Source organism: Streptomyces sp. TAA204 (assembly GCF_000424965.1).
Map to the genome: position 1 here is coordinate 1 of NZ_AUKW01000021.1, position 57,671 is coordinate 57,671.

The 57,671-nt window shown below is 70.9% G+C and carries 51 protein-coding genes (1 of these 51 running past the window's edge); 19 read left to right on the plus strand and 32 right to left on the minus strand.

The window, feature by feature from the left end:
• The 5 genes from H343_RS0121650 to rarD form a co-directional block, all read left to right on the plus strand.
• The coding region (locus H343_RS0121650) for an ATP-binding protein (RefSeq protein ID WP_037904670.1) at nt 1-466 on the plus strand (466 nt) is incomplete at its 5' end.
• Between the two features lie 259 nt (nt 467-725).
• Complete coding sequence (locus H343_RS0121655; protein WP_486587007.1) at nt 726-1,385, plus strand: response regulator transcription factor; 660 nt, start codon at nt 726-728, stop codon at nt 1,383-1,385.
• A gap of 194 nt (nt 1,386-1,579) precedes the next feature.
• Nucleotides 1,580-3,550, plus strand: coding sequence for a 2-oxoacid:acceptor oxidoreductase subunit alpha (locus tag H343_RS0121660; protein WP_028432856.1), 1,971 nt, complete (start codon nt 1,580-1,582; stop codon nt 3,548-3,550).
• Nucleotides 3,543-4,601, plus strand: a complete 1,059-nt coding sequence (locus H343_RS0121665; RefSeq protein WP_028432857.1) for a 2-oxoacid:ferredoxin oxidoreductase subunit beta — start codon at nt 3,543-3,545, stop codon at nt 4,599-4,601. Before H343_RS0121660 ends, H343_RS0121665 begins: the two co-directional genes overlap by 8 nt.
• 263 nt (nt 4,602-4,864) lie before the next feature.
• Complete coding sequence (rarD, locus tag H343_RS32050; protein WP_037904645.1) at nt 4,865-5,914, plus strand: EamA family transporter RarD; 1,050 nt, start codon at nt 4,865-4,867, stop codon at nt 5,912-5,914.
• On the opposite strand, the gene H343_RS0121675 is transcribed toward rarD, so the two are convergent.
• The 4 genes from H343_RS0121675 to H343_RS0121690 all read right to left on the minus strand — a co-directional run bounded on the left by H343_RS0121675 (nt 5,904) and on the right by H343_RS0121690 (nt 10,743).
• Nucleotides 5,904-6,869: an ABC transporter permease gene (locus H343_RS0121675; RefSeq protein WP_078506001.1), complete on the minus strand. Its 966-nt coding sequence runs from the start codon at nt 6,867-6,869 to the stop codon at nt 5,904-5,906. The two genes, rarD and H343_RS0121675, sit on opposite strands and share 11 nt — an antisense overlap.
• On the minus strand, nt 6,859-7,842 hold the full coding sequence (locus H343_RS0121680) for an ABC transporter ATP-binding protein (protein WP_028432859.1): 984 nt from the start codon (nt 7,840-7,842) through the stop codon (nt 6,859-6,861). The genes H343_RS0121675 and H343_RS0121680 overlap by 11 nt, the downstream gene beginning before the upstream one ends.
• Nucleotides 7,843-8,074: 232 nt before the next feature.
• A complete protein-coding gene (locus tag H343_RS0121685; protein WP_028432860.1) occupies nt 8,075-9,397 on the minus strand; it encodes a membrane protein in 1,323 nt (440 codons plus the stop codon).
• A gap of 332 nt (nt 9,398-9,729) precedes the next feature.
• Nucleotides 9,730-10,743, minus strand: a complete 1,014-nt coding sequence (locus tag H343_RS0121690; RefSeq protein ID WP_028432861.1) for a polyprenyl synthetase family protein — start codon at nt 10,741-10,743, stop codon at nt 9,730-9,732.
• Nucleotides 10,744-10,986: 243 nt separating this feature from the next.
• Here H343_RS0121690 and fahA point away from each other — a divergent pair, with 243 nt between their 5' ends.
• Nucleotides 10,987-12,246 carry a fumarylacetoacetase gene (gene fahA, locus H343_RS0121695; RefSeq protein ID WP_486587002.1) on the plus strand — a complete coding sequence of 420 codons (1,260 nt, stop codon included), beginning with the start codon at nt 10,987-10,989 and terminating at the stop codon, nt 12,244-12,246.
• Between the two features lie 78 nt (nt 12,247-12,324).
• Here fahA and H343_RS0121700 read toward each other — a convergent pair whose 3' ends face one another.
• The gene (locus tag H343_RS0121700) at nt 12,325-13,110 is read right to left on the minus strand and encodes a FadR/GntR family transcriptional regulator (RefSeq protein WP_158679595.1); all 786 of its coding nucleotides are present in this window, start codon (nt 13,108-13,110) and stop codon (nt 12,325-12,327) included.
• On the minus strand, nt 13,107-14,438 hold the full coding sequence (locus tag H343_RS0121705) for an enolase C-terminal domain-like protein (RefSeq protein ID WP_028432864.1): 1,332 nt from the start codon (nt 14,436-14,438) through the stop codon (nt 13,107-13,109). The genes H343_RS0121700 and H343_RS0121705 overlap by 4 nt, the downstream gene beginning before the upstream one ends.
• Before the next feature lie 310 nt (nt 14,439-14,748).
• Here H343_RS0121705 and H343_RS0121710 point away from each other — a divergent pair, with 310 nt between their 5' ends.
• Nucleotides 14,749-15,672, plus strand: a complete 924-nt coding sequence (locus H343_RS0121710; RefSeq protein WP_028432865.1) for a fumarylacetoacetate hydrolase family protein — start codon at nt 14,749-14,751, stop codon at nt 15,670-15,672.
• Between the two features lie 83 nt (nt 15,673-15,755).
• Here the strand turns inward: H343_RS0121710 and H343_RS0121715 are convergent, their stop codons facing one another.
• Nucleotides 15,756-16,307, minus strand: coding sequence for a hypothetical protein (locus H343_RS0121715; protein ID WP_028432866.1), 552 nt, complete (start codon nt 16,305-16,307; stop codon nt 15,756-15,758).
• A gap of 228 nt (nt 16,308-16,535) precedes the next feature.
• Here H343_RS0121715 and H343_RS0121720 point away from each other — a divergent pair, with 228 nt between their 5' ends.
• A complete protein-coding gene (locus H343_RS0121720; RefSeq protein ID WP_037904647.1) occupies nt 16,536-16,853 on the plus strand; it encodes a helix-turn-helix domain-containing protein in 318 nt (105 codons plus the stop codon).
• A gap of 70 nt (nt 16,854-16,923) precedes the next feature.
• On the opposite strand, the gene H343_RS34435 is transcribed toward H343_RS0121720, so the two are convergent.
• The 16 genes from H343_RS34435 to H343_RS0121795 form a co-directional block, all read right to left on the minus strand.
• A complete protein-coding gene (locus tag H343_RS34435) occupies nt 16,924-17,139 on the minus strand; it encodes a DUF397 domain-containing protein (RefSeq protein ID WP_078506003.1) in 216 nt (71 codons plus the stop codon).
• Entirely contained in the window at nt 17,136-17,948 is an 813-nt protein-coding gene (locus tag H343_RS0121725; protein WP_037904648.1) for a Scr1 family TA system antitoxin-like transcriptional regulator, read from the minus strand. The genes H343_RS34435 and H343_RS0121725 overlap by 4 nt, the downstream gene beginning before the upstream one ends.
• 226 nt (nt 17,949-18,174) lie before the next feature.
• A complete protein-coding gene (gene nuoN / locus H343_RS0121730; RefSeq protein ID WP_028432869.1) occupies nt 18,175-19,827 on the minus strand; it encodes an NADH-quinone oxidoreductase subunit NuoN in 1,653 nt (550 codons plus the stop codon).
• A gap of 5 nt (nt 19,828-19,832) precedes the next feature.
• The gene (locus H343_RS0121735; RefSeq protein WP_037904652.1) at nt 19,833-21,500 is read right to left on the minus strand and encodes an NADH-quinone oxidoreductase subunit M; all 1,668 of its coding nucleotides are present in this window, start codon (nt 21,498-21,500) and stop codon (nt 19,833-19,835) included.
• A 3-nt stretch (nt 21,501-21,503) separates the two neighbouring features.
• Nucleotides 21,504-23,393 (minus strand): NADH-quinone oxidoreductase subunit L, encoded by a 1,890-nt coding sequence (gene nuoL / locus H343_RS0121740; RefSeq protein WP_028432871.1) that lies wholly within the window; start codon nt 23,391-23,393, stop codon nt 21,504-21,506.
• A 13-nt stretch (nt 23,394-23,406) separates the two neighbouring features.
• Nucleotides 23,407-23,706 carry an NADH-quinone oxidoreductase subunit NuoK gene (gene nuoK, locus H343_RS0121745; RefSeq protein ID WP_028432872.1) on the minus strand — a complete coding sequence of 100 codons (300 nt, stop codon included), beginning with the start codon at nt 23,704-23,706 and terminating at the stop codon, nt 23,407-23,409.
• Nucleotides 23,703-24,659: an NADH-quinone oxidoreductase subunit J gene (locus tag H343_RS32055; RefSeq protein WP_078506004.1), complete on the minus strand. Its 957-nt coding sequence runs from the start codon at nt 24,657-24,659 to the stop codon at nt 23,703-23,705. The genes nuoK and H343_RS32055 overlap by 4 nt, the downstream gene beginning before the upstream one ends.
• A 2-nt stretch (nt 24,660-24,661) precedes the next feature.
• Nucleotides 24,662-25,354 (minus strand): NADH-quinone oxidoreductase subunit NuoI, encoded by a 693-nt coding sequence (gene nuoI, locus H343_RS32060; protein WP_486587008.1) that lies wholly within the window; start codon nt 25,352-25,354, stop codon nt 24,662-24,664.
• A gap of 37 nt (nt 25,355-25,391) precedes the next feature.
• Nucleotides 25,392-26,798, minus strand: a complete 1,407-nt coding sequence (gene nuoH, locus H343_RS0121760; protein ID WP_028432873.1) for an NADH-quinone oxidoreductase subunit NuoH — start codon at nt 26,796-26,798, stop codon at nt 25,392-25,394.
• Nucleotides 26,799-26,973: 175 nt separating this feature from the next.
• Entirely contained in the window at nt 26,974-29,490 is a 2,517-nt protein-coding gene (locus H343_RS0121765) for an NADH-quinone oxidoreductase subunit G (RefSeq protein ID WP_028432874.1), read from the minus strand.
• Nucleotides 29,487-30,833 (minus strand): NADH-quinone oxidoreductase subunit NuoF, encoded by a 1,347-nt coding sequence (gene nuoF / locus H343_RS0121770; RefSeq protein ID WP_028432875.1) that lies wholly within the window; start codon nt 30,831-30,833, stop codon nt 29,487-29,489. The genes H343_RS0121765 and nuoF overlap by 4 nt, the downstream gene beginning before the upstream one ends.
• Nucleotides 30,833-31,732, minus strand: a complete 900-nt coding sequence (gene nuoE, locus H343_RS32065; RefSeq protein WP_051265713.1) for an NADH-quinone oxidoreductase subunit NuoE — start codon at nt 31,730-31,732, stop codon at nt 30,833-30,835. The genes nuoF and nuoE overlap by 1 nt, the downstream gene beginning before the upstream one ends.
• A complete protein-coding gene (locus tag H343_RS0121780; protein ID WP_028432876.1) occupies nt 31,729-33,063 on the minus strand; it encodes an NADH-quinone oxidoreductase subunit D in 1,335 nt (444 codons plus the stop codon). Before H343_RS0121780 ends, nuoE begins: the two co-directional genes overlap by 4 nt.
• The gene (locus H343_RS0121785; RefSeq protein WP_028432877.1) at nt 33,063-33,773 is read right to left on the minus strand and encodes an NADH-quinone oxidoreductase subunit C; all 711 of its coding nucleotides are present in this window, start codon (nt 33,771-33,773) and stop codon (nt 33,063-33,065) included. Before H343_RS0121785 ends, H343_RS0121780 begins: the two co-directional genes overlap by 1 nt.
• Nucleotides 33,770-34,324 carry a NuoB/complex I 20 kDa subunit family protein gene (locus H343_RS0121790; RefSeq protein ID WP_028432878.1) on the minus strand — a complete coding sequence of 185 codons (555 nt, stop codon included), beginning with the start codon at nt 34,322-34,324 and terminating at the stop codon, nt 33,770-33,772. Before H343_RS0121790 ends, H343_RS0121785 begins: the two co-directional genes overlap by 4 nt.
• A 13-nt stretch (nt 34,325-34,337) precedes the next feature.
• Nucleotides 34,338-34,697: an NADH-quinone oxidoreductase subunit A gene (locus tag H343_RS0121795; protein ID WP_028432879.1), complete on the minus strand. Its 360-nt coding sequence runs from the start codon at nt 34,695-34,697 to the stop codon at nt 34,338-34,340.
• A gap of 887 nt (nt 34,698-35,584) precedes the next feature.
• Here H343_RS0121795 and H343_RS0121800 point away from each other — a divergent pair.
• On the plus strand, nt 35,585-36,385 hold the full coding sequence (locus tag H343_RS0121800) for a C40 family peptidase (RefSeq protein ID WP_028432880.1): 801 nt from the start codon (nt 35,585-35,587) through the stop codon (nt 36,383-36,385).
• A 332-nt stretch (nt 36,386-36,717) separates the two neighbouring features.
• Here H343_RS0121800 and H343_RS0121805 read toward each other — a convergent pair whose 3' ends face one another.
• The 5 genes from H343_RS0121805 to H343_RS0121825 form a co-directional block, all read right to left on the minus strand.
• Complete coding sequence (locus tag H343_RS0121805; RefSeq protein ID WP_028432881.1) at nt 36,718-38,001, minus strand: geranylgeranyl reductase family protein; 1,284 nt, start codon at nt 37,999-38,001, stop codon at nt 36,718-36,720.
• A 92-nt stretch (nt 38,002-38,093) separates the two neighbouring features.
• The gene (locus H343_RS0121810; protein ID WP_028432882.1) at nt 38,094-38,786 is read right to left on the minus strand and encodes a demethylmenaquinone methyltransferase; all 693 of its coding nucleotides are present in this window, start codon (nt 38,784-38,786) and stop codon (nt 38,094-38,096) included.
• Nucleotides 38,787-38,865: 79 nt separating this feature from the next.
• On the minus strand, nt 38,866-40,062 hold the full coding sequence (mqnC, locus tag H343_RS0121815; RefSeq protein ID WP_028432883.1) for a cyclic dehypoxanthinyl futalosine synthase: 1,197 nt from the start codon (nt 40,060-40,062) through the stop codon (nt 38,866-38,868).
• Nucleotides 40,063-40,126: 64 nt separating this feature from the next.
• On the minus strand, nt 40,127-41,968 hold the full coding sequence (locus H343_RS0121820; RefSeq protein WP_028432884.1) for a serine/threonine-protein kinase: 1,842 nt from the start codon (nt 41,966-41,968) through the stop codon (nt 40,127-40,129).
• A 127-nt stretch (nt 41,969-42,095) separates the two neighbouring features.
• Nucleotides 42,096-42,962 carry a menaquinone biosynthesis protein gene (locus tag H343_RS0121825; protein ID WP_028432885.1) on the minus strand — a complete coding sequence of 289 codons (867 nt, stop codon included), beginning with the start codon at nt 42,960-42,962 and terminating at the stop codon, nt 42,096-42,098.
• A gap of 264 nt (nt 42,963-43,226) precedes the next feature.
• On the opposite strand from H343_RS0121825, the gene H343_RS0121830 reads away from it, so the two are divergent.
• Together H343_RS0121830 and H343_RS0121835 are read left to right on the plus strand one after the other, a co-directional pair.
• Complete coding sequence (locus H343_RS0121830) at nt 43,227-43,430, plus strand: cold-shock protein (RefSeq protein WP_028432886.1); 204 nt, start codon at nt 43,227-43,229, stop codon at nt 43,428-43,430.
• 393 nt (nt 43,431-43,823) lie between these two features.
• A complete protein-coding gene (locus H343_RS0121835) occupies nt 43,824-44,639 on the plus strand; it encodes a hypothetical protein (protein ID WP_028432887.1) in 816 nt (271 codons plus the stop codon).
• A 169-nt stretch (nt 44,640-44,808) separates the two neighbouring features.
• Here H343_RS0121835 and H343_RS0121840 read toward each other — a convergent pair whose 3' ends face one another.
• The gene (locus H343_RS0121840) at nt 44,809-45,288 is read right to left on the minus strand and encodes a hypothetical protein (protein WP_051265715.1); all 480 of its coding nucleotides are present in this window, start codon (nt 45,286-45,288) and stop codon (nt 44,809-44,811) included.
• 299 nt (nt 45,289-45,587) lie between these two features.
• Between H343_RS0121840 and H343_RS32070 the strand changes: the two genes are divergently transcribed.
• The 6 genes from H343_RS32070 to H343_RS0121870 all read left to right on the plus strand — a co-directional run bounded on the left by H343_RS32070 (nt 45,588) and on the right by H343_RS0121870 (nt 52,000).
• Entirely contained in the window at nt 45,588-46,658 is a 1,071-nt protein-coding gene (locus tag H343_RS32070; RefSeq protein WP_078506005.1) for a TetR/AcrR family transcriptional regulator, read from the plus strand.
• Nucleotides 46,655-47,539 (plus strand): beta-keto acid cleavage family enzyme, encoded by an 885-nt coding sequence (locus H343_RS0121850; RefSeq protein WP_037904682.1) that lies wholly within the window; start codon nt 46,655-46,657, stop codon nt 47,537-47,539. Before H343_RS32070 ends, H343_RS0121850 begins: the two co-directional genes overlap by 4 nt.
• A 166-nt stretch (nt 47,540-47,705) precedes the next feature.
• Nucleotides 47,706-48,818, plus strand: coding sequence for a 3-hydroxyacyl-CoA dehydrogenase NAD-binding domain-containing protein (locus H343_RS32075; RefSeq protein ID WP_078506006.1), 1,113 nt, complete (start codon nt 47,706-47,708; stop codon nt 48,816-48,818).
• Nucleotides 48,815-49,279 (plus strand): thioesterase family protein, encoded by a 465-nt coding sequence (locus H343_RS0121860; protein ID WP_028432890.1) that lies wholly within the window; start codon nt 48,815-48,817, stop codon nt 49,277-49,279. The genes H343_RS32075 and H343_RS0121860 overlap by 4 nt, the downstream gene beginning before the upstream one ends.
• 187 nt (nt 49,280-49,466) lie before the next feature.
• Nucleotides 49,467-50,402 (plus strand): TauD/TfdA family dioxygenase, encoded by a 936-nt coding sequence (locus H343_RS0121865; protein WP_028432891.1) that lies wholly within the window; start codon nt 49,467-49,469, stop codon nt 50,400-50,402.
• A gap of 416 nt (nt 50,403-50,818) precedes the next feature.
• A complete protein-coding gene (locus H343_RS0121870) occupies nt 50,819-52,000 on the plus strand; it encodes a lipase family protein (RefSeq protein ID WP_037904655.1) in 1,182 nt (393 codons plus the stop codon).
• A gap of 120 nt (nt 52,001-52,120) precedes the next feature.
• On the opposite strand, the gene H343_RS0121875 is transcribed toward H343_RS0121870, so the two are convergent.
• The 3 genes from H343_RS0121875 to H343_RS0121885 all read right to left on the minus strand — a co-directional run bounded on the left by H343_RS0121875 (nt 52,121) and on the right by H343_RS0121885 (nt 55,988).
• Nucleotides 52,121-52,573, minus strand: a complete 453-nt coding sequence (locus H343_RS0121875; RefSeq protein WP_028432893.1) for an ASCH domain-containing protein — start codon at nt 52,571-52,573, stop codon at nt 52,121-52,123.
• A gap of 34 nt (nt 52,574-52,607) precedes the next feature.
• Nucleotides 52,608-54,566 carry a long-chain fatty acid--CoA ligase gene (locus tag H343_RS0121880; RefSeq protein ID WP_078506008.1) on the minus strand — a complete coding sequence of 653 codons (1,959 nt, stop codon included), beginning with the start codon at nt 54,564-54,566 and terminating at the stop codon, nt 52,608-52,610.
• A 117-nt stretch (nt 54,567-54,683) separates the two neighbouring features.
• The gene (locus H343_RS0121885; protein ID WP_486587003.1) at nt 54,684-55,988 is read right to left on the minus strand and encodes an acetyl-CoA C-acetyltransferase; all 1,305 of its coding nucleotides are present in this window, start codon (nt 55,986-55,988) and stop codon (nt 54,684-54,686) included.
• Between the two features lie 72 nt (nt 55,989-56,060).
• Here H343_RS0121885 and H343_RS0121890 point away from each other — a divergent pair, with 72 nt between their 5' ends.
• Nucleotides 56,061-57,425 carry a 3-oxoacyl-ACP reductase gene (locus H343_RS0121890; RefSeq protein WP_028432896.1) on the plus strand — a complete coding sequence of 455 codons (1,365 nt, stop codon included), beginning with the start codon at nt 56,061-56,063 and terminating at the stop codon, nt 57,423-57,425.
• 5 nt (nt 57,426-57,430) lie between these two features.
• Nucleotides 57,431-57,671: the start of a MaoC/PaaZ C-terminal domain-containing protein gene (locus H343_RS32080; protein ID WP_051265741.1), read on the plus strand. It continues 857 nt past the right edge of the window; 241 of the gene's 1,098 nt are visible here — the first part of the coding sequence; its start codon is at nt 57,431-57,433; its stop codon lies beyond the right edge, outside the window.

The following is a 57,671-nucleotide window of genomic DNA, read 5'->3' on the forward strand; positions in this document are numbered from 1 at the left end:
CGCCAGAATGGTCGGCGAAGCCCACGGCGAAGTGAAACTCGCCCTCCAGGAACTACGCGACCTCGCCCGAGGCATCCACCCCGCCATCCTCACCGACCGCGGACTCGGCCCCGCCCTGTCCGCACTCGCCGCACGCTGCACCGCCCACGTCACCGTCACCGTCGACCTCGACCGACGCCCCGCCCAAGCCATCGAAGGCATCACCTACTTCACCGTCTCCGAACTCCTCCAGAACATCAGCAAACACTCCCGCGCCCACACCGCCCGCATCGACGTCTGGAGAACCGGCGACCGCCTCCTCCTCCAAGTCACCGACAACGGCCGCGGAGGAGCACACACCACAACCCACGGCAGCGGACTCGCCGGACTCGCCGAACGCCTCGACGCCGTCGACGGCCTCCTCGTCCTCGACTCCCCCACCGGCGGCCCCACCACCATCACCGCCGAACTCCCCTGGCGGGTCTGACCGTACGGGCGCGGCGAGCCCCGGCACCGCGCCCGGCGTGCCGCTGCCCCGCGCCCCGGAGCCACGTCCCCGGGGCAGGGGCCGGAAGCCGGGGCCCGAAGCAGGGGCCGCCGGTCCCGGATTCTGGAATGCTGAGCGCGTCGGAACGCGTCTTACAGGGAGCGAGCCGGGGGGCCGGGGAATCGTGCGGGACGGGCAGGACGTACGGGACGTATGGAACGGGCCGAACGGGCGGAACGGGAAGGTCGTGGAGGGCAGCGTGCGGGTGGTCATCGCCGAGGACTCGGTTCTGCTCCGGGAGGGCCTGACCCGGCTGCTGACCGACCGGGGGCACGAGGTGGTCGCCGGGGTGGGTGACGGCGACGCCCTGGTCAGGACGGTCGCCGGGCTGGCCGGCACCGACCGCGCCCCTGACGTGGTGGTCGCCGACGTCCGGATGCCGCCGACGCACACGGACGAGGGCGTGCGGGCGGCCGTCGCGCTGCGCCGGGCGCACCCCGGTCTCGGCGTGCTGGTGCTGTCGCAGTACGTCGAGGAGCAGTACGCCACGGAGCTGCTGGCCGGTTCCAGCACCGGCGTGGGCTATCTGCTCAAGGACCGCGTGGCGGAGGTGCGCGAGTTCGTCGACGCGGTCGTCCGGGTGGCGGAGGGCGGCACGGCGCTCGACCCGGAGGTGGTCGCCCAGCTGCTGGGCCGCAGCCGCAAGCAGGACGTGCTGGCGGGACTGACCCCGAGGGAGCGGGAAGTGCTGGGCCTGATGGCCGAGGGGCGGACGAACTCGGCGGTCGCCCGGCAGCTCGTGGTCAGTCACGGCGCCGTCGAGAAGCATGTGAGCAACATCTTCCTCAAACTGGGCCTGTCGCAGAGTGACGCGGATCACCGCCGGGTGCTGGCGGTGCTGACGTACCTCAACTCGTAGCCGTCTCCGACGGGGTTCCACGGGCCGCCTGAACAGGACCGGAAGCGGTCTGCGAGGGGAGGCGCGGCACACGGGCCCCGCCGGCGTCCCCGCGTCTCAGGAACGAGTCCGCCATGTGACCGGTACAGGGAAGGTAACCCTTACCGACGTACGATGGCAGGCGACTACGCCGCCGCGAGGAGGTCCGATCCACCGTGACCAATCAGGTCAACAGCCCGGCCGGGCAGCGCCCAGGCACCGACGAGCCCGTAACCGGCGGGACGGACGGGGCCGAAGGGGCGAATGGTGACGTCAAGACCGAAGCGGGCGCCAAGGAGGTGCGGCGCCTGGACCGGGTCATCATCCGGTTCGCCGGCGACTCCGGCGACGGCATGCAGCTGACCGGCGACCGCTTCACCTCCGAGACGGCCTCCTTCGGCAACGACCTCTCGACGCTGCCGAACTTCCCGGCCGAGATCCGCGCACCCGCGGGGACACTCCCGGGCGTCTCCTCCTTCCAGCTCCACTTCGCCGACCACGACATCCTCACCCCGGGGGACGCCCCGAACGTACTCGTCGCGATGAACCCGGCGGCTCTGAAGGCGAACATCGAGGACGTGCCGCGAGGCGCCGAGATCATCGTCAACACGGACGAGTTCACCAAGCGGGCCATGGCCAAGGTCGGCTACGAGAACAGCCCCCTCGACGACGGTTCGCTCGACGGCTACAGCGTGCACCGGGTGCCGCTGACCACGCTGACCGTGGAGGCGCTGAAGGAGTTCGAGGTCGGCCGCAAGGACGCGGGCCGCTCGAAGAACATGTTCGCGCTCGGCCTGCTGTCGTGGATGTACCACCGCCCCACCGAGGCGACCGAGCACTTCCTGCGCACGAAGTTCGCCAAGAAGCCGCAGGTGGCCCAGGCGAACATCGCCGCATTCCGGGCCGGCTGGAACTTCGGCGAGACCACCGAGGACTTCGCGGTCTCCTACGAGGTGGCTCCCGCCACCACGGCCTTCCCTCCCGGCACCTACCGCAACATCTCCGGCAACCTCGCCCTGTCCTACGGGCTGATCGCCGCCTCCCAGCAGTCCGAGCTGCCGCTCTTCCTGGGCTCGTACCCCATCACCCCCGCCTCGGACGTGCTGCACGAGCTGTCCCGGCACAAGAACTTCGGGGTGCGCACCTTCCAGGCCGAGGACGAGATCGCCGGCATCGGCGCCGCGCTGGGAGCGGCCTTCGGCGGCGCGCTGGGCGTGACGACCACCTCGGGCCCGGGTGTGGCCCTGAAGTCGGAGACCATCGGACTCGCCGTCTCCCTGGAGCTGCCGCTGCTGGTCGTCGACATCCAGCGCGGCGGCCCCTCCACCGGCCTGCCGACCAAGACCGAGCAGGCCGACCTGCTCCAGGCGATGTACGGACGCAACGGCGAGGCGCCGGTGCCGATCGTCGCCCCGTCCACCCCGGCCGACTGCTTCGACGCGGCCATGGAGGCCGCCCGTATCGCGCTGACGTACCGCACCCCCGTCTTCCTGCTCTCGGACGGCTACCTCGCCAACGGCTCCGAGCCGTGGCGCGTACCGGACGTGGACGATCTGCCGGATCTGCGGGTGCACTTCGCGCGGGAGCCCAACCACACGCTGGGCGACGGCACCGAGGTCTTCTGGCCCTACAAGCGCGACCCGCACACCCTTGCCCGCCCGTGGGCCGTCCCCGGCACACCCGGCCTGGAACACCGCGTCGGCGGCATCGAGAAGCAGGACGGCACCGGCAACATCTCCTACGACCCGGCCAACCACGACCTCATGGTGCGTACGCGCCAGGCGAAGGTCGACGGAGTCGACGTGCCCGACATCGAGGCGGACGACCCGGGCGGCAGCGCCGATGTGCTGGTGCTGGGCTGGGGTTCGACGTACGGGCCGGTGACGGCTGCCGTACGGCGGCTGCGCCGGAGCGGCCGGCGGATCGCCCAGGCACACCTGCGCCACCTCAACCCCCTCCCGGGGAATCTCGGGGAAGTGCTGCGGCGTTACGAGAAGGTGGTAGTACCCGAGATGAACCTGGGCCAGCTGGCCACGCTCATCCGCGCCAAGTACCTCATCGACGCCCGCTCCTACACCCAGGTCAACGGCATGCCCTTCAAGGCCGAACAGCTCGCGACCGCATTGACGGAGGCCCTGAATGACTGAGCTCTCCCTGGTGCCGAAGGCCGAAGCGGCCCAGAGCATGAAGGACTTCAAGTCCGACCAGGAAGTGCGCTGGTGCCCCGGCTGCGGCGACTACGCGGTGCTCGCCGCGGTCCAGGGCTTCATGCCGCAGCTCGGCCTGGCCCGGGAGAACATCGTCTTCGTCTCGGGCATCGGCTGCTCCTCCCGCTTCCCGTACTACATGAACACCTACGGGATGCACTCCATCCACGGCCGCGCGCCCGCCATCGCGACGGGCCTGGCCACCACCCGGCGCGACCTGTCGGTGTGGGTCGTCACGGGCGACGGCGACGCGCTGTCCATCGGAGGCAACCACCTCATCCACGCGCTGCGCCGCAACGTGAACCTGAAGATCCTGCTCTTCAACAACCGCATCTACGGCCTCACCAAGGGGCAGTACAGCCCCACCTCGGAGGCCGGGAAGATCACCAAGTCCACGCCGATGGGCTCCCTGGACTCCCCCTTCAACCCGGTCTCCCTCGCGCTGGGAGCCGAGGCCACCTTCGTCGCCCGTACGGTCGACTCCGACCGCAAGCACCTCACCGGCACGCTCCAGGCCGCCGCCGACCACCCCGGCACCGCGCTGGTGGAGATCTACCAGAACTGCAACATCTTCAACGACGGCGCCTTCGAGGTCCTCAAGGACAAGCAGCTGGCGCAGGAAGCCGTCATCCGCCTGGAACACGGCGAGCCGATCCGCTTCGGCACGCCGGGCGAGGACGGGCTGGGCTCCAAGGGCGTCGTCCGCGGCCGGGACGGTGAGCTGCGGATCGTCGACGTCACCGAGGAGGGCACCGACGGAGTCCTGGTCCACGACGCCCACGCGGCCTCGCCCGCGACCGCGTTCGCCCTCTCCCGGATCGCCGACCCGGACACGCTGCACCACACCCCCATCGGAGTACTCCGGGACGTCGAACGGCCCGTCTACGACACGGACATGGCCAACCAGCTCGAAGCCGCCATGGAGAACCAGGGCAAGGGCGACCTCGGCGCGCTCCTGTCCGGCGCCGACACCTGGACGGTCGACGGCTGACAGCAGCGCGGCGGGGGCCCGCCGGAGGAGTCGTGCACTCGCTCCGGCGGGCCCCTTCGTGCGGGTGCCGGGCAGCCACCGCCGCGGCCGCAGGCGGGACGGACGCCGGACGTACGGCCCCGCGGGCCCGGACACCTGACCCTGGCCCCTGCCCTGTGCCCTGCGCCCTCTGCCCCGTCAGTACCGTCATGTGAAACGCAGATGACAGCCGCCTTCCGGCGGCGCTACCGTCGACCGGACGAAGAGCGAGGAGGGGCCAGCCCGTGGCAGATCGAAGTACTCACCGCACCGGCCTGCTCTACGGATTCGCCGCCTACGGCCTGTGGGGCGTCCTCCCGCTCTACTGGCATCTGCTGAAGTCCACGGGCGCCGCCGAGGTCCTCGCCCACCGCATGGTGTGGTCCCTGCCCACGGCCCTGCTGCTGCTCGTCGTGCTGCGCCGCTGGTCCTGGATACGCCCGCTGCTGCGGCAGCCGAAGCGGCTCGCCCTCGTCGCCCTCGCCGCCACGGCGATCTCCCTCAACTGGGGCCTGTTCATCTGGTCGGTCAGCGTGGGCCGCGTCCTGGAGTCGTCCCTCGGCTACTTCATCAACCCGCTGGTCTCCATCGCCTTCGGCGTCCTGCTGCTCCGCGAGCGGCTGCGCCCCGCACAGTGGGTCGCCGTCGGCATCGGGGCGAGCGCGGTGGCGGTGCTCGGCGTCGCCTACGGCCAGGTGCCGTGGCTGTCGATCACCCTCGCCCTGAGCTTCGCCACATATGGGCTGATCAAGAAGCGCGTCCTGCTGGACGGCGTCGACGGTTTCAGCGCGGAGAGCGCCGTGCAGTTCCTGCCCGCGCTGGGCTTCCTGATCTACCTCGGCCTCAACAGCGAGGGCAGCTTCACCTCGGACGGTGTGGGCCACGCCCTGCTGCTGGCCCTCGCCGGCCTGGTCACCGCCGTACCGCTGATCTTCTTCGGCAGCGCGGCGGTACGGCTGCCGCTGTCCACGATCGGACTGCTGCAGTATCTGGCTCCCGCCCTGATGTTCCTGCTCGGGCTGCTCGCCTTCCACGAGGAGATGCCTCCGGAGCGCTGGGCGGGCTTCATCCTCGTCTGGACCGCCCTGACCGTCCTCACCTGGGACGCGCTGCGCACCCGGCGCCGGGGCCGCGAGGAGCTGCGCCGGGCCGCCCGCGAGGCGGCGGCACACGAGCCGGCGGAACGTACGGGGCCCGCGTGCCCGGAGTCCGCGCCTGCGGCCTCCGGGCACGCGGAGGCCGCAGGCGCGGAGTCCGGGCGTACCGGCCCCAGCGACGCCGCCGCTAAGCCGTGATGTCGCGCGCCGTGAAACGCGCCCAGGCCGCGGAGCCGAACACAGCCGTGTAGAGCCCCTGGAGACCGAGGTTCTTCAGCAGCTCGTCCCAGTAGACGGGGTCGCGGAGCAGGTCGGCGAAGCTGAGCCAGTAGTGCGTGAACAGGTAGGGGTGCACGGGGTGCAGCTGCGGGATCGTGTCCACGATCTGCACCATCAGCAGCAGCCCCACCGTGGTGGCCATGGCGGCGATCCCGCTGTTGGTCAGGGTCGAGACGAACAACCCGAGAGCCGCCAGTCCCATCAGTGACGCCGCCACCGCGAGAGCGATCGCGAACGCGCGCAGCAGCCCCTCGGAGAAGGGGACCTGGGTGCCCGAGAGCAGCGTGACGTCGCCCAGCGGGAAGAGCAGCGCCCCCGTGGCCAGTGCGGACACGGCGACGACGAGGGTGGCGACGACGCAGAAGACCATGGCACCGGCGAACTTCACCAGCAGCAGCCGCGTGCGTCCAGCCGGGGCGACCAGCAGATAGCGCAGCGTGCCCGCACCGGCCTCGCCCGCGACGGAGTCACCCGCGATGACACCCACCGTCATCGGCAGGAAGAAGGGCAGGGTGGCCGCGAGGGAGGCGAAGACGAGGAAGAGGCCGTTGTTGGTGATCTGGGAGACGAAGGCGGGTCCACCGCCGCCGTCCCCGCCCGCCGAACCGCCGTCCCCCGTCTCGATCCTGACCGCGATGCCGACCAGCACCGGGATCACGGCGAGTACGCCCAGCAGCGCGAGCGTGCGCCACCGGCGGAAGGTGGTGAGCAGTTCGCTGCGGAGGAGGGCGAGCCCGAGCACACCCGGGCGCCCGCCGGAAGCGGCTGGAGGCGCGGCGGGCACGGCGGAGGCATCCCGGACGTGACGTCCGTCCCGTCCAGGACGCTCGTCCCGTCCAGGACGCTCGTCCCGTCCGGCGAGGTCAGCCGACATCGAATCCCTCCCCGGTGAGTGAGACGAAGACGTCCTCCAGCGAGACCTTGGTGACGCCGAACGCCCGCACTCGGACGCCCGAGCGCACGAGCGCGGCGTTGAGGGCGGCGAGATCCGGCGGCTCCGCCCCACTCGGGCCCTGCACCGCGCTCAGCTCTCCCGTGACGACCTGCCCGCCGGCGTCGTCGTCGACCGCCAGGTCGGTCACGCCGTGCTCCTTCAGTACGCGGACCGCATCCGGACCGTCCGGGGTGGTGACCGTCAGACGTCCTCGCGCACCGGCGGACATCTCGGCGACGGTGCCCTGTGTGACGAGTCTGCCCCGGTTCATCACCGCCGTGTGCGAGCAGACCTGCTCGATCTCGTCCAGGAGGTGGGAGGAGAGAAAGACGGTGGTGCCGTCCTGTGCCAACGTCCGCACCAGGGAGCGGATTTCGCGCATGCCCTGCGGGTCGAGGCCGTTGGTCGGCTCGTCCAGGACCAGGAGTTCACGTGGCTGGAGCAGTGCGGCGGCGATGCCGAGCCGCTGCTTCATGCCCAGCGAGTACGCCTTGGCCTTCTTGCCCGCCGCACCGGAGAGCCCGACGCGCTCCAGCGCCACCTCCACCCGCGCCCGGCGGGTGCGGGAGTCGGCGGACGGGTCGGCGGCGTCGTAGCGGTGGAGGTTGCCGCGTCCGGAGAGAAAGCCGTAGAGCGCAGGGCCCTCGATGAGCGCGCCCACCCGTGGCAGCACGCGCCGGCCCGCGTGCGGCATCGGTTCGCCCAGCAGGCGGACGCTGCCCTCCGTCGCGTCGATGAGGCCGAGCAGCATGCGGATCGTGGTGGTCTTCCCCGACCCGTTGGGGCCGAGGAATCCGAAGACGCTGCCGCGTGGTACGTCCAGATCGAGGCCGTCGACGGCGAGTTGCCCGCCCCGGTAGCGCTTGCTGAGCCCGCGCGTCTCGATGACGGCTGAGGCTGACGGCTGAACCATGGCGCTCCCGCGATCGGTCGGCCGGATGGGCAGTGGTTCGGGCGGACAGTGGGTCGGGCGGGCGGCGGGGGCAGTCGGGCGGCGGTCGGGCGGACGACGGACGGGACCGGGGGGCTGCCCGGCGGGGTCGCGCCGCGACCCGTGACCTGCGGAGCGGTGCGCACACCGCCCCTCACGTGGTGTCCCCACCACCCGGCCGGGCGGTGGGGACGGACGCACTCGTCGGGGACGGTCACTTCGCGGCGGCGTCGGCGGCCTTGATCAGGCCCTCCTTCGTCACCGCCCCTACGTAGACCGTGCCGTCCTCCGTCATCAGGGCGTTGACCAGCCGGGTGCTCACGATCCGGCCGGTGCCGAAGTCGCCTTCGGCCTCCTCGGTGAAGCTGTTCAGCAGCTCCTTCGCCTGCGGCGAACGAGCCCCCTCACCGGCCTCGCCCTTCCCGGACCCGCCACCGGACATGCCGGGCATCCCGCCGAGGCCCTTGGGCCCCTTGATCTCCGCGACCGTGCCCCAGCCCTCGCCGAGCGTGTTCAGCCCGGACATGTCGGGCCGTTCGCCCTTGTGCGGTGCGGACTTCTCGGAGCCCTTGCCGGAGCCCTTCCCGAAGTGCTCCCCGTGGCCCTTGCCGTCCGGCTTCTCCTCGGTGACGTCGGTGCCCTTCGGCGGCTTGAAGTTGAAGGTGCCGGCCGACGGCTTGCCGAAGTCGACCTTGGTGTAGGCCACATCGACGGCCGGCTTGCCGCCGCTCTTCGGGTCGAGCGTGAACTTCAGGGGTGTGCCGTTCTCCGCGTCGACGGCGATCCGCATGGAGTCGACCGTCGAGTGCGGTGCGCCCTTCGGCTTGATCAGCAACTGGTAGGCGTCCCGGCCGGCGACCTTCGCCGTACCGTCCACGGTCACGGAGGTGGTGTCCTCCGCGGCCTTGAGCGCCTGCTCGGCCGCCTTCTGCGGAGTGACGTCCTGCGGCCCCTTGCCGAACTTCCCGCCGTGCTCGCCCTTCTGGCCGGAAGCGGCACCCTTCGGGGCCGTCATGTGGAGCGCCGAGTCCCGGGCGCTGTCGTACGCCCACGCCTCGTCGCCGTTGCGGATCAGGCTGTACTCGGCGGCGTCCTCGACGACCGAGACGCGCTGCTTGTCGGGCCCGTCGACGGCGACGCGCAGCGTGTGCTCGCCCGAGGCCAGCTCCATCAGCTTGTCCTGGGGTGAGACCGCCGACTTCCCGCCGTCGCGTTCCTGTTCGCCCTCGCCACGGTCCTCGCCGTGCCGTCCGCCGCCGAAGAGGCCGCCCTTCTCGCCTCCGGAGCCGCCCGCGCCGGGCATCTGGGGAAGTCCGAGATCGGTGTTGATCTTCACCGTCCCGGACATGTGCTGGGTGTCGGACGCGGCCATCTTCTCCACCAGTTCCTGCGCGGAGATCTTCGGCAGATCAGGGTCGCCTGAGCTGGCGAGCGCGGGTACGAGCCCGACGGACGCCGCGGCGACTCCTGCGACGACGGCCGGTATGCCGTACCTGGCTGCCTTCCTGCCGGGCGTCCTCGGTTGGATCTGTGCCATGTTGGTGCCCTACCTCCGGGTCGGTGGCGGTTCTGTACGTCGCACTCGTCCATCCCCTGCCCTGCCATTGTCCCCGAATTCCCGGGGATGGTGCGGGGTGGTGCATCAATGGCACCAAACCGGTGAGCTTTTCGCGTCAGCCGGTGGAGCCAACTGCGCGTACTCCTCCGGGTGGAGGCATGGGCCGCGCACGTCCGCCGAGCGGCGCCGCCCCCGGTGGGTGAGAACCCTGAGACGCGGCTCGTCCTTCCGGCGCCCGCGTGGCGCTCGGAGGCCCCGGACCGCCGGAGTGCCTCTCCCGGGGCTCGTCCCGGGGCTCGCCCCGGAGCGCGTCAGCCGGCTCGGTGGACGACGGCGTCGCAGAGCTGTGAAAGGGCCGCCTTCGCGCCGCAGTCGGGCAGCGGCTTCAGCGTCTCGCGCGCCTCGTTCGCGTACCGGACGGTGTCCCGCCGGGCCTGCTCCAGCGCCGGGTGCGCCCTCAGCGCCGCCAGAGCCTCGGCGTGACGGGCGTCGTCGGTGAGGTCGCCGTCGAGCAGGTCACGCAGGGCGCGGTCCTCGGCAGTGCCGTCGGGGGACGCGGCACGCGCGCGCAGATGGAGCACCGGAAGGGTGGGGATGCCCTCGCGCAGGTCGGTGCCCGGGGTCTTGCCGGACTCGCGGGAGTCGCTGGCGATGTCGAGTACGTCGTCGGCCAGTTGGAACGCCGTGCCCACCCGCTCCCCGTACTGGGTGAGGATCGAGACGACGCTCTCGTCGGCCCCCGACATCAGCGTGCCGAAGCGGCCCGCGACGGCGATCAGCGAGCCCGTCTTGCCCGCGATCACGTCCAGGTAGTGCTGTACGGGGTCGTGGCTCTCACCGGGCCCCGCGGTCTCCATGATCTGCCCGGTCACGAGCCGTTCGAACGCCTCGGCCTGGATACGGACGGCCTCGGGCCCGAGGTCGGCGAGGATGTGGGAGGCGCGGGCGAAGAGGAAGTCCCCGGTCAGCACCGCCACGGTGTTGGTCCAGTTGACGTTGGCGCTGGGGACTCCGCGCCGGACGTCCGCCTCGTCCATCACGTCGTCGTGGTAGAGCGTCGCCAGATGTGTCAGCTCGACCACGACGGCCGAGGGCACCACACCGGGTGCGTGCGGATCACCGAACTGTGCGCCGAGCATCACCAGCAGGGGCCGGAAGCGTTTTCCACCGGCACGTACCAAATGCTGCGCGGCGCCCGTTATGAACGGAACGTCGCTCTTCGTGGCCTCGAAGAGACCTTCTTCGACAGCCGCCAACCCTGCCTGGACCTCGGCTTCGAGTGCCTGGTCCCGCACGGTCAGTCCGAAGGGCCCGACGACGGTCACGAGGGGTTCTCCTGTCTGCGTACGACGAATGCGCACTCGACTCGAGCGCTCGGTGTCTTCAGTCTCTCGACGTCACCATCACCCGGCAGCGTATCCGGTCCCCCGGCGATCACCGTCGGCGCCCGTCGATGCCGCATACGGCGTACCACCCCTGCTGAGAGCCATGCCGCACACCCCGGCGGCACGGGTCGCACAGGGCGGCGAGGACCGGGCGGGCGCACTGCCCGTACCCTGAGCTCGCCCGTGACCGGCGACGATCTCGAAGGCGAGGCACCTGTGACCGACGTCAACCCGCTCGACCTGCCCGAGGGCGACCCCTTCGGCCCGGACAACCTCCCGTACGGCGTCTGCACCACCGCCGCCGAGCCGGACCGGCCCCGCGTCGTGGTCCGCCACGGCGACTTCGCACTGGACGCCGGCGCCGCCGCGGAAGCGTTCGGCTCACCCCACGCCCCGCTGCTCCAACAGCCGCTGCTCAACCCGCTGATGGCCGCGGGCCGCCCCACCTGGCAGGCCGTACGCGCCCAGCTGCGTGACTGGCTGACCCTGCCGGAGCACCGGAGCGTCACCGAGTCCTTCCTGCTGCCGCTGGGGGAGGTGGTCATGCGCCTGCCGTTCGAGGTCGCCGACTACGTCGACTTCTACGCCAGCGAGCACCACGCCACCAACGTCGGCCGCATCTTCCGCCCGGACGGCGCCGCGCTGACCCCCAACTGGAAGCACCTGCCCATCGGCTACCACGGCCGCGCCGGGACCGTCGTCGTCTCCGGCACCCCGGTCGTACGCCCCAAGGGGCAGCGCAAGCCGCCGCACGAGGAGACACCGCTCTTCGGTCCGTCGCGGCGGCTGGACATCGAGGCCGAGGTCGGGTTCGTTGTGGGCACCCCCTCGGCACCCGGCGACACGGTGCCCCTCTCCGCCTTCCGCGACCACGTCTTCGGCGTGACGCTGCTCAACGACTGGTCCTCGCGCGACATCCAGGCGTGGGAGTACGTGCCGCTCGGCCCCTTCCTCGGCAAGTCCTTCGCCACGTCCGTCTCCGCGTGGATCACCCCGCTCGACGCCCTGGACGCCGCCCGTACGGCACCGCCCGTACGCGACGTACCGGTGCTCGGCTACCTGGACGACTCGGCCGAGCCCGAGCCCGGGGGCATCGACCTGCGCATCACCGTGACGGTCAACGGCCACACGGTCGCCGAGCCGCCCTTCTCCGCGATGTACTGGACGGCCGCCCAGCAGCTCGCCCACATGACGGTCAACGGCGCCTCGCTGCGCACCGGCGACCTCTACGCCTCCGGCACGGTCAGCGGACCGGAACCCTCCCAGCGCGGATGCCTGCTGGAGCTGACCTGGGGCGGCAGGGAGCCGCTCGAACTGCCGGACGGCAGCCGGTCCTTCCTGGAGGACGGGGACGAGGTGACGCTCTCGGCGTGGGCCCCGGGCCCGGGCGGCAGCCGCATCGGAATGGGCGAGGTGAGCGGGCGCGTCCGGCCGGCTCGCTGACCGCGGGCCGCGGAGGGGCGGGGCGCGGAAGGGCTGGGGGAGGCGGGGCACGGGGACGGGGGGAGACAGGGACGGTAGTCAGCCGCCGGAACCCTCGCGTACCGCGTCCAGCCGCTCCCGCACCCACCGCTCCACATCGCTGACGTGACGGCTCGCCGCGGCGAAGGCGCCGAGGCTGTCGCGGTCACGCAGCGCGCTGTAGATGTCCATGTGCTGCTGGTGCGTCCAGGCCAGCACGTCCGACTTGACCAGGGCACGCCAGACGCGTGCCCTGGCCGTACGCGCGCTCACCGACGAGACCAGCGACTCCAGCGTCCGGTTGCCCGTCGAGGAGACGATGACGGCGTGGAACGCCAGGTCCTCGCGGACCAGTTCGCCGGGCTCCTGCAGGGTGCGCATCCGTTCGATGCGCTCCAGCAGCCCGTCGAGGGCGGCGTCGTCGATACGGGTCGCGGCGAGCGCCGTCGCACCGGGCTCCAGCACCTTGCGGCACTCCAGCATCTCGTCCAGACCGGTGTCCTGTGCGAGGTCGAGGAAGCTGCCGATCGCGCTCAGCAGCCGTTCGGGCCGCAGATCGGTGACGAAGGTGCCGTCCCCGCGCCGTACGTCCAGGACGCCGGCCATCGCCAGCGCCCGTACGGCCTCGCGCAGCGACGGGCGGGACAGCTCCAGCTCACGGGCGAGCACCGCCTCCGACGGCAGCCGCTGCCCGGGGGCGAACTCACCCGTCTCGATGCGCTTCTTGAGCCGGCCGATGGCCACGTCGACGACGCTGCCGACCCCACCGGGGCGCTCGCCCCCGGGCCCGGCGCCCTCCGGGCCGTCGCCACCGGAGCCGGAGGAGCGGGGGGCGACGCCGCTCACCGGGCCTCCTGTGCGGAGCCGTTCCACACCGGACCGTCCGGGTAGCGGTGTGCGTCCAGCGTCTCGCGCCGTATCCGCGAGCTGTACCCGGGGGCCTCGGGCACGAGATAGCGCGAGCCGCGTACGCGGACCGGGTCGTGGAAGTGCTCGTGCAGATGGTCGACGTACTCGATGACGCGGTCCTCCATCGACCCGCTGACCGCCACGTAGTCGAAGACCGACAGGTGCTGCACCAGCTCGCACAGGCCGACACCGCCCGCGTGCGGACACACCGGCACGCCGTGCGCCGCGGCCAGCAGCAGCGCCGCGACCGCCTCGTTGACGCCGCCCAGCCGGCAGGCGTCGATCTGGCAGATGCCGATCGCCTCCGCCTGGAGGAACTGCTTGAACATCACCGCGTTGTGCGCGTGCTCACCCGTGGCGACGTGGGTGGGGGCGATGCCGCGTGCGATGGCCGCGTGACCGAGCACGTCGTCCGGGCTGGTGGGCTCCTCGAACCACCAGATACCGAACTCCCTCAGCGCCTCGGCCCACTCGACCGCCTCGGCGACGCCGAGGGTCTGGTTGGCGTCGATCATCAGCCGGCGGGAGGGGCCGATGATCTCGCGTGCGATGCGGCAGCGGCGCACGTCGTCGGCGAGGTCCGCGCCCACCTTCAGCTTGACCGAGTCCCAGCCCTGCTCGACGGCCTCCCGGCACAGCCGCGCCAGCTTCTCGTCGTCGTAGCCGAGCCACCCCGCACTGGTGGTGTAGGCGGGGTAGCCGTGCTCGCGTACGTACGCCTCGCGTCCGGCGCGGCCCGGCACCCGCGACTCCAGCATCTCCAGGGCGGCTTCGGGGGTGAGCGCGTCCTTGAGGTAGCGCCAGTCGACGAGGTCGACGATCTGGCGCGGGGTGAAGTCGCAGAGCAGCTTCCACACGGGCTTGCCCGCGCTCTTCGCCGCCAGGTCCCAGCCTGCGTTGATCACGGCCGCTGCGCCCAGGTGGATCGCGCCCTTGTCCGGGCCGAGCCAGCGGAGCTGGCTGTCACCCAGGAGGTGACGGGAGAAGCCGCCCAGGTCTGCGGTGATCTCGTCCACGGCGAGGCCGACCGCACGTTCGCCGATCGCCTGTGCCGCCCGCGTGGCCAGGTCGTTGCCGCGGCCGATGGTGAACGTGAAGCCGTGGCCCTCGCTGACGGGCGCGGAGCTGCCGCCTCCGCCGACGTGCAGCACGACGTACGCGGCGGAGTAGTCGGGCGCCTCGTTCATGGCGTCGGAACCGTCGAGGGCGCGCGAGGTCGGGAAGCGGACGTCGATCGTCTCGACGTCGACGATGCGGGCGGTCATCGGCACTCACTCCTGTACGTACGAGAGGACTGCTGCGTGTGCGAGAGGGCTGCGACGGCGGAGCCACGGGCGTACCCGGCTCAAGGTGTCAGATGTCTCGACCGATCGCCAGACCGGCACCGGACCCGGTCATCGACCATCGGTGAGTGAACGGTGAGGTGAAAGGCGAGGCGAAGACGGAGGCCACGGACTCTTGCCCGGTGGTGAGCGTGAAAGTTACGTTCCAGTGGTCAGATGTCTGACTCGCCCCGGTCCCCCGGTGTCCCCGAAGTCCCGGCGTCCCGGCGAAGAGGAAGAGAGAGGAGTAGCGATGACGCGCATCGTGCGCTTCGCAGACGGCGACGGCACCGTCCGTACCGGGGTCGCCGACGGCAGCGGAGAGGTCCGCGCCTTCGACGGCGCTCCCCGCGTCGCGGACCTGCTGCGGCTCGGCTCCGAGGAGCTGCGCTCCCTGGTCGCACGGACCGGGGAGGGACCCCACGTCCACGCCGAGAAGGACGTGCTGCTGCTCCCGCCGATGGACGGCCTGATGGAGCTGTGGGCGGCCGGAGTCACCTACGAGCGCTCGCGGGAGGCGCGGGTCGCGGAGAGCACCGAGCAGTCCGTCTACGAGCGCATCTACGACGCCGAGCGCCCCGAACTCTTCTTCAAGGCCCTGCCCTGGCGGGTGGTCACCGACGGCGAACCGATCGCCGTCCGGGACGACTCCGAACTGAACGTGCCCGAGCCCGAGTTGGGGCTCGTGCTCAACAGGAGCGGGGAGACCGTGGGTTACGTCGTCGCCGACGACGTCAGCTCCCGCACCATCGAGGGCGAGAACCCCCTCTACCTCCCGCAGGCCAAGGTCTACGGCGGAAGCGCCGCCGTCTCCCCGGGCATCGTGCCCGCCTGGGAGGTCGCCGATCCCGGCGCCCTGGGCATCAGCCTCGTCGTGCACCGGGACGGCGCCGTCGCCTTCGAGGGCGAGACCTCGACGGCCGCGTTCCACAGGCCCCCGCAAGGCCTGGCCGAACACCTCTGGCACGCCCAGCCGTTCCCGGACGGCGCCGTGCTGTGCACGGGTACCGGCATCGTCCCCGAGATGGACTTCACGCTGCGGGGCGGCGACACCGTGGAGATCACGATCGACGGAGTGGGCGTGCTGACCAACCCCGTCCTCGGTGACCAGGCCGAACTGGACTGGCTGGTCGAGGCGGTCGACGACCCGCTGTCGCGGCGCGCGCACCGGCGCTGACACCGGAGCTGGCCGGCGTCCTCGGCCGGGACGGTCCCACGGGGCGGCGGCTCGGGCGCCCCGGGGACCGCTCCCTCGCGGGGTCAGCCCTTCGGGACGAGCTTCTCCGGGTCCTCGGGAAGCTTCACGGGGGAATCCGCGACCTTGGCATAGACGTCCGTGGCGCCGCCGTTCCAACTCACCTTCATCGACTTGGCCTTGAGCTCGCCGACCTTGCCGTTGGTGCGGTCCTCGCCGGTGCCTCCGGGGCACTTGAGCACCAGCGTCTTGCCGCCGGAGTCCATGACGCGGCCCGTGCAGTTGTTGCTCTCCTCGCGCAGCACGGTCACGGCGTTCCCGGCGATGGTCAGCACGAACTGCTTGCCCTTCGCCTTCCAGATGCCCTCCAGGGAGGCGGGCTTGCCGTCGGACGGCGCCTCGGAGTCCTCGCCGGACCCGGACCCGGACCCTCCGCCGTCCGCGGGCTCGTCCTCCTCGGGAGTGGCCGGCTTGTCGGCCGGCTCCGAGGCGTCCGGCTTGCCGCCGCCCTTGTCGTCCTTGCCGCCCGGCTCCTCGCTGCTGCCGCAGCCGCTCACCAGCAGCGCGGCAGCCGCGAACACGGCCACCGCCCCCGTCCTCCGCGCTGACGTGCGCACGTGTACTCCCTCGTCTCCGGTGCCCCGCCCGATTGCAGGTTCACGTCAAACTAGCAGGTCGGCCGATCTCGGCGGTCCGGTCATGAACTCGCTTCAGTATCAACAGGTGGTGGAGGCGCAAAACTTCAGATGGCGCGCGTCATTGCCGCGTGGCGTCTCAGGGCCGTCGGCGCGACTGACGCAAGGTGTATGCCTGCCTGGAGCCTCTGGAAAGGGAGGGCACGCATCATGTGGCACGCTGACGAACTCGGAACCCTGTCCGACCTCACCGCGGACCTCGGCCCCGCGGAGCGGGAGCGGATCGATGAGATCAAACGCCAGATGCGCGACGCCGAGAGAGGCCAAGAACTGAGCTCACTCCGCAAGGCACAGGGGTTCTCTCAGACCGAGGTCGCCGATGCCATGGGCGTGGCCCAGGGGCGTGTGAGTCAGATCGAGCGCGGTCAGGCAGGTCTGGACACCGCGACCCTGGCTGCCTATCTCGACGCCATCGGCGGCGAGTTGACCATGCTGGCCACCATCGGCAACGTTTCCGTCCGGCTCTGACCATCTGACGTGCCGCTGCCCGGCACCCCTTCACGGGGTGCCGGGCAGTCGGTGGGTGCCCTGGACCCGGTTACGCGACGGGGCCGCCGTTGAGGCGCCCCACGAAGACCGACCACGCCCCGGGAGCAACGTCGAGCGCTGGCCGGGTCACGTCCTTGGAGTCCCGTACGCGCACGGAGCCGACACGCGCGGCGACCTCGACGCACTCCCCACCGTCGGGCCCGCTGTAACTGGACTTGAACCATTCCGGTCCTTCAGAACCGGTCGTTACATCAGCAGCGCTCATAGCTCTCCCAACCTCCGGGTCAGCAGGCTCACTGAGTCCTCGGGGGTAAGAGCCTGCGAACGCAGCGTCGCATAGCGCATGTTCAGGTCACCAGTGTCCTTGACGTCCGAGAGCAGCACACCTCCCTTCGGCCCGTCGAAGTAGGCCATCCGATCTCGCTCTCGCGTTTCGACCACGGTCATCGGGCCGCCCAGCCCTGCGTGGTTGGCGCGGTCTGTCGGCATCACTTGAAGGTCGAGATGGCGAAGTTCGGCCAGTTCCAGCAGCCGTTCGATCTGTCCTCGCATCACTTCGCGGCCTCCGACGCACCGATGGAGAACGACTTCCTCGACAATCGCGCTGACCAGCGGCGACGGTGTCCGGTCCAGCAGGCTCTGCCTCTCCAGGCGGGCCATCACGCCGGTATCGATCTCCGAATCCCCGAGAGGGGGACGTCCGTTGGCGAAGACCGCCCGCGCGTACGTCTCCGTCTGGAAGAGTCCGGGAATCACATGCGTGGCGTAGATGCCGAGCGAGGCAGCCTCCGCCTCGTACCGGGCGTACTCCTCGAACCAGTCCGGGTACCTGCCCCGCACGATCCTGCTCGCCGCGTCTCGCAGCAGGCCGCCCGCCTCGAACAACGACTCCGCCGAGTCGACCAGTTGAGGCGGCGGCGGGCGCCGGCCCTGCTCCACCGACGAGACCGTCTCCGCCGCGTACCCCGCCTCGTGCGCGAACTGCTCCCGGCTGTAGCGCGCCCGTTTGCGCCACAGCCGCAACTGGCTCCCGAACATCCGCATGGTCGCCGAGGACTTGTCCCGCTCCCCCACTGCCCCACCTCCGCTGGCGATGCCACGTGCACGACGGTGCGTGTCCGAACCGTCACAGCTGAGCCTAGTGACGGTCACCCAGCGTGTACGCCGCCCACCGGAACCTCCCGCACCTCTGGGCGCCCACCACCGCGCGTGCGCCCCCGAGCAACCCGGACACGCCGCTGCCCGGCACCCTCCAACGGGTGCCGGGCAGCGGTCGACCGGTCGTGCGGGACGGGGCGGGTCAGCGGACGAAGACGCCCGCCTGGCTCGCCAGGTCCAGGAAGTACTGCGGTGCGACGCCCAGTACGAGCGTGACCAGTACACCGATGCCGATGGCCGAGGTCGTCCACGCGCTGGGCACGGCGACCGTGGGTCCGTCCGCCTTGGGCTCACTGAAGAACATCAGCACGATGACGCGGATGTAGAAGAACGCCGCGATGGCCGAGGCGATCACACCCACGACCACCAGCGCACCCGCGCCGCCCTCCGCGGCCGCCTTGAAGACGGCGAACTTGCCGGAGAACCCGGACGTCATCGGGATGCCCGCGAACGCCAGCAGGAAGATGGCGAAGGCACCGGCCAGCAGTGGTGAACGGCGCCCCAGGCCCGCCCACTTGGACAGGTGCGTCGCCTCACCTCCCGCGTCCCGCACCAGCGTGACCACCGCGAAGGCGCCCATCGTGACGAAGGAGTAGGCGGCCAGGTAGAAGAGCACCGAGGAGATGCCGTCCGGCGAGGTGGCGATGACGCCCGCCAGCAGGAAGCCCGCGTGGGCGATGGAGGAGTAGGCCAGCAGCCGCTTGATGTCGGTCTGCGTGAGGGCCACGACCGCGCCCGCGAGCATGGTGAGGATGGCGACGCCCCACATGACCGGACGCCAGTCCCAGCGCAGGCCGGGCAGGACCACGTACAGCAGGCGAAGCAGGGCGCCGAACGCGGCGACCTTCGTCGCCGCGGCCATGAAGCCGGTGACCGGGGTGGGCGCGCCCTGGTAGACGTCCGGGGTCCACATGTGGAACGGCACGGCGCCGACCTTGAACAGCAGGCCCATGATGACCATGGCCCCGCCGATGAGCAGGAGGGCGTCGGTGCTGGTGGTCTCGGCGAGCACCGCGTTCGTCTGCTGGTCGGCGTTGCCGATGACGCGGGCGAGACCGGAGTAGCTGAAGGTGCCCGCGTAGCCGTACAGCAGTGCCGCGCCGAAGAGCAGGAACGCGGAGGAGAAGGCGCCGAGCAGGAAGTACTTGACCGCCGACTCCTGCGAGAGGAGCCTGCGCCGGCGTGCCAGCGCGCACAGCAGGTACAGCGGGAGGGAGAAGACCTCCAGCGCGATGAAGAGCGTCAGCAGGTCGTTGGCGGCGGGGAAGATGAGCATGCCGCCGACCGCGAAGAGCAGCAGCGGGTAGACCTCGGTCGTCGTCCAGCCCGCCTTGGTGGCTTCCCGTTCGCCCTCACCGCCGGGTACGGACGCGGGCTGGGCCGCGAAGGAGTCGACGTGGGTCACCGCCGCCTTGTGCGCGCGGGGTTCCAGCCGCCGCTCGGCGAAGACGAACAGTGAGACGAGCCCGACCAGCAGGATGGTGCCCTGCAGGAAGAGCGTCGGACCGTCGACGGCGATCGCTCCCATGCCCGCGACGGCCGCCTTGCTCGTACCGTGCCCGGAGAAGGCCAGGCCGAGCACCGCGGCGAACGCGGCGGTCAGACCGAGGGCCGTGAGCACCAGCTGCGCGCCGTAGCGCAGCTTCCGGGGGAGGAACGCCTCAAGGAGGATGCCGACGACGGCCGCCCCCAGCACGATCAGTGTCGGGGAGAGCTGCCCGTACTCGATGCTCGGAGCCTGGAGTTCCTCCGCCCCGAGTGTCCACAGGCTGGGGACAGCCCCTGCCGTTGCCACCGCACTCACTTGTGGTCACCTCCGGCGTGGCCGTCCACCGGCTTGTAGTCGAACCAGCCCTGGTCGGCGACTGGATGCTCTGGCTTGGGGTCCTTCTTCTGCACGTCCGACATCGTGTGCTCGACGGCGGGATTCACGATGTCGGTGAGCGACTTCGGGAAGACCCCGAAGAAGATCAGCAGGGCGATCAGGGGCGCCACCACGGCCAGTTCACGCGGCCGCAGGTCGGGCATTGCCCGCACCTCCGGCTTCTCCACCGGCCCGGTCATCGTCCGCTGGTACATCAGCAGGACGTACAGGGCGGCGAGGACGATGCCCGTGGTCGCCACGATGCCCGCGACCGGGTACCGGCTGAACGTGCCCACCAGCACCAGGAACTCACTGATGAACGGCGCGAGTCCCGGCAGCGACAGCGTCGCGAGGCCGCCGACGAGGAAGGTGCCGGCGAGCACGGGGGCGACCTTCTGCACCCCGCCGTAGTCCGCGATCAGACGCGAGCCGCGGCGGCTGATGAGGAAGCCCGCGACCAGCATCAGCGCCGCCGTGGAGACGCCGTGGAAGACCATGTAGAGCGTCGCGCCGCTCTGCCCCTGGCTGGTCATCGCGAAGATGCCCAGGACGATGAAGCCGAAGTGGGAGATCGACGCGTATGCGATCAGCCGCTTCATGTCGCGCTGTCCGACGGCGAGCAGAGCACCGTAGAGGATGCTCACCAGCGCCAGTACGACCACGACCGGAGTCGCCCACGCACTCGCCTCCGGGAAGAGGCCGAGGCAGAAGCGGAGCATGGCGAACGTGCCGACCTTGTCGACGACGGCGGTGATCAGCACGGCCACCGGAGCGGTCGACTCCCCCATGGCGTTGGGCAGCCAGGTGTGCAGCGGCCACAGCGGCGCCTTCACGGCGAACGCGAAGAAGAAGCCGAGGAAGAGCCACCGCTCGATGCCGGTGTCGATCTGGAACGCGCCCTCCGCGCGGGCCTCGGTGATCTGCTGGAGCGAGAAGGTGCCCTCGCCCAGCTGGTCCGAGGTGACGACGAAGAGGCCCACGACGGCGGCCAGCATGATCAGACCGCCGGCGAGGTTGTAGAGCAGGAACTTCACCGCCGCGTACGAACGCTGCTTGGCGGCCTCCTCCTCGCCCGCCGCGTGTGCACGGTCCCCGAAGCCGCCGATGAGGAAGTACATCGGGATGAGCATGGCTTCGAAGAGGATGTAGAAGAGGAAGACGTCGGTCGCCGCGAAGGACATGATCACCATGGCCTCGACGGCGAGCATCAGCGCGAAGAAGCCCTGGGTGGGCCGCCAGCGGCTGTTTGCGCGGCCGGGCTCCCGCTCGTCGGCGTCGTGCCAGGCCGCGCCGATGATGAAGGGGATCAGCAGCGCCGTGAGCGCGATCAGTACGGCACCGATGCCGTCCACGCCCAGTTCGTAGCGCACCCCGAAATCGGCGATCCAGGAGTGCGATTCGGTGAGCTGGTAACGGTCGCCGCCCGGGTCGAAACGCACCAGCACCGCCACGGCGAGCGCCAGCGTGCCCGTCGAGACCAGCAGCGCGAGCCACTTGGCCGCGCTCTTCTTCGCGGCGGGCACGGCCGCGGTGGCGATGGCGCCGACCGCGGGCAGGGCGGCCGTGACCGTCAGCAGGGGAAATCCCGCGTTTGCTACAGACATGACTCAGACCGCCCTCATCAGCAGGGTCGCGGCGACCAGGACCGCTGTGCCGCCGAACATCGAGACCGCGTACGAGCGGACGAAACCGTTCTGGATCCGCCGCGTACGGCCTGACAGGCCGCCGAACGCGGCGGCGGTGCCGTTGACGGCACCGTCGACCACCTTGTTGTCGACGTAGACCAGCCCGCGGGTGAGGTACTCGCCGGGCTTGACCAGGACGGCATGGTTGATGTCGTCCTGGAGGAGGTCGCGCCGTGCCGCACGCGTCAGCAGGCTGCCGCGCGGCGCCACCGCCGGTACGGGCCTGCGCCCGTACTGGAGCCAGGCCGCTCCGACACCGATCAGCATGGTCACCACCGTCGCGCCCGTGACCGTGGCCGCCGAGAGCGGCGAGTGGCCGTGCTCGAACTGGGTTACGGGCTCCAGCCAGTGGACGAACGAGTCGCCCGCCTTGAAGAGTCCGCCGGCGAAGACCGACCCGAAGGCCAGCACGATCATCGGGACCGTCATCGACCTCGGCGACTCGTGGGGGTGCGGCTCGTTCTGCTTGCCGCGCCAGCGCTCCTCGCCGAAGAAGGTCATCAGCATCACGCGCGTCATGTAGTACGCGGTGATCGCGGCGCCCAGCAGCGTGACGGCGCCCAGGATCCAGCCCTGCGCCCCGCCCTTGGCGAAGGCGGCCTCGATGATCTGGTCCTTGGAGAAGAAGCCGGACAGGCCGGGGAAGCCGATGATGGCGAGATAGCCGAGTCCGAACGTCACGAAGGTGACCGGCATGTACTTGCGCAGTCCTCCGTAGCCGCGCATGTCGACCTCGTCGTTCATCCCGTGCATCACGCTGCCCGCGCCGAGGAAGAGGCCGGCCTTGAAGAAGCCGTGCGTGACCAGGTGCATGATGGCGAACGCGTAGCCGATGGGGCCGAGTCCCGCCGCGAGGACCATGTAGCCGATCTGCGACATCGTCGAGCCGGCCAGGGCCTTCTTGATGTCGTCCTTCGCGCAACCGACGATCGCACCGTAGAGGAGCGTGACCGCGCCGACGACGACGACCACGGTCTGTGCGTCCGGCGCCGCGTTGAAGATCGCACCGGAGCGGGTGATCAGGTACACGCCCGCGGTGACCATCGTCGCGGCGTGGATGAGGGCGGAGACCGGGGTCGGGCCCTCCATCGCGTCACCCAGCCAGGACTGGAGCGGCACCTGTGCGGACTTGCCGCACGCGGCCAGCAGCAGCATCAGCCCGACGGCCGTCAGCTTGCCCTCGGACGCCTCCGTGGCGTTGCTCAGCACGGGCGCGAAGGCGAAGCTGCCGAAGGTGGTGAACATCAGGAAGATGGCGATGGCCAGGCCCGCGTCACCGACACGGTTGACCAGGAACGCCTTCTTCGCCGCCACCGCCGCACTCGGCTTGTGCTGCCAGAACCCGATGAGCAGGTACGAGGCGAGGCCGACGCCCTCCCAGCCGACGTACAGCAGGAGGTAGTTGTCGGCGAGGACGAGCAGCAGCATCGCCGCGAGGAAGAGGTTGAGATAGCCGAAGAAGCGGCGGCGGCGCTCGTCGTGCTCCATGTAGCCGACCGAGTAGATGTGGATCAGCGAGCCCACACCGGTGATCAGCAGCACGAACGTCATCGAGAGCTGGTCGAGCTGGAAGGCGACGTCCGCCTGGAAGTTCTCCACCGGCACCCAGCTGAACAGGTGCTGGTGCATGGCGCGTTCGTCGGCGGGCTCGCCGAGCATCCCGAAGAAGAGGACCGCGCCCACGACGAACGAGGCCCCGGCGAGCGCCACGCCCAGCCAGTGCCCCGTCCGCTCCACACGCTTGCCGCCGCACAGCAGCACCGCCGCGCCCAGCAGCGGGAAGGCGACGAGCAGTCCGATCAATGACTCCACTGGTTCGTACCCCTTACAGCTTCATCAGGCTGGCGTCGTCGACCGAGGCCGAGTGCCGGGAGCGGTACAGCATCACGATGATCGCCAGACCCACCACGACCTCCGCGGCGGCGACGACCATGACGAAGAACGCCATGATCTGGCCGTCGAGGTTCCCGTGGATGCGGGAGAAGGCGACCAGCGTCAGGTTGGCCGCGTTCAGCATCAGCTCGATGCACATGAACACCACGATGGCGTTCCGCCTGATCAGCACTCCGGCGGCGCCGATGGTGAAGAGCACCGCGGCCAGATAGACGTAGTTGACGGGGCTCACTTGGCGCCCTCCTCTTCCCGTGACTCCCGCGCTTCCCGCTCCTCCGCGGCCTTGCGGGCGTCGGCGTCCCGCTCCCGGGCCGCGTCCAGGTCGGGGTCCGGGTCGGGCTCGTGCGGCTCGCCGTACATCCGGCCCGCTTCCGTCTGTCCGTGGCTGTCGGCGGTGCGCTGCTCAAGAGCGGCGACACGGTGCAGCGCCTCCGGGCCCACCTCGCGGACCTGCCCACGGCCGCGCAGTGTCGCGCTGACGGTCAAGTCGGAGGGGGTGCCGTCGGGGAGCAGCCCGGGGCGGTCGACGGCGTTGTGCCGCGCGTACACACCCGGTGCGGGCATCGGCGGAAGCTGCTTGCCCGCCTTGACCCGCTCCTCGGCCTGCTCGCGCTGCGTCTTGGTCTTCTCGATGCGCTCGCGGTGCGTCAGCAGCGTCGCGCCGACGGCCGCGACGGTGAGCAGCGCGCCCACCACCTCGAAGGCCACGACGTACTTGGTGAACAGCTCCGAGGCCAGCGCGGGGACGTTTCCGCCGGAGTTGGCGGCGGCGAGCCCGTTGAAGGATGCGACGGAGGCCTGGCCGATGCCCGAGACGAGCAGGACGCCCAGCCCGAGGCCGCATGCCACCGCGAGCCAGCGCTGGCCCTTCAGCGTCTCCTTGAGCGAGTCGGCCGTGCTGACGCCCACGAGCATCAGCACGAAGAGGAAGAGCATCATCACGGCGCCGGTGTAGACGACGACCTGCACGACGCCCAGGAAGTACGCCCCGTTGGCGAGGTAGAAGCCCGCCAGGATCACCATGGTGGCCGCCAGGCACAGCGCCGAGTGCACCGCGCGGCGCAGCAGTACGGTCCCCAGCGCGCCCACGACGGCGATGGTGCCCAGCACCCAGAAGCTGACCGCCTCACCCGTCGAGGTGGAGGTGGCGGCGAGGGTGAGGGCACCCACGGAGGACGAGGACATGCTCACCGTCCCTCCTTCGAGTCGTTGCCGGACCGGTTGCCCTCTGCCCGTACCTCGGTGCCCTGCGCGCCGGTGTCCTCCTCGGCGGCGTCCTGCGCGGAGGGGTCCACACCGTCGGCGTGGGAGGCGGGGGCGTCGGTCACCACCGGCTGCGCTGCCGGCTCGGCCGCCCCGAACGTCCCCGCGGACTCCTGCGGGTCGCCGGTGTCGGTGGAGGTCTGGATCTCGGTGCCGGGCGCGGCCTCGGTGACCAGGCCGCGGTAGTAGTCCTTCTCCGTCATGCCGGGGAAGATGGCGTGCGGGGAGTCGACCATGCCCTCTTCGAGGCCCGCGAGCAGCTCCTCCTTGGTGTAGATGAGCGACTCGCGGGAGGAGTCGGCGAGTTCGTACTCGTTCGTCATCGTCAGGGCGCGGGTCGGGCACGCCTCGACGCACAGGCCGCACAGGATGCAGCGCAGATAGTTGATCTGGTAGACGCGGCCGTAGCGCTCGCCCGGCGAGTAGCGTTCCTCGTCGGTGTTGTCCGCGCCCTCGACGTAGATGGCGTCCGCGGGGCAGGCCCACGCGCACAGCTCGCAGCCGACGCACTTCTCCAGCCCGTCGGGGTGCCGGTTGAGCTGGTGGCGGCCGTGGAAACGCGGTGCCGTCGGCTTCTTGTACTCCGGGTACTGCTCGGTCAGCCGCTTCTTGAACATGTCCTTGAAGGTCACGCCGAAGCCGGCCACGGGATTCTCAGGCACCGTCGGTCTCCTTTCCGTCTGTGTTCCCGTCCGCGTCCGCGGGCGCCGGGGTGCTCTCCTCCGCGCTCCCGCCGCCGGCCCCCACGAGGGCGCGGTCCTGGCGCGAGGGGCGGCGCGGCACCGGCGGCAGCGTCTGGCCCGGCAGCGGCGGTACGGGATAGCTGCCCGCCATCGGATCGAAGACCTCGGAGGCCGCCTTCTGCCTGGCGGCCTCTTCCTCCGCCTCCTCCTGGCGGCCCCGGAAGAAGTCGACGACGAAGGAGATCAGCAGGACCACGAGAGCGGCCCCTGCGATCCAGTAGACGATTCCAGCGAAGTCGTAGCCCTCGTTGCGCATCGCCCGCACGGTGGCGACCAGCATCAGCCAGACCAGCGAGACGGGGATGAGGACCTTCCAGCCCAGCTTCATGAACTGGTCGTAGCGCACACGCGGGAGCGTGCCGCGGATCCACACGAAGAAGAAGATCAGGGCGACGACCTTGAGGAAGAACCACAGCATCGGCCACCAGCCGTGGTTGGCGCCCTCCCAGTACGTCGAGATCGGCGCCGGGGCCCGCCAGCCGCCCAGGAAGAGGGTGGCGGCGAGAGCGGAGAGGGTGACGATGTGGACGTACTCGGCCATCATGAACAGCGCGAACTTGATCGAGCTGTACTCGGTCTGGTAGCCGGCGACCAGATCGCCCTCGGACTCCGGCATGTCGAAGGGCGCGCGGTGCGCCTCGCCCACCATCGAGATCATGTAGATCAGGAACGAGACCGGGAGCAGTGCCGCGAACCAGGTGTCCTGCTGGGCGTCGACGATCGCCGAGGTCGACATGGAGCCGGAGTAGAGGAAGACCGCGGCGAAGCTGAGGCCCATCGCGATCTCGTAGCTGATGACCTGCGCCGTGGCGCGTACGGCGCCGAGCAGCGGATAGGTCGAGTTGGACGACCAGCCCGCGAGCACCACGCCGTAGGCGCCGATGGAGGCGGTGGCGAGGATGAACAACGCCGCCACCGGAAGATCGGTGAGCTGCATCGCGGTGCGGGTGCCGAAGATGGAGACCTCGTTGCCCGGCGGACCGAACGGGATGACCGCGATCGCCAGGAACGCGGGGATGGCCGCCAGCACCGGCGCGAGCAGGTACACGACCTTGTCGGCGCCCTTGACGACGACGTCTTCCTTGAGCATCAGCTTGATGCCGTCGGCGAGCGACTGGAGCATGCCCCACGGTCCGTGCCGGTTGGGGCCGACGCGAAGCTGCATCCAGGCCACGACCTTGCGCTCCATGACGATGGAGATCAGCACGGTCACCATCAGGAAGGCGAAGCAGAAGACGGCCTTGAGCGCGATCAGCCAGAACGGGTCCTGGCCGAAGAAGGAGAGGTCCTCCTCCGCGAGTTGGGTGACGCCGTTCACCGGGTCACCTCCCCGGTGCGGGCCTGCTGAACGTGACCGAGCGCACTCACGCGCCCACCTCCTCGTGTACGACGCGACGGCGCGACGGGACGCCCGGCGCCCGCCACCGACGCCCGCGTGCGGGCCGTCGTGCCCGTCAGGGCACCACGGCCGCGCGGCGGTGAGTTGTACGTGCTCATGCGTCCGCCCCCTGCGCGGCCACGCCCGCGACCCGCACGACCTCGCCGGGGAGCGCGCCCGTGTCGGTCTGCACGCCGCGGCCGGCGGAGTTGAGGGGAACCCACACCACGCGGTCGGGCATCTGCGTGATCTGCAGCGGGAGTTGCAGGCTCCCGAGCGGCCCGGAGACGGCGACCACGTCACCGTCCGCGACGCCCGCCTCGGCGGCCGTCGCGCGCGACAGGCGGACGACTGCCGGATGCCGGGTTCCGGCCAGCGCCTCGTCGCCGTCCTGCAGGCGGCCCTGGTCCAGGAGCAGACGGTGCCCGGCGAGCACCGCTTCGCCCTTGCCGGCCTGCGGCCTGGGCGCGGAGCCGTCGCGGGCCTCCGCCGTGAAGGACGGGGCGGCCTCGCCCGCCTCCCACTGGCCGAGCCTGTCGATCTCGGAGCGGATGGTGCGTACGTCCGGCAGGCCCAGGTGCTCGTCGAGGGCGTCCGCGAGCATGTGCAGCACCCGCGCGTCCGGCTGTACGTGGCGGCGGGTCATCTGGTCGGCCTTGAGCGACGCCTCGAACGGGCGTACGCGGCCTTCCCAGTTGAGGAACGTGCCTGCCTTCTCCACGACCGCGGAGACCGGAAGGACCACGTCCGCCCGCTCGGTCACCTCGCTCGGGCGCAGTTCGAGGCTGACGAGGAAGCCGACCTCGTCCATCGCCCGCGCCGCGAGCGCCGGGTCCGGCAGGTCGGCGAGTTCGACTCCGCCGACGACGAGCGCCTGGAGCTCGCCCTTCGCGGCGGCGCCGATGATCCCGGCGGTGTCGCGGCCCTCTGCGGTGGGCAGCGCGGCCAGTCCCCAGGCCCGTGCGACCTCGTTGCGGGCACGGGGGTCGGACGCGGGACGGGCGCCCGGCAGCAGCGTCGGCAGCGCGCCCGCCTCGATGGCACCGCGCTCCCCCGCCCGGCGGGGAATCCACACCAGGCGGGCGCCGGTCGCCGCGCTCGTGCGCACGGCGGCGGTCAGCGCTCCGGGCACGGAGGCCAGCCGCTCACCGACCACGATCACCGATCCCTCGGCGCGCAGCGCGTCGGCCGCGGACTCACCGGCGGCGTCGAGTCCGACCCGGCCGGCGAGGGCGTCCAGCCACTCGATCTCCGTGCCGGGCGCGGCGGGCAGCAGCGTGCCCCCGGCCTTGTGCAGGCCGCGGGTGGTGTGCGTGGCGAGGGAGAAGGTGCGCTGACCGCGCGTACGCATGGCCTTGCGCAGCCGCAGGAAGACGCCCGGGGCCTCTTCCTCGGCCTCCAGCCCGACGAGCAGGACGGACGGAGCCTCCTCGAGCGCCCTGTTGGTGACGCCGCCCTGCTGGAGGTCGACTCCGCGGCCCGCGACGTGGGCCCCCAGGAAGGCCTCCTCCTCGGCGGAGTGCACGCGCGCCCGGAAGTCGATGTCGTTGCTGCCGAGGGCGACCCGCGCGAACTTCGCGTAGGCGTAGGCGTCCTCCACGGTCACCCGTCCGCCGGTCAGCACACCGGCACGGCCGCGCGCGGCGGACAGCCCGCGGGCCGCCGCCTCCAGCGCCTCCGGCCAGCTCGCGGGCGCCAGCTCGCCGTCCTCACCGCGCACCTGGGGCGTGGTGAGGCGGTCGGGACGCTGCGCGTAGCGGAAGCCGAAGCGTCCCTTGTCGCAGAGCCACTCCTCGTTGACCTCGGGGTCGTCGGCGGCCAGCCGGCGCATGACCTTGCCGCGCCGGTGGTCCGTACGGGTCGCGCAGCCGCCCGCACAGTGCTCGCACACGGACGGCGAGGAGACCAGGTCGAAGGGGCGCGAACGGAAGCGGTACGCCGCCGAGGTGAGCGCCCCCACGGGGCAGATCTGGATGGTGTTGCCGGAGAAGTAGGACTGGAAGGGCTCGTCCTCGCCGGTGCCGACCTGCTGCAGAGCGCCGCGCTCCAGCAGCTCGATCATCGGGTCGCCCGCGATCTGGTTGGAGAAGCGGGTGCAGCGCGCGCACAGCACGCAGCGCTCGCGGTCCAGCAGCACCTGCGTGGAGATGGGAACCGGCTTGGCGAACGTGCGCTTGGCGCCCTCGAAGCGGGAGTCGGCCGAGCCGGCCGACATCGCCTGGTTCTGCAGCGGGCACTCGCCGCCCTTGTCGCAGACCGGGCAGTCCAGCGGGTGGTTGATGAGCAGCAGCTCCATCACACCGCGCTGTGCCTTCTCCGCGACCGGGGAGGACAGCTGCGTCTTGACCACCATGCCGTCCGTGCAGGTGATGGTGCAGGACGCCATCGGCTTGCGCTGGCCCTCGACCTCGACGATGCACTGGCGGCACGCGCCGACCGGGTCGAGGAGCGGGTGGTCGCAGAAGCGGGGGATCTCGATGCCCAGCTGCTCGGCGGCACGGATGACCAGCGTCCCCTTGGGGACGGAGATCTCGGCGCCGTCGATGGTGAGGGAGACCATGTCCTCCGGCTTCTGAGGCGGCCGGCCGCCCTCGCCCCCCGAAGAGGTCTTTGCGTCTGTGGTGACTGTCACGCGTTCACCTCCGGGTGAGCTGTCGTCTGGTGGTCGGCCCAGATGGTCGACTTCGCGGGGTCGAACGGGCAGCCGCCCAGCTCGACATGCTGCTCGTACTCCTCGCGGAAGTACTGCAGCGAGGAGAAGATCGGGGACGCGGCGCCGTCGCCGAGGGCGCAGAACGACTTGCCGTTGATGTTGTCGGCGATGTCGTCGATCTTGTCGATGTCCGCCTTCGTGGCCTTTCCGGCCTCGAAGTCGCGCAGCAACTGCACCAGCCAGTACGTGCCTTCACGGCAGGGCGTGCACTTGCCGCAGGACTCGTGGGCGTAGAACTCGGTCCAGCGGGTCACGGCCCGCACGACGCAGGTCGTCTCGTCGAAGCACTGCAGCGCCTTGGTCCCCAGCATGGAGCCGGCGGCGCCGACGCCCTCGTAGTCCAGCGGCACGTCGAGGTGTTCGTCGGTGAGCAGCGGCGTCGAGGAGCCGCCCGGCGTCCAGAACTTCAGCCGGTGGCCGGGCCGCATGCCGCCGCTCATCTCCAGCAGCTGGCGCAGCGTGACGCCCAGCGGGGCCTCGTACTGGCCGGGGCCGGCGACATGGCCGCTGAGCGAGTACAGCGTGAAGCCCGGGGACTTCTCGCTGCCCATCGAACGGAACCACTCCTTGCCCCTGTTCATCAGGGCGGGAACCGAGGCGATGGACTCGACGTTGTTCACCACCGTGGGGCAGGCGTACAGACCCGCGACGGCCGGGAACGGCGGCCGCAGCCGCGGCTGTCCCCGCCGGCCCTCCAGGGAGTCCAGCAGCGCCGTCTCCTCACCGCAGATGTAGGCGCCCGCGCCCGCGTGCACGGTCACGTCCAGGGGCTTGCCCTCGCCCAGCGCGTCCGGGCCCAGGTAGCCCGCCTCGTACGCCTCGCGTACGGCGAGGTGCAGCCGCCGCAGGACGGGCACGACCTCGCCGCGCAGATAGATGAAGGCGTGCGACGAGCGGATCGCGTGGCAGGCGATCACCATGCCCTCGATCAGGGAGTGCGGGTTGGCGAAGAGCAGCGGGATGTCCTTGCAGGTGCCCGGCTCCGACTCGTCGGCGTTGACGACGAGGTAGTGCGGCTTGTCGTCGCCCTGCGGGATGAACTGCCACTTCATGCCGGTGGGGAAGCCCGCGCCGCCACGGCCGCGCAGGCCGGCGTCCTTCACGTACGCGATGACGTCGTCCGGCGGCATGGCCAGGGCCTTGGCCAGCCCCTCGTATCCGTCGTGCCGCCTGCGGTAGGTCTCCAGGGTCCATGCCTCGGGCTCGTCCCAGAACGCGGAGAGGACCGGTGTGAGCAGCTCCTCCGGTGTTTCCGTCGCCATTACTCGCTCTCCTCCCCCGGCCCCGGGTTCGACGGGCGGCCGGACGGGTTGGCCGGGTCGGACGCAGCCGTCGACTGGGGCATGTCGTGCGAACTGGGGTGGCTCTGCGGGGCTTCCTCACCCGGGAGCGGCATGGGCTGCTCGGCGGGACCGGCGGGTCCGCGCGGGTGAGCCAGCCGCTCGGGGGGTGCCTCACCCCGGGCCAGACGGAGTCCGGCGAGCGACGGGTCACCGCCGCCGCCGGTGGCCTCGACCGCACCGGGACGCTCGTCCGGGAAGCCGGCGAGGATGCGCGCGGTCTCCTTGAACGTGCACAGCGGCGCGCCGCGCGTCGGGGCGACCTCGCGTCCGGAGCGCAGGTCGTCGACGAGCTGCCGGGCGGATTCGGGTGTCTGGTTGTCGAAGAACTCCCAGTTGACCATCACCACCGGCGCGTAGTCGCAGGCCGCGTTGCACTCGATGTGCTCCAGCGTGACCTTGCCGTCCTCGGTGGTCTCGCTGTTGCCGACGCCCAGGTGCTGCTTGAGGTCGTCGAAGATGGCGTCGCCGCCCATCACGGCGCAGAGCGTGTTGGTGCACACGCCGACCTGGTAGTCGCCGGAGGGCTTGCGCCGGTACATGGAGTAGAACGTCGCCACGGCGTTCACCTCGGCCGTGGTCAGCTCCAGCATCTCGGCGCAGAAGCGCTGTCCGGTGCGGGTGACGTGCCCCTCCTCCGACTGCACGAGGTGCAGCAGGGGCAGCAGCGCGGAGCGGCTGTCGGGGTAGCGCGCGATGATCTCGCGGGCGTCCCGCTCCAGCCGTTCACGGACGTCGGAGGGGTAGTCCGGCGCAGGCATCGACGGGATGCCCAGCATCGGCGCTTCGGGGGCGCTCCCCTTGTCGGGCGCGGTGGTCATCGGTCGACGCCTCCCATCACGGGGTCGATGGACGCGACGGCGACGATCACGTCGGCGACCTGGCCGCCTTCGCACATCGCCGCCATGGCTTCGAGGTTGGTGAAGGAGGGGTCGCGGAAGTGCACGCGGTACGGGCGGGTGCCGCCGTCACTCACGGCGTGCACGCCGAGTTCACCCTTCGGGGACTCCACCGCCGCGTACGTCTGGCCGGGCGGGACGCGGAAGCCCTCGGTGACCAGCTTGAAGTGGTGGATGAGGGCTTCCATGGAGGTGCCCATGATGTTCCTGATGTGGTCCAGCGAGTTGCCGAGCCCGTCCGGTCCGAGCGCGAGCTGCGCCGGCCAGGCGATCTTCTTGTCGCCGACCATGACGGGGCCCGGCTCCAGACGGTCGATGCACTGCTCGACGATGCGCAGCGACTGGCGCATCTCCTCCAGCCGGAGCAGGAAGCGCCCGTAGGAGTCGCAGGTGTCGACGGTGGGGACCTCGAAGTCGTAGGTCTCGTAGCCGCAGTACGGGTCGGACTTGCGCAGGTCGTGCGGCAGGCCGGCGGAGCGCAGGATGGGGCCCGTCGCGCCGAGGGCCATGCAGCCCTCCAGGTCGAGGTAGCCGACGTCCTTCAGCCGCGCCTTGAAGACGGGGTTGCCGGTGCACAGCGCGTCGTACTCCGGCAGGTTCTTCTTCATCTTCTTCAGGAACTCGCGCAGCGCGTCGACCGTGCCGGGCGGGAGGTCCTGGGACAGGCCGCCGGGGCGGATGTAGGCGTGGTTCATCCGCAGACCGGTGATCAACTCGTACAGGTCCAGGACGTGTTCACGGTCGCGGAACCCGAAGATCATCACGGTGGTGGCGCCCAGCTCCATGCCGCCGGTGGCGATGGCGACCAGGTGCGAGGAGAGCCGGTTCAGCTCCATCAGCAGCACGCGGATGACGTTGGCCCGGTCCGGGACGTCGTCCTCGATGCCGAGCAGCTTCTCGACCGCCATGCAGTACGCCGTCTCGTTGTAGAACGGCGTGAGGTAGTCCATGCGCGTCACGAACGTCGTGCCCTGCGTCCACGTCCGGTACTCGAGGTTCTTCTCGATACCGGTGTGGAGGTAGCCGATGCCGCAGCGGGCCTCGGTGACCGTCTCACCGTCGATCTCCAGGATGAGCCGGAGCACTCCGTGCGTGGACGGGTGCTGGGGGCCCATGTTGACGATGATGCGCTCGTCGTCGCTCCTGGCCGCCGCCGCGGCGACCTCGTCCCAGTCGCCGCCGGTGACGTCGTAGACGGTGCCCTCGGTGGTCTCGCGGATGCCCGCGGTCGCATGGGTGGTGGATGTGCTCATCAGCTGTACGACCTCCGCTGATCGGGAGCCGGAATCTGGGCGCCCTTGTACTCGACGGGGATGCCGCCGAGGGGGTAGTCCTTGCGCTGGGGGAAGCCCTGCCAGTCGTCGGGCATCATGATCCGCGTGAGCGCGGGGTGCCCGTCGAAGATCAGCCCGAAGAAGTCGTACGTCTCGCGCTCGTGCCAGTCGTTGGTCGGGTAGACCTCGACGACCGAGGGGACGTGCGGGTCGCTGTCCGGGGCGCTGACCTCCAGCCGGATCACCCTGGTGTGGGTGATGGAGCGCAGGTGGTAGACGGCGTGCAGCTCGCGGCCCTTGTCGCCGGGGAAGTGGACGCCGCTGACACCGGTGCACACCTCGAAGCGCAGCGCGGGGTCGTCGCGCAGGGTCCGCGCCACCTGGAGCAGGTGCTCACGGGCGATGTGGAAGGTCAGCTCGCCGCGGTCGACGACGGCCTTCTCGATGGCCTCTTCCGGGACCAGCCCCTGCTCCTCGAGGGCGCCCTCGAGTTCGTCGGCGACCTCGTCGAACCACGAACCGTACGGGCGCCGGCTCGCGCCGGGCAGCCGGACCGTCCGCAGCAGGCCGCCGTAACCCGAGGTGTCACCGCCCTTGTCGGCGCCGAACATGCCGCGCCGTACGCCGATGATCTCGCCGGCGTCCTGACGGGGCGCGGGCACGGGGCCGTTCGCGTTCTCCTCACTCATCGCAGCAGCCCCTTCATCTCGATCGTCGGGAGCGCCTGGCGCGCCGCTTCCTCGGCCTCGCGGGCGGCCTGTTCACGGTTGACGCCGAGCTTCTCGCCCTGCACGTGCTGGTGCAGCTTGAGGATGGCGTCGAGGAGCATCTCGGGGCGCGGCGGGCAGCCGGGCAGGTAGATGTCGACCGGGACGATGTGGTCGACGCCCTGCACGATCGCGTAGTTGTTGAACATCCCGCCGGAGGAGGCGCACACGCCCATGGAGATGACCCACTTGGGGTTGGGCATCTGGTCGTAGACCTGCCGCAGCACCGGAGCCATCTTCTGGCTGACCCGCCCCGCCACGATCATCAGGTCGGCCTGGCGGGGTGAGCCCCGGAAGACCTCCATGCCGAAGCGGGCGAGGTCGTAGCGGCCCGCTCCGGTCGTCATCATCTCGATGGCGCAGCAGGCGAGTCCGAAGGTCGCCGGGAACATGGACGACTTGCGCACCCACCCTGCGGCCTGCTCGACGGTGGTCAGCAGGAAGCCGCTCGGCAGCTTCTCTTCGATTCCCATTGAGTACCTGCCCCTAATCCCATTCCAGGCCGCCGCGCCGCCAGTCGTAGGCGTACGCGACCCCGATGAGGGCGACGAAGACCAGCATTTGGGCGAGTCCGAACATCCCGAGTGAGTCGAAGTGGACCGCCCACGGGTAGAGAAAGACGATTTCGATGTCGAAGACGATGAAGAGCATCGCGGTCAGGTAGTACTTGACCGGGAAGCGCCCGCCGCCGGACGCCTGCGGAGTGGGCTCGATGCCGCACTCGTACGCCTCCAGCTTGGCCCGGTTGTACCGCTTGGGGCCGATGATCGATGCCATGACCACCGAGAAGATCGCGAATCCCGCCGCGATGACTCCCAGTACAAGGATTGGCGTGTAGGCGTTCACCGCTCCCCGCTCCTTCCAGTCGACCCTGGGGACCTCCCGGACCTGTGGGCCCAGGGGGACTGTCGACGCTGACTGCCGGCTGTCCGCCGGGCGTATGCTCCACCTTCATGAAGATCACTTCTATGTGAGGCAGTTCACAAGCCCTTGCGGGAGGCATCCTATGCCCGGGCCCTGTGAGCTGCGACACGGGGTCCCCCCAAGCGTTTGTGATCTCCACCACCCGCTATCGAAATGACATGTCAGGCGGCTGCTGATCTTCAATTGCGAAGTTGTGCGGCGCAGTTCCGCACCCCTTCGGAAGTGGCCGTTCGGCTCACCGGGGACGGTCTCCGCGAGCCGGAGAGTGCACCGGCAAATTCACCGCCCGGGACCTCGGCCGATATCCGACCGAGACCCGCGCGCAGCACGAACGAGACCCCGCCGAACAGCCCGGAAACCCTTTCCCCGCGAGTCCCGGCAACGGCCCGGGAACGGCCCGGCCGGCGATGTCACCGCTCGTCCTGTTCGCGAATCTCGGCACGCTCCTCCCCACCTTCACTGCTTCATTCACGGTTCGCACAGCCGTCCCTCACAGATGCGCAAATGGGATGACGGGACTTCAAACGGCCCATTCATGAACAGAGTTGGCAGCCGAAGTGTGACCTGCGCCACGCATCACCCTGGCAGCCCCTGCCAAGTTTGTGTGTTGCTCATGTGACGTGATATGCGCATTGAGCAATGGTGGTATTACGGACAACTGCGTGGTCACAGGCGCGTACTTGGACAGCGTCCGTGACCTGAGCGAGACCTTCGAAGATCGACGGGGGCTCAACCGGCCGCTCCGGCGCCCGCTGTGGCACATCGAACAATCTTTGAACGGATCATCGTGCGGCTGCTATCCATGCCTCATGTCCCGGAACGCTCACATCCCCAGACACCGCAAACCCCGCAGCAGCAACGTCAACAAGGCGCTGCGTGCGGGGGTAACGGGCGGCGTCATGGGCACGATCGCCCTCACCACGGCCATCTCCCCGGCCTCTTCGGCGGAGAAGGGGGACGACAAGTCGGAGGCGGCCGCCGAGGCGGTCGACCAGACGGCTGCGGTCTCCACCGTCAGCCACTCCGTCGCGGGCTCCTCCGCCCAGGCGGCCGACTCCCTCAAGACCGCCGCCCTGAAGTACGAGGTGAGCCAGGCCGAGGCCAAGGCCACCACCGTCGCGCAGGAGGAGGCCGAGGACGCCCGGAAGCAGGCGGCGGCAGCCGCCGAACGCAAGGCCGAGGCCGCACGCGAGAAGGCGGCCGAGACGCGCGCCTCCCGCTCCACCGAGCGCACCGCTCTCCCCTCAGCCGGCAGCGGCAACGTCGCCGGCCTCGTCAGCTTCCTCAAGGCGCAGGTGGGCAAGTCCTACGTCCTGGGCGCCAGCGGCCCCTCCGCGTACGACTGTTCGGGCCTGACCCAGGCGGCCTTCAAGCGGCTCGGCGTGGATCTCCCGCGTACCTCCGGTCCGCAGTCCACCGCCGGCACATCGGTCTCCCTCGACTCCCTGCAGGAAGGCGACCTCCTCTACTGGGGCGGCGCCGGCAGCGCTTACCACGTGGGCGTCTACGTCGGAGGCGGCAAGTTCATCGGGGCACAGAACTCCTCCACCGGCGTCGTCGAGCGTCCCCTGGACTACGACCCGCCGACGGGCGCGGTTCGCCTGCTGTGAGCCGACGGGCGTGAGCACAGGCCCGTACCCGCCCCGCTCGACACAGGACGAGGGCCCCACCCGCAAGAAGCGGGTGGGGCCCTCGTCCTGTGTGCCGTGTGTGCCGTGTGTGCCGTGTGGGCCGTGTGTGCCGTGTGGGCGCCGCGTGTGTGCTCTGTGCGCGTGTGCCGCTGTGCGGGGCCGGTGCCCGCGGTGCGTCTCCCGTACGGGCCGCGGGAGCCGGAGAGGACGCCGTGGCCCTCCTCCCGCTCCCGCCCTGCGCGTCGCCCGGGCCGGCGCCGCGCGAGCCGGGCCGGCTCGCCCGTCAGGCCCGCGCCGTCACGTCCGCGCCGTCACGCCCTCGGGGCGACCTTGCTCAGCCCGTTGATGACGCGGTCCATCGCGTCGCCGCCCGAAGGGTCGGTGAGGTTGGCCAGCATCTTCAACGCGAAGCGCATCAGCAGCGGGTGGGACAGTCCGCGCTCGGTGGCCACCTTCATCACCTTGGGGTTGCCGATGAGCTTCACGAAGGCCCTGCCCAGCGTGTAGTAGCCGCCGTAGGTCTCCTTGAGGACCTTCGGGTAGCGGCGCAGGGCGAGTTCACGCTGCGCGGGGGTGGCGCGCGCGTGCGCCTGCACGATGGTCTCGGCGGCGATGACACCCGACTCCATGGCGTAGGCGATGCCTTCGCCGTTGAACGGGTTCACCAGACCGCCCGCGTCGCCGACGAGCATCAGCCCGCGCGTGTAGTGCGGCTGCCGGTTGAAGGCCATGGGGAGGGCGGCGCCGCGGATGGGCCCGGTCATGTTCTCCGGGGTGTAGCCCCACTCCTCGGGCATGGACGCCGTCCACGCCTTGAGGATCTCGCGCCAGTCCAGTTCCTTGAAGTCGTCCGAGGTGTTGAGGACTCCCAGGCCGATGTTGCTGGTGCCGTCGCCCATGCCGAAGACCCAGCCGTAGCCCGGCAGCAGCCGGTCCTGCGGGCCGCGGCGGTCCCACAGCTCCAGCCAGGACTCCAGGTAGTCGTCGTCGTGGCGGGGCGAGGTGAAGTACGTGCGCACCGCCACGCCCATCGGACGGTCCTCGCGCCTGTGCAGGCCCATCTTCAGGGACAGCCGCGTGGAGTTGCCGTCCGCGGCGACCACGACCGGCGCGTGGAAGGTGACGGGTGTCTTCTCCTCGCCGAGCTTCGCGTGCACGCCGGTGATGCGGCCCGCACGGTCCAGGACGGGCTCACCCACGTTGCAGCGCTCGTACATCCGCGCGCCGGCCTTCTCCGCCTGGCGGGCGAGCTGCTCGTCGAAGTCGTCGCGCTTGCGCACGAGTCCGTAGTCCGGGTAGCTCGCCAGCTCCGGCCAGTCGAGCTGAAGGCGCTGGCCGCCGCCGATGATGCGCAGGCCCTTGTTCCGCAGCCAGCCCGCCTCCTCGGAGACGTCGATGCCCATCGCGACGAGCTGCTTGGTGGCGCGCGGCGTGAGGCCGTCGCCGCACACCTTCTCCCGGGGGAAGGCGGTCTTCTCCAGCAGCAGCACGTCGAGGCCGCTGCGGGCGAGGTGGTAGGCGGTGGTGGCCCCTGCGGGGCCGGCACCGACAACGATCACATCGGCGGTCCGCTCGGAGGTGACGGTCTCGGTCACAAGGACTCCCGCAAAGGCTAGGCACTGGGCAGTTGCAGTCTAGAAGGGCCGTCCGGGGTCTCCGGGCACGCCCCTGGCTCCCCGTCGGGCGGCTACGGACGTACGCCGCGGTGCAGCGCCACCACGCCGCCCGACAGGTTCCGCCAGGCCACCTTCGCCCAGCCCGCCCGCTGCAGGTGCCGTGCCAGCTCCGGCTGGTCCGGCCATTCGCGGATGGACTCGGCGAGGTAGACGTAGGCGTCGGGGCTGGAGGAGACGGCCCTGGCGACCGGCGGCAGCGCCCGCATCAGGTACTCGGTGTAGACGGTGCGGAACGGCGCCCACGTGGGATGGCTGAACTCGCAGATCACGACACGGCCGCCCGGGGCGGTCACCCGGTGCAGCTCCCGCAGCGCCGCGTCGGTGTCCTCGACGTTGCGCAGCCCGAAGGAGATCGTCACGGCGTCGAACACACCGTCGCGGAAGGGCAGCCGCAGCGCGTCGCCCGCGGTGAAGGGCAGCCACGGATGCCGCTGCTTGCCCTCCGCGAGCATGCCGAGGCTGAAGTCGCAGGGCACCGCGTACGCGCCGTCCTCCACGAACGGCAGCGACGAGGTACCCGTACCGGCCGCGAGGTCGAGCACGCGCTCGCCCGGGCGGACGTCCACGGCACGGGCCACGGCCCGCCGCCACAGCCGTGTCTGGCCGAGCGAGAGCACATCGTTGGTGAGGTCGTAGCGCGCGGCGACGTCGTCGAACATCGCGGCTACTTCGTGCGGCTTCTTGTCGAGAGATGCGCGGGTCACCCGGCCATTGTGTCGCCTCGTCCGCGCGGGCCGCGCGCGGGGGCGCGCCGGGGCGCCCCCGCGGTGCACCGGCGCCGTCCTACTTCGCGTCGATCAGGTTCAGTTCCGGGTGGGCGCTGCCGCCGTCGATCGCCGTAGAGGAGAAGTGCGAGACGACGCGGTCGTCGGAGGGGTCCTCCGCCGGGTCGTCGTGCACCACCAGGTGCTCGTACGTCGTGCTGCGCTGGGCCGGCACACGGTCCGCCGCCCGGATGAGGTCGATCAGCTCCAGCCGGTCGGAGCGGTGCTTGGCACCGGCCGAGGAGACCACGTTCTCCTCCAGCATCACCGAGCCGAGGTCGTCCGCGCCGTAGTGCAGCGAGAGCTGCCCGACCTCCTTGCCCGTGGTGAGCCAGGAGCCCTGGATGTGCGCGACGTTGTCGAGGAAGAGGCGGGCGACGGCGATGAGGCGCAGGTACTCGAAGAGGGTCGCCTGCGTCTGGCCCTTCAGATGGTTGTTCTCGGGCTGGTAGGTGTACGGGATGAAGGCGCGGAAGCCTCCCGTGCGGTCCTGCACGTCCCGGATCATCCGCAGGTGCTCGATGCGCTCGGCGTTGGTCTCACCGGTGCCCATCAGCATCGTGGAGGTGGACTCGACGCCGAGGCCGTGCGCCGTCTCCATGATCTCCAGCCAGCGCTCGCCGGACTCCTTGAGCGGGGCGATGGCCTTGCGCGCACGCGCGGGGAGCAGTTCGGCGCCCGCGCCGGCGAAGGAGTCCAGACCGGCGGCGTGGATGCGGCGGATCGCCTCCTCGGGGCCCACTCCCGAGATCCGCGCCATGTGCTCGACCTCGGACGCGCCGAGGGAGTGGATGACGAGCTGCGGGAACCGCGCCTTGATCGCCGCGAAGTGCTCCTCGTAGTACTCCACGCCGTAGTCCGGGTGGTGGCCGCCCTGGAACATGATCTGGGTGCCGCCCAGTTCCACCGTCTCGGCGCAGCGCCGCAGGATGTCGTCCAGGTCCCGCGTCCATACGTCCTCGCTCTTCGGCGAGGCGTAGAAGGCGCAGAACTTGCAGGCCGTCACGCACGAGTTGGTGTAGTTGATGTTCCGCTCGATGATGTACGTCGCGATGTGCTCCGTACCCTCGTACCGCTTGCGGCGCGCGGCGTCGGCCGCCGCGCCCAGCGCGTGGAGAGGCGCCGAACGGTAGAGGTCGAGCGCTTCCTCGGGAGTGATTCGGGCGCCCGCGGCGGCACGGTCGAGTACGGACTGACGGTCGGCGGTCTCGGGCACCGGGGCGTCCCTCCGAAGGTGGCTGCTGAAGTGTTCCCTGACCCGGCCAGCGTACGCCAGCGCTTCAGTCCGCCTTCCGGAGCGTGCCCTTGCTCCCGTCCGAGCCGCCGCCGCTGGAGGAGTAGGAGAGCGTGCCGTCCTCGCGGAGTGTCAGCTCCACACGCTCGCCGTCGGCGCAGACGGGCAGGCCCTCGGGTGCGACGGAGGTCAGCTTCAGCGTCCGCGGGGCGGCGGAGTCGAGGGTGTAGTCGCCCTCGCAGGAGACGCCGGACAGCCTGGACCCGCCGTGGCCGACGTTCTCCCCGGTCTCGCCCTGCTCGAAGGTGATGCGCATCGTGCCGGCGGGAGTGCCGCTCCTCAGGGTCAGTTCCCCCTTCCAGGTGCCGAGGAAGGCGCTGGGCACATCGCCGCCCGCAGGGGTGCCGGGAGTCCCGCTGCCCTCCCCGGTGGGCTCTCCGCCGGGACTGCCGCCCGTCTCTTCGCCGGAGGGCGAGGGCTCGGCGCTGGGGGTCGCACCGGGACGCGCGGTGTCGTTGCCCGCACCGCCACCCGGGGAGCCGGGGAGGAATAAGTACGAACCGAGCAGGGCGATCGCGACGACGCAGGCGGCGGTCAGGACGAGGGTGCAGCTGACCTGCCGCTTGCCGCGCTCCGCGCGGGCGGTGAGGGCGAGGCCGGGGCGGCCTCCGCGGGGGTCTCCGGTGCCGCCGGTGTTTCCGGTTCGGGGGGCGCTCACCGCAGCGTTCGCGTTCCCGGAGTTCGCCCCGCTCCCGTCGTTCCCGGCGCTCTCCCCGCTCCCGGCACCGGCCCCCGGGCCCGGGCCGTCCCCGCCCGGTCCTGCGGCACGGTCCCCGCCCTCGTCCCCGTCCCCGCCCGCGTACGACGGGTCCGGCGGCCCGAACTCCCCGAGCGGCTCCCCGGCCCCCCGCGGCCCGTAGGACGGCGTCGTGAACGGCACCGGCCCGGACACCGGCCCGTCGGGCCCGCTGCCGCTCTCCCCGGGTTCCAGGTCGAGCAGTTCGACGGCCCGCCGGCTGACCTGCTCCACGATGGGGCCCGGCAGCCAGCCCTCGGTGACCGCCTCCCCCAGGCGCTCCACGAGCTGTGCGGGCACTGGGCGCTCACCGGCGTCCTTGGCCATGCAGGCGGCGACCACGTCGCGCAACCCCTCGTCGAGCCCGTCCAGTTCCGGCTCCTCGTGCACGACCTTGTAGAGCAGCGCCGCGGAACTGTCCCCGGGGAAGGGCGCCTCGCCCCTCGCCGCGTACGCCAGGACAGCGCCGAGCGAGAAGACGTCCGAGGGGAGGCCCACGCCCTTCCCCAGCACCTGCTCCGGCGACATGTAGCCCGGTGAGCCGATCGAGACACCGGTGGAGGTGAGGGAGGCGGTGCCGTCGGTGGCCCGTGCGATCCCGAAGTCGATCAGCCGGGGACCGTCCGGCGTGAGCATCACGTTGGACGGCTTGACGTCCCGGTGCACCAGTCCGAGCCCGTGCACATGGCCCAGGGCCCTTGCCAGCCCGGCCCCGAGCACCCGTACCGAGGCCGCCGGGAGCGGGCCGTGCTCGGTGACGGCCTGCTGCAGGGAGGGGCCCGCGACATAGCCGGTGGCCACCCAGGGCGTACGGGCGTCGGGGTCGGCGTCCAGCACGGGCGCGGTCCAGCCGGCGCCGTTCCCGTGCGGCAGGGGCACGGTACCCACACGCCTGGCGGCCGCCACCTCGCGGCGGAAGCGCTCGCGGAACTGCTCGTCGAAGGAGAAGTGCGGGTGGACGACCTTGACCGCGACCGTACGGCCGCTCGCCGAGCGGGCGAGATAGACACGGCCCATGCCTCCGACGCCGAGGCGGCGCAGAAGCCGGTAGGGCCCGATCGTGCGCGGATCGTCGGGTTCGAGCGGCTGCATCCCCGTGTCCCCCCACCTGTGGACTGCCGTGACCAGCTTAGGCGTTGCGCCTGCCGGGTGGTGGGGTGCGAGTCAGCCGGCCGGCGCCGGACGGCAGGGTCGTCCGGTCCCGTTCAGCCGGTCCCGTTCAGCCGGTTCCGTTCAGCAGCTCGACCCGTACGTCCGCGGGGTAGTCGCCCGTACCGGCGGTGCGGCGTACGAACTCCGCGACCCCCCGGAGCTGCTGCGTACCGAGACGGAAGTCGAGCGTCGTGAAGTACCGCTCCAGCACCGGCGGTTCGAAGACCTCCCAGCGCGCCGCGTGCTCGGCGACCTTGGCGACCTCGTCCAGCGCCAGGTCGCGCGAGGCGAGGAAGGCACGGTGCACGTCCCGTACGGTCCCGGGGCAGCGCTCCAGATAGTCGCGCCGGGCCGCCCAGACCGCCATGACGAAGGGCAGTCCGGTCCACTCCTTCCACAGCAGGCCGAGGTCGTGGACCTCGAGGCCGGGGTCCGGAAGATCGCGGAGATAGGCCCGCAGGCCCGCGTCGCCGATGACCACGGCGGCGTCGGCCTCGCCCATCATCCGCTCGAGGTCGGGCTCGCACGTGAAGTACTCGGGAGTGACGCCGAAGCGCTCGGAGAGCAGCAGCCGCGCGAGCCGCACGGACGTGCGCGAGGTGGAGCCCAGGGCGACCCTGGCGCCGTCGAGCCGGTCCAGGGGCAGGCGCGAGACGATCTCGCACGACATCACAGGCCCGTCGCAGCCGACCGCGATATCCGGCAGCGCGACGAGTTCGTCGGCATTCCGGAGGAATTCCACCAGGGTGACGGGACCGATATCGAGATCTCCGTTCACCAGCTGGTCGCTCAGCTTTTCCGGGGTGTCCCGCGTGAGCTCCAGATCGAGCAGGGAGCCGGTGTGGACAAGACCCCAGTAGAGCGGCAGGCAGTTGAGGAACTGGATGTGCCCGACGCGGGGGCGGGATCTCGGAAGCCTCGCAAACTCAGTCACACCTCGGAGCGTACGCCGCGTGTCCCCCGGACCCGCCGCCGCCCGGGCCGTCGGTGACCCGCGGAAGATCAAGGCAGCGCACGACCGAGATCGACTGTCCTTCCCCGTCACGCGGGCACCGTGCTAGGCTCGCCGCAAGTTGCAGTTTGGTTTCCCTTGCAGTACAGAGCCTGCGGAGCATGTGACCGCGGGCTCTCGTCGTTTCAGAGACTTCTTAGCGGGGTTCTGGGAGCAGGGCGACCCTTATAGGCCCAAGGAGGGCTTATGGCTACCGGTACCGTCAAGTGGTTCAACGCTGAAAAGGGCTTTGGCTTCATCGCCCAGGACGGCGGCGGTCCCGATGTCTTCGTCCACTACTCCGCGATCAACGCGACTGGCTTCCGCTCCCTGGAGGAGAACCAGCTCGTGAGCTTCGACGTGACCCAGGGCCCGAAGGGCCCGCAGGCGGAGAACGTCACGCCTCAGTGACCTGAGTTGCACCACCCAAGGAGCCCCCGCCGGGACACCCGGCGGGGGCTCCTGCCATTGACCGCTCCTGCCAGTCGCCCGCTCGTGCGTTGCGGCGGCATTCCGCGGCAGCGGGCTCCCCTGCGGTTCCCGGAGCACGTGCGCGTACGGACGGCACGGGCCGCGCCGCCCCGCGGTGAGGGTTCGTCACGAATTAATCGGTATACGCGGAGAGTCACGCACGGCAATTTGTCATGAGCCGCTAAGTCACGCCCTCCGAGGAGCCTCGGCAGCCCTTTGAGCAGTAGTGTCTGTGGGCCCACCACCGGAAGCGGAGTGTGGAAAACCCCATAACACTGCAGGAGTCCGCGCATGCCGACCACATGCCCGCACTGTGGCACCAGATCACCCGCGATGTCCGATTCCTGTACGGGCTGCGGCAGTGGTGTACGACGTCTCTCGGAGACGGACGCGGTACCCGCCCTCTGGCTGAACTTCCCCACACGGGTGTGGATGTGGATCGCCATGGGAGCCGCGATCATGCTCCTGGGCGCCGGCGCCTCCACGGGCTTCCTCTTCGGCGGCGACGGGAACGACCACGCGTCCGGGGAGCGGATATCGAAGGACGAACTTCCCGACGCGGCGATATCGCAGAGGCCCGAGCCCTCGGCCAAGTCGCCGTCCCCCTCCTCCACGCCGTCCAAGAAGACGCAGACGAGCCCCTCGCCGTCCGAGGCGAAGCCGTCCCCCAGCAAGCCCCCGAAGCCCGCGCCCACATCGAAGCCGCCCTCGGACGGGCTTCCGTCCGGATTCCGCCGTGTGACCGACGACTTGGGCTTCAGCCTCGGTGTGATGGAAGGCTGGCAGCGCAGGCCGCTCGGCGACACCCACGTCGACTACGTACCTCCGACGGGGCAGGAGGTGCTGCGCCTCAGCGCCGTCCGCAACTCCGGGAACTCCTCCTTCAGCACCTTCCAGGCGACGGAGCAGCAGCTGAGCAAGGACCCCAGCTACGAGCGGATCCGCCTGGAGGAGAACACCTTCCAGGGCCGCCCCGGGGCCCGCTGGGAGTTCACGTGGACCAACGACGCGGGTGAGAGGGTCCGTGCGATCGACCAGGGGTACGTCGCCTCCGACGGCATGGAATACACGATCTACTTCGAGGCGCGCGAAAGGCTCTTCGACGGGCTGGTCTTCGACACCGCCCTGAACAGCTGGAAGCTGCGGTAGGGCGGGTCGGCCCCGACGCTGAGCACGCCGGGGGCGGCTGTCCGTTCCCCCTGGTCAGCCGCCCCCGGCGAGCTTCACGGGCCGCTGCCGCACGGGACGTCCAAACGTGGGCACGCGGGATGCGTGCGAACGCGGTGCGGACGCCCGGCACTCGCGCGGCGCCGCACTGCTACTTGCGGAAGCCGCAGTTCGAACCGCTGTTGAAGTACTCCTCCTCCCCGATCACGCCGCTCCACTCGATGCACAGGCCCTTGCCCTTCACGTACACCGGTCCCGCGTACGAGGTGAACTCGCCCTCGTCGACCTCGGCGGGTGTGCCCTCCTCATCGAGTGCCCGCACGGAGGCGGCCATACGGAGAGGGTCACCCGTCTCGTTGCGGACGGTGACGACGCAGTTCTTGCCGGTCGTGGCGTTGTACGTCAGGAAGACGGTCCCCTCGTCGGCGATCCCCGCCGAGTTCACCACGCTGTAGCCGGCGCCGCAGGCCCCGTTGTACGCCGCCTTGGGCGCCGCTTCGGCGGCCGCGGTCGAGGCGGTGGACGAGGTGGCGGACGAGGTGGCCGCGGAGGCGGTGCCCGCCGTCGCGATCAGACCCGTCCCGGCGATGGCCGCAACGGCTGCGGCCAGGGCGGCACTCTTCGAACGCATCACTGTTCCCCCAGTCATGTCGTTTTCGTGCTCGGTCGGCGGCCGGACCCCGGCCTTGGTCAGTGGCCGGTCCGACCGGATCAGCACTCACCGCTGATCCACCAGAGGAGACAGGCGAACCCCTACCGGGGTTGTACACCGATCCGTGCCCGAAGTGATGCGGTGTCAGGCGGGCAGTGTGCCGATCCGCACTGACTGATGAGCAAGTCAGCACTCTCATCACCCGACTCCGCAGTTGGGGAACGATATTCCACATCCGATGTTGCGCTTTTCTCAACGCACCCGTACGGTGCTTCCCCATGGACCAGGAGACGGACGACCGCGTCGCCGACTCGGCGGGTGACGTGGCGGCCCGCGTTCGGCGGGTGATCGCCGAAGCCGGATGCAGCCAGCGGGAGTTCGCCCGCCGGATCGTCATGGACCCCTCGAAACTCTCGCGTTCGCTCGGCGGCACCCGCCGCTTCACCGTCGCCGAACTCGCCCGCATCGCCGACACCGGCGGCGTGGACGCCGCCTGGCTGCTGGGCTCCGGAGCGGCCCCGCACGTTCCCGGGCCCGCGCCCGGCGGGAGCGCACACTCCGCGGCCCGCGCCGCCGCCCGAACCGCGGCCGCCCGAACCGCAGCAGGACGTCCCGCCGTAGCCCGTACGTCGGGGACGCCGGAGGGCGGACGCGCTCTCCAGATCGTCCGCGAGACGGTGCGGCTCATCGCCGAGCACGGCTTCCACGCCGTCCGCGTCTCGGACATCGCCGACGCCTGCTCGACGAGCACCGCGGCGATCCACTACCACTTCCCCGGCCGTGCCGAACTGCTCGAAGCGGCCGTGCGCTGGTGCATGGACGAGGACATCGCCCGCCGCGCGGCCCGCACCGCCGAGGCCCGCGACGCGGCCGACGAACTGCGCCAGCTCATCGAGCTGCAGACCCCGCACACCGCACAACAGCGCCGGCAGTGGCTGGTCTGGCTCGACCTGTGGGCCGAGGCCGCCCGCTCGACCGCCATCGGCCAGCTCCAGGCCGACTACTACCGGCAGTGGCGCCGGACCGTCGCCGACGTGATCCGCCGCGGCACCGACCAGGGCGTCTTCCGGGCCGTCGACCCGCACTTCGGCGCGCTGCACCTGACCGCACTGATCGACGGCCTGGCCGCGCAGGTACTGGCCGCAGCGCCCGCGGAGGACGGCACGGACGGTGCCGCCGGCACAGCGGTCACCGGCACCGGCACCGGCACCGGCGGCATGGACGCCGAGGACATGCGCGCCGCCCTCCTCTCCCACGTCGAGAACGAACTGGCCGCACCCGCCGCCTCCCGGCTCCGTCCCGGGCCGGAGGCGAATCCCGTACGAACGGAGGCATACCCGTGCCCATGAACGACTCCGTCATCATCACCTGCGCCCTCACCGGAGCCGGCGACACCGTCGGCCGCAGCCCGCACGTGCCCGTCACCCCCGAACAGATCGCCCGCAGCGCCGTCGAGGCCGCCGGCGCAGGCGCGGCCGTCGTCCACATCCACGTGCGGGAACCCGATTCGGGGGCGCCCTCCCGCGACCCCCGCCTCTACCGGGAGGTCGTCGAGCGGATCAAGGAGACGGGCACAGACGTCGTCGTCAACCTCACCGCGGGCATGGGCGGAGACCTGGTCATCGACCCGGACGCGCCGCTCACCCACCTCCAGGGAACCGACCTCGTGGGCGGCGTCGAACGGCTGCCGCACGTCGAGGACCTGCTCCCCGACATCTGCACCCTCGACTGCGGCTCGCTCAACTTCGGCGACGGCAGCAACCTCTACATCTCCACCCCCGACATGCTGCGCGCGGGCGCCAAACGCATCCAGGAGCTGGGCGTACGCCCGGAGCTGGAGATCTTCGACACGGGCCAGCTGTGGTTCGCCAAGCAGCTCCTCCAGGAGGGCCTGCTGGACGAGCCGAGCGTCTTCCAGCTGTGCATGGGCATCCCGTGGGGCGCGCCGGCCGAGCCGGGCGTGCTGAAGTCGATGGTGGACATCCTGCCCGAGGGCGCGCAGTGGGCCAGCTTCGCGCTGGGGAGGATGCAGATGCCCTGGGTCGCCCAGTCGATCCTGCTCGGCGGCAACGTCCGCGTCGGGCTGGAGGACAACCTGTACCTCAGCAAGGGCGTCAAGGCCACCAACGCCCAACTGGTCGAACGTGCCGTACAGATCACCGAGCTGCTGGGCGCCCGGGTCGCGACACCGGACCAGGCACGTGAGCGGCTGGGGCTCAAGCCCCGCTGACCGGCCGCGCGGTCGCGCCCGCCGCCCCCGACGACGCGGCACCGCCGCTCCGCCGGCCGGGGGCGCGACCCCACACCCACGGGCCGGCACCACGGCCCGGCAGCCACAGCCGGGCACTCACGGCCCGGCACTCCGCAGGCCACGCGATCGAACAAGGACACGCAGCATGACCGACGTCCCCGCCCCCGGCTCCGCTTCCCCACGAGGCTCCGGCTCCTCCCCCGCCTCCCGACCGCCCGTCTCCGGCCCGCCCGACTCCGCCGGTTCGTACACCGCCGCCCCCTGCCCGCCCGATGCCGTCCGCCGCGTCGCCTGCGTCGGCGCTGGGGTGATCGGGGGCGGCTGGGTGGCCCATTTCCTCGCGCGTGGCTACGACGTCACGGCATGGGACCCGGCGCCGGACGCCGAGGTGAAGCTGCGCCGTCTCGTCGGGGCGGCCTGGCCCTCCCTGGAGCAGCTCGGGCTCGCCGAGTCGGCCTCCCCCGCCAGGCTCCGCGTCCTGCCGACCCTCGAAGAGGCCGTCGCCGACGCCGAGTTCGTCCAGGAGAGCGCTCCGGAGAAACTTCACCTCAAGCGCGAACTGCTGGGCCGGCTCGACGCCGCCACCCCGGCCGGTGCAGTCATCGCCTCCTCCACCTCCGGCTATCCGATGACCGACATGCAGGGCGAGGCGGCGGACCCCGGCCGTCTGCTCGTGGGGCACCCTTTCAACCCGCCGTACCTCATCCCGCTCGTCGAGGTCGCCGGCGGCGAACGGACGGACCCGGCGGCGGTCGCCTGGGCGTCGCGCTTCTACGAGGCGGCGGGCAAGTCCGTCATCACCATGGACCGCGAACTGCCCGGCTTCATCGCCAACCGTCTCCAGGAGGCGCTGTGGCGCGAGGCACTGCACATGGTCGCCAACGGCGAGGCGACCGTACGGGACATCGACGACTCGATCACCGAAGGACCCGGACTGCGCTGGGCCTTCATGGGCCCCTGCCTCACCTTCGCGCTCGCGGGCGGAGAGGGCGGCATGGCGCACATGCTCGACCACTTCGGGCCCTCGCTCAAGTCGCCCTGGACGCGGCTGGAGGCGCCGGAGCTGGACGCGTCGCTGCGCGATGCGATGGTCGAGGGCTGCGACGAGGCGGCCGGGGGCCGCTCCATCGCACAACTGGTGGAGGAACGGGACCAGGGCGTCATCGCCGTACTGCGGGCGACGGGGCGCCTGCCGGGCGGCACGGCGGAGGACGGTACCGCAGGAGCAGGCCGGCACCCCGAGGGAGAGAGCGCGTGAGCACCGAGCGGATCACGGATCACCGGGAGACCGTGCAGCCGGACTGGATCGACTACAACGGCCATATGAACGAGGCGTTCTACGTCCACGTCTTCGGCCGCGCCACGGACGAGATGATGATCCAGACCGGCATGGACGCGGAGTACCGCGAGCGCAGCGGCTGCTCCCTCTACACCGCGGAGGCGCATGTGCGGTATCTCCGTGAGGTCTCCGAGGGTGCCGAACTCACCGTCCGTACAGGGGTTCTCGGGGTGGACGCGAAGAAGGTCCGCCTCGGGCTGGAGATGTTCGCGGGCGGTGCGGAGCCCGTCGCGACGACCGAACTGCTGATGATCCACGTCGACCAGTCGGCGGGCCGCGCCGCCCCGTTCCCCGACGGGGTACGTGAACGCTTCGCGTCGCTCACCCGGCGCCCGCCCGAATGGGCGGGGCGCTCGATCGGGCCCGTACCCAGGGCGTGAGATGCGGCGTTGACGGCGCCCCGTCTCCACGCACACAATCGTTGACATGATCCCGCACACCTCCGCCGCCCTCGGACGCCTCGGCGTGCCCTGGCGGCGCGGGTGTGAGCGGTCCGGTCGATAGCGCGGCGTCCTCTCCCGCGCCCGAACACCCCTGACCGACCGCCGACTTCGAAGGATCATCACCATGACCGCAATGGCCGAGCACACCCCTGTCCTGCGCAGCGCCCGCATCCCCGAGGACGGGATGTACGAGGGGCGCCGCACGCTGCGCCGTCTTCCCGAGGGATGGCAGGAGCGCCCGTACGACCTGTTCGAGGTCGTACCGCAGGGCCGCATCATCGGCGCCGAGATCCACGGCGTCGACCTGTCGCAGCCGCTGCGCCCCGAGCTCCGCGAGGAGCTGAACCGGGCGCTGCTGGAGTGGAAGGTGCTCTTCTTCCGCGGCCAGTCCCTCACCTCGTCGCAGCAGCGCGACTTCGCCGCCCACTGGGGCGAGCTGGAGACGAACCCGCTGCTGGCCCGCGGCTCCTCCGAGGAGGTCGTCCGCTTCGAGAAGGGCGGCAGCGGCACACCCACGTTCGAGAACGTCTGGCACGCGGACGTCACCTTCCGCGAACGGCCCGCCCTGGGCGCCGTGCTCCAGCTCCACGATGTGCCGCCCGTCGGCGGCGACACGATGTGGGCGGACATGGCCGCCGCGTACGACAACCTCCCCGAGACGGTCAAGGCCCGCATCGAAGGAGCGCGGGCGGTGCACGACTTCATCCCCGGCTTCGCCCGCTTCTACGGGCCGGAGAAGCTCATCCCGATGCAGGATGAGTTCCCGCCCGTCGAACACCCGGTGGTACGCGCGCACCCGGAGACCGGCCGCAAGATGCTCTTCGTCAACACCTCCTTCACCACGCACATCGTGGGCATGGACCGCGACGAGAGCGACCGGCTGCTGAGCTACCTCGTCCGTCAGGCGCACGTCCCGGAGTACCAGGTGCGCTTCCACTGGCAGCCCGGCGACATCGCCTTCTGGGACAACCGCTCCACGCAGCACTACGCGGTCGACGACTACGCCCCGCACCGGCGGGTCGCGGAACGCGTCGCCATCGCGGGCGACCGCCCGTTCTGAGGCGCGGGCGCGAAACGACCCGCGGGACGGCGGGCCGGGCCTGCACCTGAGGCAGGCCCGGCCCCGGCCCGCACCCGGCCCCGGCCCCGGACGGTAACGCCACGTGGCCGCCGACGCGGCGACACGCGACAGCGGCGCGACTGCCGGACTTCCGGGCCCCGTTGAGCACACCGTCCCCTTCCGCCCGACTCGTACCAGGAGGGGCGGTCCTCCGGCACGCAGGCCGGCGCTTCCTCCTGCGCGCCCTCTTCCCGGGATACTGACGGGTCAGTACGTTCCTCTCGACGAGCCCAGCACTTCTGATCGTTGGGAGACCCCCCATGTCGTTCCCGAGCCGTACGAGAGGCACCGGCAGTGCCGGTGCGACAGGTTCAGCACGCAGAAGATCCACCCGAGGAAAAGCGGTCACCGTCTCGATGGCGGTGGCCGCTCTGTGTGCGTCGGGCGTCGCCGCGACCCCTGCGGCCGCCGCGTCGCCCTCGGAGCGGGCCGAGCCCGCCAAGTCCGAGCGGGCGGATGCCGCTGCCGCCGCGCCCGGCGACATCGTCAGCGCCGAACCCACCGAGTTCAAGGTGTTCGGCGTGCCCACCCCGACGCACGCCTGGAAGATCGAGTACGCCTCGACCGACGTCCACGGAGAGGCGAACACCGTCTCCGGCACCGTCCTCGTCCCCATGGACGGCCGCGAGGGCCCGCGTCCCCTGGTCACCTACGCGGTCGGCACCGTCGGCATCGGCGACCAGTGCGCCCCGTCCGCCAACTTCCCCGAGGGGACGGCCAACGAGGCGGCCCTCATCGAGGGGGCGCTGCTGCGCGGATGGGCCGTGGCCGTCACCGACTACGAGGGTCTGGGCACGCCAGGCGTCCACACCTACACGGTCGGCCGCGCCGCGGGCACCGCCGTGCTCGACGCCGCCCGTGCCGCCCAGCGTCTGCCCGGGGCGCAGGAGAAGGGCGTCACTGAGGACTCGCCCGTCGGCATCATGGGCTACTCGCAGGGCGGCCAGGCCAGCGGCTGGGCCGCCGAGCTGCACAGCTCCTACGCACCCGAGCTGAAGGTCAAGGGCACCGCGAGCGGCGGTGTTCCGGCCGATCTGCCGAAGGTCGCGGACTACAACGACGGCGACCCGGAGGCCGGACTCGTCCTCATGTCGGCCGTCGGCCACGACGCCGCGTACCCCGAACTCGGCCTGGACAGCTACCTGAACGACGAGGGCAAGCGGATCGCCGGAATCATGCGGGAGGGCTGTCTGGCCGAGAACTCCGAAGCGGGCGCGAACAAGACGATCGACGAGGTGACCGTCCGCAACCCCCTCGAAGAGCCCGACTGGCAGCAGCGCATCGACGCCGACAAGCTCGGCACCAAGGCACCGGGCCACCCGGTGTACGTCTACCACGGTGAGGGAGACGAGATCATTCCGCACGAGGTCGGGCAGCAGCTCCGCGCGGACTGGTGCGCGAAGGGCAACACCGTCGAGTGGAAGAGCTATCCCCTCTCTCCGCACACGGCCACGGCCGTCCTCGGTTCCATCCCGGCGATGAACTGGCTCTCCGACCGCTTCAAGGACGAGCCCACCCAGGGCGACTGCGGCAGCTGAACCGCTTCCGCACCGCCCGGCCGGCGCACCGCCCGCCTGACGCACCCCGCTCACGCGCCACCGGGCCACGCGCCACCCGGCCTCCGGCCCCGCCGACCGCTTCGGTACCCCCGTGCGCGGTCAGCGGGGCCGGAGGTCCTCCACCAGCCGGAAGCGCTCCAGCACCACCGCGGTCGCGTCGTCCACGACGAAGTCCGCCTCACCCAGCGCGGTACGCATCTCCGCGCTGTGCCAGAACTCCTCGTGGGAGGCCCGCCACTCCTGGACCGTCTCGTGTCCCTCGCCCTCGTCCCGCGCGTGGGCGGCGTCCACCTCGGCCAGCGGTACGACGCGCACGTCGGTGGTCTCGATGACCGCGACGGGGACGGCCGTCGAGTCGATCACCGCCGACCGCGTACCGGCCACGGGCAGCGGCTCGCCCTCGTGTTCGTACTCACGCAGCAGTCCCGTCGTCGCGGTCTTGCGGCCCTCGAGGACCGCGGCGACGAGCTGCTCCCGCAGCGGGCCCGGAAAGGCGAACTCCACCCGGGGCAGCTGCTCGTTCTCCTCGGCGGGGCTGGATGCAGAAGTCATCACCGCACTCTAGTGCTGTGGCCGCGGCTCCGGCTCAGCCCTCGTACAGCCTCGCGATCTCCTCGTCGTAGTCCCTCACGATCGCCGCCCGCCGCAGCTTCATCGACGGCGTGAGGTGGCCGGCCTCCTCGGTGAAGTCACCGGGCAGGACCTCGAAGCGGCGGATGGACTCGGCGCGGGAGACCATTCTGTTGGCCTCGTCGACCGCCTGCTGGAGGTTGTGCCGCAGGTCGCCGTCGTCGATGAGCTGCTGCGGCGTCAGACCGGTCTTCTTGTGCATCTGCTGCCAGTGCGCCAGACCGTCCGGCTCCAGCGTGATCAGTGCGGTGACGTACGGGCGGTTGTCGCCGACCACGAGGCACTGGCTGATCAGAGGGTGGGCCCTCAGCCAGTCCTCCAGCGGGGCCGGGGCGATGTTCTTGCCGCCGGAGGTGATGATGAGGTCCTTCTTGCGGCCGGTGATGGTGAGGTACCCGTCGTCGTCGAGCGCGCCGACGTCGCCCGTCGCGAACCATCCGTCGGCGCCGACGTCCGGCACCGCGGCCTGCCGCCGCTGGTCCCAGTAGCCGCTGAAGACGTGCCGGCCCTTTAGCAGCACCTCGCCGTCGTCCGCGACGCGTACCGCGGTGCCCGGTACGGGCCAGCCGACCGTTCCCAGCCGCGGCTTCAGCGGCGGGGTGCAGGTGGAGGCACCGGTGGTCTCGGTCAGTCCGTAGCCCTCGAAGACGGAGATGCCGGCGCCCTCGTAGAAGGCGGCCAGCCGGGGGCCGAGCGGCGATCCACCGCTGATGACGTACCGGCACCTGCCGCCGAGCGCCGCCCGTATACGGCGGAAGACGAGGACGTCGTAGAGGCCGCGGGCCGCCTTCAGGCCGGTCCTGGGGCCGCTGCCGCGCCCGTGTTCCTGCTCCTCGACGGCACGTCCGTACCGTCTGGCGATGCGTGCGGCGCGGTCGAAGGAGGAGGCGCGGCCCATCTTCTCGGCGGTGGCGCGGCCGGTGTTGTAGACCTTCTCCAGCACGTAGGGGATGCCGAGCAGGAACGTCGGCCGGAACCCGGCGAGGTCGGCGAGGAGTTCGTCGGTCTGGATGCTGGGCGCGTGCCCGAGGCGTACGCGGGCGCGCATGCAGGCGACCGCGACCATCCGTCCGAAGACGTGCGACAGCGGCAGGAAGAGCAGTGTCGCCGCCGGTTCGTCGCTGACGGACTTGAAGACGGGGTGCAGCAGTTCGATGTCGTTGTCCACCTCGGCGAAGAAGTTGCCGTGGGTGAGCACGCAGCCCTTGGGCTGCCCGGTGGTGCCGGAGGTGTAGATGAGGGTGGCGATGTGGTCGGGGCCGATGAGGGCGCGCCGCTGTTCGACCACCTCGTCGGGCAGGCTCCTGCCCGCGTCCGCGATCTGGGAGAGGCCGCTCGCGTCGAACTGCCACAGATGTTCAAGTGAGGGGACCGCGCCGCGTTCCGCGGAGAGCATCCGGGCCTGCTCGACGTTCTCCACCGCGCAGCCGCGCGCACCCGAGTTCTGCAGGATGTAGCGGGCCTGCGCGGCGGAGGAGGTCGGGTAGATGGGGACGGTGACCAGTCCCGCCGCCCATCCCGCGAAGTCGAGAAGGGTCCATTCGTAGGTCGTGCGGGCCATGACGGCGATCCGGTCTCCCGGCTCCATGCCGAGCGCGATCAGCCCCTTCGCGGTGTTCAGCACCTCCCCGGCGAACTCGTACGCGGTCACGTCCCGCCAACTGCCGTCCGGACGCCTGCGGCTGAGCACCGCCTCGGAGGGGGCCTCGGCGGCGTTGGTGAAGGGGATGTCGCCGAGCGAACCGCTCGTGACCGGCTCGGCGAAGGGCGGCGTGGTGACCTCGCGCACCACGCCGTCCACCGTCTTCTTCTCCGGCTCGACGAGCAGCGGTGGGCCACCGGCGGAGTGCGCGCCGGCGGCACCGGCTGCGGCACCACCGGCACGCACGGATTGACTCAGGGGCTGGGACGGCATGAGCGGCTCCTCTCCATGACGTACCTCGACGTACCTCGACGTACCTCGTGTGATGCTCCGGACCGGATGAGCGGACCGGTTGAACAGGTCGGGGAGTCGGGACCGGAGGCCGGACGGTCAGGCCTTCTCCAGTACCGCGGTCACCCCCTGCCCGCCCGCGGCGCAGACGGAGATCAGGCCGCGTGCGCCGGGCTTCGCCTCCTCCCGCCGGGCGAGAAGCTTGGCCAGGGTGGCGACGATGCGGGCACCGGTCGCGGCGAATGGGTGGCCGGTCGCCAGCGACGACCCGGCCACGTTGAGCCGGTCCCGGGGCACCGGAGCGAGGCCGCGCTTCTCCCAGGCGGCGAGAGTGGCCAGCACCTGGGAGGCGAACGCCTCATGGATCTCGAAGAGTTCGAAGTCCTCCATGCCCAGCCCGGCGCGCTCCAGCATCCGCGGCACGGCGTGGGCGGGCGCCATCAGCAGCCCGTCCTCCCCCGGACCGCCGTCCTCGTCGAAGAAGCTCACGGCTCCGGTCTCGTACGCGGACAGGTAGGCCAGCGGCCGCAGTCCGCGCTCCTCGGCCCACTCCTCGCTTGCGAGCAGTACGGTCGCGGCGCCGTCGGTCAGCGGTGTGGAGTTGCCCGGCGTCATCGTCGCGTCCGGCTCGCCGGTGCCGAAGACGGGTGTGAGCTGGGCGAGTTTGTGCGTGGACGTGCCGGGGCGCAGGTTCTGGTCTCGGGCCAGGCCGCGGAAGGGGACGACGAGGTCGTGCAGGAAGCCGCTGTCGTAGGCGGTGGCGAGGTTGCGGTGGCTGGCGGCGGCGAGTTCGTCCTGCTCGTGCCGGGTGACGCCCCACTCGCGGGCCGTACGGGCGGCGTGCTCGCCCATGGAGAGCCCGGTGCGGGGTTCCTCGTTGCGCGGTATCTCGGGGACGATGTGGTGCGGCCGTATGCGGGCCAGTTCCGCCGCCCTCTGTTTGAACGTCTTCGCCCTGCGGGTGGCCAGCAGGATGCGCCGCAGGTCGTCGTTGACGCCGAGCGGGGCGTCGCTGGCGGTGTCGGCGCCGCCCGCGACACCGGAGTCGAGCTGCCCGAGGGCGATCTTGTTGGCGACCGTGATCACCGCCTGGAGGCCGGTGCCGCATGCCTGCTGGATGTCACAGGCGGGGGTGCGCGGGTCGAGGCGGGAGCCGAGCACCGTCTCCCGGGCGAGGTTGAAGTCGCGGCTGTGCTTGAGCACGGCGCCCGCCACGAACTCGCCGACGCCGCGCCCGCCCTCCAGTCCGTACCGCTGGACGAGCCCGTCCAGTGCGGCGCCGAGCATCTCCTGGTTCGAGCAGGTCGCGTACGGACCGTCGGACCTCGCGAAGGGGATGCGACTGCCGCCGATGACGGCGACACGGCGCGGGCTGCGGGAACTCATGAGGCCGCTGGAAACCATCCTCGACCAAACTCCTGACCTGAAAGTAACCTTACTCCGAAGTAAATTTACGCGAACCGGAGGAGTTGGGGAATGGCCGACCGATATCTGCATTGGACCAACACACCGCCCGGCCGCCGCTTCACCCGCCTGCTGGGCCTCCCGCGGCCCGTACCGCTGCACCGCTGGTCGGCGGAGCGGCCCGTACTCGAAGGCGGCCCGCTGCTGCACCTGACGGCCCTGCCGCCGGGGGGCGAAGGAACGCACACGAATCAACTGGCGGCAACGCTCGAGGGCATCGGCCTGCCGGTCTCCACGGAAGTCCTGCCGGACACCCGGTACGCCGCCGCGGTCCTCGACGCCACGGGCATACGGACCGTCGCGGAACTGCGGGAGGTGCGGACCGCCCTCCACCCCGTGATGCGTTCACTCGCCGGCTGCGGCCGCGTCGTCGTCCTCGGCACCCGCCCCGACCCGGACGACCACCACCAGGCGGCGGCGCAGCAGGCCCTGGAGGGATTCGTACGCTCGCTCGGCAAGGAGACCGGCGGCGGACGCACCGCTCAACTGGTCCGCCTGACGCCCGGAACCGGCCCGGCCGACGCCGAGTCGACACTGCGCTTCCTGCTCTCGCCCAAGTCCGCGTACGTCAGCGGCCAGGTCGTGGAGATCGGCGACGCCGCCCGCCGGGGACGTACGGTCGGGACGACCGACTGGGAGCGGCCCCTGGAGGGACGGACCGCCCTCGTCACCGGCTCCGCACGCGGCATCGGCGAATCCGTCGCCGCGACCCTGGCACGCGACGGCGCCCACGTCGTCTGCCTCGACGTCCCCCAGGCCGAGGCGGACCTGGCCCGCGTCGCCGAACGCCTCGGCGGCACCGCCCTCCCCCTCGACATCACCGCGGACGACGCCGGGGCGCGCATCGCCCGGGCCCTGCCCGCCGGCGGCCTCGACGTCCTCGTGCACAACGCGGGCATCACCCGTGACCGCAGGCTCGCCAACATGAGCGCCGAGCGCTGGGACTCCGTCCTCGACGTCAACCTGGACGCGGTGCTGCGCACGACCGACCATCTGCTGTCCGCCGGCGCGCTGCGCGAGGGCACCGGCCGCATCGTCGGCACCGCCTCCATCGCGGGCATCGCCGGCAACGTCGGGCAGACCAACTACGCCGCGAGCAAGGCCGGTGTGATCGGCCTCGTCCGCTCGCTCGCCCCGCGTGCCGCCGCCGGACACGGCGTCACCGTCAACGCCGTCGCCCCCGGCTTCATCGAGACGAGGATGACCGCCGCCGTTCCCTTCTTCATCCGCGAGGCCGGCCGCCGCATGAACTCCCACTCCCAGGGCGGGATGCCCGCCGACGTCGCCGAGACCGTCGCCTGGCTCGCCTCACCCGCCTCGTACGCCGTCAACGGCCAGGTCGTCCGCGTCTGCGGACAGAGCCTGCTGGGAGCGTGACCGCCATGACCGTCCGTCATCTGAGCGCGCCTCCGCGGCTGCCGCTCGTTCTCGCCCGCGGGGCGCTCACCTCACCGGGCAAGCGCGGACCGTACGACCGTGCGCGGATGCCCGGCGAACAACTCGTCCTGCCGCGGGCACGCACACACGCGGCGCGGGTACGGACGTACTCCCGCGTCTGCGGCTTCGAACAGCCGGGCCGGGAGGCGGGACTGCTCCCGCCGACCTACCCGCACGTCCTGGGCT

Coding starts and splice junctions, on each gene's coding strand:
- H343_RS0121665 (WP_028432857.1), top strand. CDS start 3,543: ATGACTGAGCTCTCCCTGGTGCCGAAGGCCGAAGCGGCCCAGAGCATG.
- H343_RS0121675 (WP_078506001.1), bottom strand. CDS start 6,869: ATGTCGGCTGACCTCGCCGGACGGGACGAGCGTCCTGGACGGGACGAG.
- H343_RS0121680 (WP_028432859.1), bottom strand. CDS start 7,842: ATGGTTCAGCCGTCAGCCTCAGCCGTCATCGAGACGCGCGGGCTCAGC.
- H343_RS0121685 (WP_028432860.1), bottom strand. CDS start 9,397: ATGGCACAGATCCAACCGAGGACGCCCGGCAGGAAGGCAGCCAGGTAC.
- H343_RS0121705 (WP_028432864.1), bottom strand. CDS start 14,438: ATGACCGCCCGCATCGTCGACGTCGAGACGATCGACGTCCGCTTCCCG.
- H343_RS0121710 (WP_028432865.1), top strand. CDS start 14,749: ATGACGCGCATCGTGCGCTTCGCAGACGGCGACGGCACCGTCCGTACC.
- H343_RS0121720 (WP_037904647.1), top strand. CDS start 16,536: ATGTGGCACGCTGACGAACTCGGAACCCTGTCCGACCTCACCGCGGAC.
- H343_RS34435 (WP_078506003.1), bottom strand. CDS start 17,139: ATGAGCGCTGCTGATGTAACGACCGGTTCTGAAGGACCGGAATGGTTC.
- H343_RS0121735 (WP_037904652.1), bottom strand. CDS start 21,500: ATGTCTGTAGCAAACGCGGGATTTCCCCTGCTGACGGTCACGGCCGCC.
- H343_RS32055 (WP_078506004.1), bottom strand. CDS start 24,659: ATGTCCTCGTCCTCCGTGGGTGCCCTCACCCTCGCCGCCACCTCCACC.
- nuoI (WP_486587008.1), bottom strand. CDS start 25,354: ATGTTCAAGAAGCGGCTGACCGAGCAGTACCCGGAGTACAAGAAGCCG.
- nuoF (WP_028432875.1), bottom strand. CDS start 30,833: ATGGCGACGGAAACACCGGAGGAGCTGCTCACACCGGTCCTCTCCGCG.
- nuoE (WP_051265713.1), bottom strand. CDS start 31,732: ATGACCACCGCGCCCGACAAGGGGAGCGCCCCCGAAGCGCCGATGCTG.
- H343_RS0121780 (WP_028432876.1), bottom strand. CDS start 33,063: ATGAGCACATCCACCACCCATGCGACCGCGGGCATCCGCGAGACCACC.
- H343_RS0121785 (WP_028432877.1), bottom strand. CDS start 33,773: ATGAGTGAGGAGAACGCGAACGGCCCCGTGCCCGCGCCCCGTCAGGAC.
- H343_RS0121790 (WP_028432878.1), bottom strand. CDS start 34,324: ATGGGAATCGAAGAGAAGCTGCCGAGCGGCTTCCTGCTGACCACCGTC.
- H343_RS0121800 (WP_028432880.1), top strand. CDS start 35,585: ATGTCCCGGAACGCTCACATCCCCAGACACCGCAAACCCCGCAGCAGC.
- H343_RS0121820 (WP_028432884.1), bottom strand. CDS start 41,968: ATGCAGCCGCTCGAACCCGACGATCCGCGCACGATCGGGCCCTACCGG.
- H343_RS0121830 (WP_028432886.1), top strand. CDS start 43,227: ATGGCTACCGGTACCGTCAAGTGGTTCAACGCTGAAAAGGGCTTTGGC.
- H343_RS0121835 (WP_028432887.1), top strand. CDS start 43,824: ATGTCCGATTCCTGTACGGGCTGCGGCAGTGGTGTACGACGTCTCTCG.
- H343_RS0121840 (WP_051265715.1), bottom strand. CDS start 45,288: ATGCGTTCGAAGAGTGCCGCCCTGGCCGCAGCCGTTGCGGCCATCGCC.
- H343_RS32070 (WP_078506005.1), top strand. CDS start 45,588: ATGGACCAGGAGACGGACGACCGCGTCGCCGACTCGGCGGGTGACGTG.
- H343_RS0121850 (WP_037904682.1), top strand. CDS start 46,655: ATGAACGACTCCGTCATCATCACCTGCGCCCTCACCGGAGCCGGCGAC.
- H343_RS32075 (WP_078506006.1), top strand. CDS start 47,706: ATGACCGACGTCCCCGCCCCCGGCTCCGCTTCCCCACGAGGCTCCGGC.
- H343_RS0121865 (WP_028432891.1), top strand. CDS start 49,467: ATGACCGCAATGGCCGAGCACACCCCTGTCCTGCGCAGCGCCCGCATC.
- H343_RS0121870 (WP_037904655.1), top strand. CDS start 50,819: ATGGCGGTGGCCGCTCTGTGTGCGTCGGGCGTCGCCGCGACCCCTGCG.
- H343_RS0121875 (WP_028432893.1), bottom strand. CDS start 52,573: ATGACTTCTGCATCCAGCCCCGCCGAGGAGAACGAGCAGCTGCCCCGG.
- H343_RS0121880 (WP_078506008.1), bottom strand. CDS start 54,566: ATGCCGTCCCAGCCCCTGAGTCAATCCGTGCGTGCCGGTGGTGCCGCA.
- H343_RS0121885 (WP_486587003.1), bottom strand. CDS start 55,988: ATGGTTTCCAGCGGCCTCATGAGTTCCCGCAGCCCGCGCCGTGTCGCC.
- H343_RS0121890 (WP_028432896.1), top strand. CDS start 56,061: ATGGCCGACCGATATCTGCATTGGACCAACACACCGCCCGGCCGCCGC.